Source organism: Hymenobacter siberiensis (assembly GCF_018967845.1).
Classification (GTDB): Bacteria; Bacteroidota; Bacteroidia; order Cytophagales; family Hymenobacteraceae; genus Hymenobacter; species Hymenobacter siberiensis.
In genome coordinates this window covers 2,699,557-2,757,227 of sequence record NZ_JAHLZZ010000001.1, presented here as the reverse complement: position 1 = coordinate 2,757,227, position 57,671 = coordinate 2,699,557, and the positions used below count along the sequence as shown (strand labels likewise).

The 57,671-nt window shown below is 61.6% G+C and carries 45 protein-coding genes and 3 tRNA genes (2 of these 48 only partly in view); 31 read left to right on the top strand and 17 right to left on the bottom strand.

Annotated elements, in window-relative coordinates; all coding sequences use genetic code 11:
* From KQ661_RS11890 to KQ661_RS11875, 4 genes are all read left to right on the top strand, one after another.
* Window positions 1–1,183, top strand: partial view of a BamA/TamA family outer membrane protein gene (locus tag KQ661_RS11890; RefSeq protein WP_216688554.1) — the 3' portion only. The gene continues 2,555 nt to the left of window position 1, outside the view; the window shows 1,183 of its 3,738 coding nt (coding positions 2,556–3,738); its start codon lies off the left edge, out of view; its stop codon occupies window positions 1,181–1,183.
* Between the two features lie 347 nt (window positions 1,184–1,530).
* On the top strand, window positions 1,531–2,154 hold the full coding sequence (locus KQ661_RS11885) for a hypothetical protein (RefSeq protein ID WP_216727137.1): 624 nt from the start codon (window positions 1,531–1,533) through the stop codon (window positions 2,152–2,154).
* A 79-nt stretch (window positions 2,155–2,233) separates the two neighbouring features.
* Window positions 2,234–2,671, top strand: coding sequence for a hypothetical protein (locus tag KQ661_RS11880; RefSeq protein ID WP_216727136.1), 438 nt, complete (start codon window positions 2,234–2,236; stop codon window positions 2,669–2,671).
* Window positions 2,672–2,894: 223 nt separating this feature from the next.
* Entirely contained in the window at window positions 2,895–3,884 is a 990-nt protein-coding gene (locus tag KQ661_RS11875; protein ID WP_216688551.1) for a Ppx/GppA phosphatase family protein, read from the top strand.
* Window positions 3,885–3,954: 70 nt separating this feature from the next.
* Here KQ661_RS11875 and ppk1 read toward each other — a convergent pair whose 3' ends face one another.
* The 6 genes from ppk1 to KQ661_RS11845 form a co-directional block, all read right to left on the bottom strand.
* Window positions 3,955–6,324, bottom strand: coding sequence for a polyphosphate kinase 1 (gene ppk1, locus KQ661_RS11870; RefSeq protein ID WP_226915540.1), 2,370 nt, complete (start codon window positions 6,322–6,324; stop codon window positions 3,955–3,957).
* Window positions 6,325–6,784: 460 nt separating this feature from the next.
* Window positions 6,785–8,779 carry a DNA topoisomerase (ATP-hydrolyzing) subunit B gene (gyrB, locus tag KQ661_RS11865; RefSeq protein ID WP_216688550.1) on the bottom strand — a complete coding sequence of 665 codons (1,995 nt, stop codon included), beginning with the start codon at window positions 8,777–8,779 and terminating at the stop codon, window positions 6,785–6,787.
* 237 nt (window positions 8,780–9,016) lie between these two features.
* On the bottom strand, window positions 9,017–10,528 hold the full coding sequence (locus KQ661_RS11860; RefSeq protein ID WP_216727135.1) for a T9SS type A sorting domain-containing protein: 1,512 nt from the start codon (window positions 10,526–10,528) through the stop codon (window positions 9,017–9,019).
* Between the two features lie 294 nt (window positions 10,529–10,822).
* Window positions 10,823–10,896 (bottom strand) — tRNA-Arg (locus KQ661_RS11855).
* Between the two features lie 19 nt (window positions 10,897–10,915).
* Window positions 10,916–10,989 (bottom strand) — tRNA-Pro (locus KQ661_RS11850).
* Window positions 10,990–11,068: 79 nt separating this feature from the next.
* Window positions 11,069–11,156: transfer RNA gene (locus KQ661_RS11845), tRNA-Ser, on the bottom strand.
* Window positions 11,157–11,422: 266 nt separating this feature from the next.
* Here KQ661_RS11845 and KQ661_RS11840 point away from each other — a divergent pair.
* The 10 genes from KQ661_RS11840 to KQ661_RS11795 all read left to right on the top strand — a co-directional run bounded on the left by KQ661_RS11840 (window position 11,423) and on the right by KQ661_RS11795 (window position 26,596).
* Window positions 11,423–12,367 (top strand): VWA domain-containing protein, encoded by a 945-nt coding sequence (locus KQ661_RS11840; RefSeq protein ID WP_216688548.1) that lies wholly within the window; start codon window positions 11,423–11,425, stop codon window positions 12,365–12,367.
* A complete protein-coding gene (locus tag KQ661_RS11835) occupies window positions 12,364–13,371 on the top strand; it encodes a hypothetical protein (RefSeq protein WP_216727134.1) in 1,008 nt (335 codons plus the stop codon). The genes KQ661_RS11840 and KQ661_RS11835 overlap by 4 nt, the downstream gene beginning before the upstream one ends.
* A gap of 223 nt (window positions 13,372–13,594) precedes the next feature.
* Window positions 13,595–14,782 (top strand): acetyl-CoA C-acyltransferase, encoded by a 1,188-nt coding sequence (locus KQ661_RS11830; protein ID WP_216725964.1) that lies wholly within the window; start codon window positions 13,595–13,597, stop codon window positions 14,780–14,782.
* Window positions 14,783–14,994: 212 nt separating this feature from the next.
* Window positions 14,995–16,443, top strand: coding sequence for a toxin-antitoxin system YwqK family antitoxin (locus tag KQ661_RS11825; RefSeq protein WP_216725963.1), 1,449 nt, complete (start codon window positions 14,995–14,997; stop codon window positions 16,441–16,443).
* A 566-nt stretch (window positions 16,444–17,009) separates the two neighbouring features.
* Complete coding sequence (locus KQ661_RS11820; protein WP_216727133.1) at window positions 17,010–19,547, top strand: TonB-dependent receptor domain-containing protein; 2,538 nt, start codon at window positions 17,010–17,012, stop codon at window positions 19,545–19,547.
* 257 nt (window positions 19,548–19,804) lie between these two features.
* Window positions 19,805–21,223 carry a histidine--tRNA ligase gene (gene hisS / locus KQ661_RS11815; RefSeq protein ID WP_216688543.1) on the top strand — a complete coding sequence of 473 codons (1,419 nt, stop codon included), beginning with the start codon at window positions 19,805–19,807 and terminating at the stop codon, window positions 21,221–21,223.
* A 245-nt stretch (window positions 21,224–21,468) separates the two neighbouring features.
* Window positions 21,469–22,962, top strand: a complete 1,494-nt coding sequence (hutH, locus tag KQ661_RS11810) for a histidine ammonia-lyase (protein ID WP_216727132.1) — start codon at window positions 21,469–21,471, stop codon at window positions 22,960–22,962.
* A gap of 144 nt (window positions 22,963–23,106) precedes the next feature.
* The gene (locus KQ661_RS11805) at window positions 23,107–25,095 is read left to right on the top strand and encodes a T9SS type B sorting domain-containing protein (RefSeq protein ID WP_216727131.1); all 1,989 of its coding nucleotides are present in this window, start codon (window positions 23,107–23,109) and stop codon (window positions 25,093–25,095) included.
* 120 nt (window positions 25,096–25,215) lie between these two features.
* Entirely contained in the window at window positions 25,216–25,554 is a 339-nt protein-coding gene (locus KQ661_RS11800; protein WP_168674222.1) for a YbaB/EbfC family nucleoid-associated protein, read from the top strand.
* Window positions 25,544–26,596, top strand: a complete 1,053-nt coding sequence (locus tag KQ661_RS11795) for a glycosyltransferase family 2 protein (protein WP_235726967.1) — start codon at window positions 25,544–25,546, stop codon at window positions 26,594–26,596. Before KQ661_RS11800 ends, KQ661_RS11795 begins: the two co-directional genes overlap by 11 nt.
* A 64-nt stretch (window positions 26,597–26,660) precedes the next feature.
* Here the strand turns inward: KQ661_RS11795 and KQ661_RS11790 are convergent, their stop codons facing one another.
* The gene (locus KQ661_RS11790; protein ID WP_168674221.1) at window positions 26,661–26,879 is read right to left on the bottom strand and encodes a PspC domain-containing protein; all 219 of its coding nucleotides are present in this window, start codon (window positions 26,877–26,879) and stop codon (window positions 26,661–26,663) included.
* Between the two features lie 161 nt (window positions 26,880–27,040).
* Here KQ661_RS11790 and KQ661_RS11785 point away from each other — a divergent pair, with 161 nt between their 5' ends.
* Window positions 27,041–28,849: a tetratricopeptide repeat protein gene (locus tag KQ661_RS11785; RefSeq protein ID WP_216727130.1), complete on the top strand. Its 1,809-nt coding sequence runs from the start codon at window positions 27,041–27,043 to the stop codon at window positions 28,847–28,849.
* A gap of 190 nt (window positions 28,850–29,039) precedes the next feature.
* Window positions 29,040–30,023 (top strand): pyruvate dehydrogenase complex E1 component subunit beta, encoded by a 984-nt coding sequence (locus KQ661_RS11780; protein ID WP_216688539.1) that lies wholly within the window; start codon window positions 29,040–29,042, stop codon window positions 30,021–30,023.
* Between the two features lie 71 nt (window positions 30,024–30,094).
* On the opposite strand, the gene KQ661_RS11775 is transcribed toward KQ661_RS11780, so the two are convergent.
* A complete protein-coding gene (locus tag KQ661_RS11775) occupies window positions 30,095–31,495 on the bottom strand; it encodes a hypothetical protein (RefSeq protein ID WP_216727129.1) in 1,401 nt (466 codons plus the stop codon).
* Window positions 31,496–31,652: 157 nt separating this feature from the next.
* Here KQ661_RS11775 and KQ661_RS11770 point away from each other — a divergent pair, with 157 nt between their 5' ends.
* Window positions 31,653–32,225 (top strand): DinB family protein, encoded by a 573-nt coding sequence (locus tag KQ661_RS11770; protein WP_216688537.1) that lies wholly within the window; start codon window positions 31,653–31,655, stop codon window positions 32,223–32,225.
* A 65-nt stretch (window positions 32,226–32,290) separates the two neighbouring features.
* Here KQ661_RS11770 and KQ661_RS11765 read toward each other — a convergent pair whose 3' ends face one another.
* Both KQ661_RS11765 and KQ661_RS11760 read right to left on the bottom strand, forming a co-directional pair.
* Window positions 32,291–32,719: an acyl-CoA thioesterase gene (locus tag KQ661_RS11765; RefSeq protein ID WP_226915538.1), complete on the bottom strand. Its 429-nt coding sequence runs from the start codon at window positions 32,717–32,719 to the stop codon at window positions 32,291–32,293.
* A gap of 224 nt (window positions 32,720–32,943) precedes the next feature.
* On the bottom strand, window positions 32,944–33,681 hold the full coding sequence (locus tag KQ661_RS11760) for a class I SAM-dependent methyltransferase (protein ID WP_216727128.1): 738 nt from the start codon (window positions 33,679–33,681) through the stop codon (window positions 32,944–32,946).
* Between the two features lie 154 nt (window positions 33,682–33,835).
* On the opposite strand from KQ661_RS11760, the gene KQ661_RS11755 reads away from it, so the two are divergent.
* Entirely contained in the window at window positions 33,836–34,012 is a 177-nt protein-coding gene (locus KQ661_RS11755) for a DUF2256 domain-containing protein (RefSeq protein ID WP_216688535.1), read from the top strand.
* Between the two features lie 91 nt (window positions 34,013–34,103).
* Window positions 34,104–34,397, top strand: coding sequence for a hypothetical protein (locus KQ661_RS11750; protein WP_216727127.1), 294 nt, complete (start codon window positions 34,104–34,106; stop codon window positions 34,395–34,397).
* 73 nt (window positions 34,398–34,470) lie between these two features.
* Here the strand turns inward: KQ661_RS11750 and KQ661_RS11745 are convergent, their stop codons facing one another.
* The 4 genes from KQ661_RS11745 to ffh form a co-directional block, all read right to left on the bottom strand.
* Complete coding sequence (locus KQ661_RS11745) at window positions 34,471–35,304, bottom strand: molybdopterin-dependent oxidoreductase (protein WP_216727126.1); 834 nt, start codon at window positions 35,302–35,304, stop codon at window positions 34,471–34,473.
* Between the two features lie 15 nt (window positions 35,305–35,319).
* Entirely contained in the window at window positions 35,320–36,045 is a 726-nt protein-coding gene (locus KQ661_RS11740; RefSeq protein WP_216727125.1) for a cytochrome b/b6 domain-containing protein, read from the bottom strand.
* A gap of 312 nt (window positions 36,046–36,357) precedes the next feature.
* Complete coding sequence (locus tag KQ661_RS11735) at window positions 36,358–38,268, bottom strand: CHRD domain-containing protein (protein ID WP_216727124.1); 1,911 nt, start codon at window positions 38,266–38,268, stop codon at window positions 36,358–36,360.
* Window positions 38,269–38,597: 329 nt separating this feature from the next.
* A complete protein-coding gene (ffh, locus tag KQ661_RS11730) occupies window positions 38,598–39,962 on the bottom strand; it encodes a signal recognition particle protein (RefSeq protein WP_216688530.1) in 1,365 nt (454 codons plus the stop codon).
* 157 nt (window positions 39,963–40,119) lie between these two features.
* Here ffh and KQ661_RS11725 point away from each other — a divergent pair, with 157 nt between their 5' ends.
* Window positions 40,120–41,430: a glycosyltransferase family 4 protein gene (locus tag KQ661_RS11725; RefSeq protein WP_226915537.1), complete on the top strand. Its 1,311-nt coding sequence runs from the start codon at window positions 40,120–40,122 to the stop codon at window positions 41,428–41,430.
* On the opposite strand, the gene KQ661_RS11720 is transcribed toward KQ661_RS11725, so the two are convergent.
* Together KQ661_RS11720 and KQ661_RS11715 are read right to left on the bottom strand one after the other, a co-directional pair.
* Window positions 41,420–42,334 carry a hypothetical protein gene (locus KQ661_RS11720; RefSeq protein ID WP_216688529.1) on the bottom strand — a complete coding sequence of 305 codons (915 nt, stop codon included), beginning with the start codon at window positions 42,332–42,334 and terminating at the stop codon, window positions 41,420–41,422. The two genes, KQ661_RS11725 and KQ661_RS11720, sit on opposite strands and share 11 nt — an antisense overlap.
* 2 nt (window positions 42,335–42,336) lie before the next feature.
* Window positions 42,337–43,809, bottom strand: a complete 1,473-nt coding sequence (locus KQ661_RS11715) for an MBOAT family O-acyltransferase (RefSeq protein ID WP_216727123.1) — start codon at window positions 43,807–43,809, stop codon at window positions 42,337–42,339.
* A 212-nt stretch (window positions 43,810–44,021) separates the two neighbouring features.
* On the opposite strand from KQ661_RS11715, the gene pseB reads away from it, so the two are divergent.
* Window positions 44,022–45,041, top strand: a complete 1,020-nt coding sequence (gene pseB / locus KQ661_RS11710; RefSeq protein WP_216727122.1) for a UDP-N-acetylglucosamine 4,6-dehydratase (inverting) — start codon at window positions 44,022–44,024, stop codon at window positions 45,039–45,041.
* A 79-nt stretch (window positions 45,042–45,120) separates the two neighbouring features.
* Here the strand turns inward: pseB and KQ661_RS11705 are convergent, their stop codons facing one another.
* A complete protein-coding gene (locus KQ661_RS11705; protein ID WP_216727121.1) occupies window positions 45,121–47,355 on the bottom strand; it encodes a T9SS type B sorting domain-containing protein in 2,235 nt (744 codons plus the stop codon).
* 107 nt (window positions 47,356–47,462) lie between these two features.
* Between KQ661_RS11705 and pseC the strand changes: the two genes are divergently transcribed.
* The 10 genes from pseC to KQ661_RS11655 form a co-directional block, all read left to right on the top strand.
* Window positions 47,463–48,641, top strand: coding sequence for a UDP-4-amino-4,6-dideoxy-N-acetyl-beta-L-altrosamine transaminase (gene pseC / locus KQ661_RS11700; protein WP_216727120.1), 1,179 nt, complete (start codon window positions 47,463–47,465; stop codon window positions 48,639–48,641).
* A gap of 97 nt (window positions 48,642–48,738) precedes the next feature.
* Window positions 48,739–49,389: a pseudaminic acid biosynthesis-associated methylase gene (locus KQ661_RS11695; RefSeq protein ID WP_216688524.1), complete on the top strand. Its 651-nt coding sequence runs from the start codon at window positions 48,739–48,741 to the stop codon at window positions 49,387–49,389.
* Window positions 49,389–50,123 (top strand): cytidylyltransferase domain-containing protein, encoded by a 735-nt coding sequence (locus KQ661_RS11690; RefSeq protein WP_216727119.1) that lies wholly within the window; start codon window positions 49,389–49,391, stop codon window positions 50,121–50,123. The genes KQ661_RS11695 and KQ661_RS11690 overlap by 1 nt, the downstream gene beginning before the upstream one ends.
* Window positions 50,120–51,013 (top strand): class I SAM-dependent methyltransferase, encoded by an 894-nt coding sequence (locus KQ661_RS11685; protein WP_216727118.1) that lies wholly within the window; start codon window positions 50,120–50,122, stop codon window positions 51,011–51,013. Before KQ661_RS11690 ends, KQ661_RS11685 begins: the two co-directional genes overlap by 4 nt.
* Before the next feature lie 153 nt (window positions 51,014–51,166).
* Window positions 51,167–51,913 (top strand): class I SAM-dependent methyltransferase, encoded by a 747-nt coding sequence (locus KQ661_RS11680; protein WP_216688521.1) that lies wholly within the window; start codon window positions 51,167–51,169, stop codon window positions 51,911–51,913.
* A gap of 123 nt (window positions 51,914–52,036) precedes the next feature.
* Window positions 52,037–52,630, top strand: coding sequence for a GNAT family N-acetyltransferase (locus KQ661_RS11675; protein WP_216688520.1), 594 nt, complete (start codon window positions 52,037–52,039; stop codon window positions 52,628–52,630).
* Complete coding sequence (locus KQ661_RS11670; RefSeq protein ID WP_216727117.1) at window positions 52,614–54,572, top strand: NAD-dependent epimerase/dehydratase family protein; 1,959 nt, start codon at window positions 52,614–52,616, stop codon at window positions 54,570–54,572. The genes KQ661_RS11675 and KQ661_RS11670 overlap by 17 nt, the downstream gene beginning before the upstream one ends.
* Window positions 54,573–54,694: 122 nt before the next feature.
* A complete protein-coding gene (locus KQ661_RS11665; RefSeq protein WP_216725952.1) occupies window positions 54,695–55,339 on the top strand; it encodes an HAD family hydrolase in 645 nt (214 codons plus the stop codon).
* A gap of 118 nt (window positions 55,340–55,457) precedes the next feature.
* Complete coding sequence (gene pseI / locus KQ661_RS11660) at window positions 55,458–56,501, top strand: pseudaminic acid synthase (protein WP_216726897.1); 1,044 nt, start codon at window positions 55,458–55,460, stop codon at window positions 56,499–56,501.
* Window positions 56,502–56,580: 79 nt separating this feature from the next.
* Window positions 56,581–57,671 carry the 5' portion of a glycosyltransferase family protein gene (locus tag KQ661_RS11655; protein WP_317196099.1) on the top strand. It continues 205 nt past the right edge of the window, so the window shows 1,091 of its 1,296 coding nt (coding positions 1–1,091); it begins with the start codon at window positions 56,581–56,583; its stop codon lies beyond the right edge, outside the window.

Sequence of the window (57,671 nt, the reverse complement as noted above, 5' to 3'; positions counted from 1 at the left end):
CACCCGCACCAAAATCTACGACCTACCCGACACCGAAATGCAGCTCGGCCCGGAGTCGGACAACCGCACCAGCACCCGCCCGGGCGTGAACGAGTACGACCGCGAGCAGTTCGAATTCAACTCGTACCGGCCCAGTATCGGCTTGTTTTACAATGCCAACGACGGCTTTGGGGCCAGCGCGGGCATTACGTTTCTGCGGCAGGGTTTCCGCAAGCCGGGGTATAAGAATATGTATTCGTTTGATTTGCAGGGCAGCATTAACGGCCTGTTTCAGCTCACAGCCAGCACCCGGCACCGCTACGCCATTGGCAAGGTCGATGTGGGCGCATCGGCCAGCTACGGCAGCTACTTCCCCTTCTACCGCTTCTTCGGGCTGGGCAACAACACCGGCTTCGACCAGACGCTCTACGACAACAAGTTCTACAATGCCCGCTACCGCGGCTACACCGTGAATGCCTTTCTGGAGCGCACCTTCCTGCAGCGCAGCGTCATCCGGGTGGGGCCAACGTACGAAAACTACATCAGTAGCTTCGGCGACAATACATACCTCGGCACCATTAATACCCGCCCCGCCGATGTGCGCCCCAACACCAGCACCCAGCAGCTGGTTGGCCTCAACGGCGTGTTCGACCTTGACCTGCGCAACCGCCCCAGCTTTGCCCAGCGCGGCGTCCGCATCCGGGTGCAGCACGACAGCTACTACCAGCTCACCAATACTAAAAGCAACTTTGGCCTCACCCAGGGCTTCGCCGAATATTACGGTACAGCTAAAATCGGCCTGCCCGTTACGCTCGTTCTCAAAGGCGGCGGGGCCAAAAACTACGGCCCCGACGCCGCCATTCCCTTCTATAAATTCGCCAGCATTGGCCAGAACGAGGGCCTGCGTGGCTACTACCGCAACCGCTTCAGCGGCGACGCTGCCCTGTATTACAACACGGAATTGCGCATCGCGCTGGGCCAGGTCAAAAACAACTTCCTGCCCTTCTACTACGGCGTGTTCGGCTTCTACGACCAGGGCCGGGTGTACTACCAGGGCGCCTCGCCCGGCGACTGGCACACCGGCTACGGCGGTGGCTTCTACATCGCCCCGGTAGTCGAAACGCTGACCTTCGCCGTGTCTTACCAGAAGTCGGTGGAAAGCTCGCTCATCCAGTTCGGCCTGGGCTTCCGCCTAGATAAGTAACCCAGGCGGCTGGCCGGCGCTCGAATAGGCCAACGGTCACCACGTCGACTAATACCGTCCATTGGGCGAGTGCCGGAATTTCCGATATAACCGTGGGCTAGCTTCGGGTTAAATGGGTGGTTAGCCAGTCAAAACCTGCTCCTTCCCTCCCGGTTCACCCATTATGTTCTCCTGGCTTTTCGCCTTATTTATACGGCGTAAACGGGCCGGAGCCGCTGGGCTGGGCCCCTAAGCATCATCGCCCAGGCGGCGCAGGCGCAGCATACGCCGCCCTTCCCGGCCTCGGCCGACGTGGTGGACGGACCCGGCTGGCGTTCCCGCGCCTGCCCGCCCACGATTCGCTTTCGATGCAGCGCGGCCAGAAAGCCCTGCTGATAGTGCCCGTAATTGGGTACACGCAGCAAACCGGCGGCATTGCGCAGCTGGCGTTCAGCCTAGCTTTTGCCCGGCCGGGGGCCAATGTATCGGCGGTACTCGCCGGGGCCGCCTACACCGTCAACGACCAGCTAATCATCACGGCCACGTCTTCCCTCTGGACCACCGACAACCACTGGTATTTTGTGGGCGACTGGCGGCTGATGCGCTATCCGCAAAGCACCTACGGCCTGGGCATGTACACCAGTGCCACCGACCGCGTGGTGAGCATGAACTATGACTACCTCCGCATTTACGAAAGTGCGCTGCGACGCATTGCCCCGGCCTGGTACGCGGGCCTGGGCTACCAGCTCGACTACCACTGGAACATTGTGAGCCGCAACGCTTTTTGCGAGGTGAACCGAATTTCGCGCTACCCGTTCGGGGTTGAGAGCACATCGGTATCCTCCGGCCCGGTGCTGGCCCTGCTGCACGACACCCGCGCCAACGCCATCAACCCGCAGGGTGGCCGCTACCTAAGCACCGTACTGCGCACCAATCTCAAAGCCCTCGGTAAGTGCTTGCTCCAAATTAAACAGTTGATGCATTTGGCATAACTAACTGATAGCAAACAAGAAAAAGAAAGGCTATCAGCTAAAAGCTAATGGTTCTGCACTTAGTACCAATATTTCGCAGATGCTGCTGATTGACGCCCGCACCTACCTGCACCCCTCGCCGCGCTCGGCTAATATCTTGGCGCTGTGGCGCTACAATGCCGTCACCATTGCCGGCAACCCGCCCTTCCCCGACCTGCCCAGCACCGGCTGGGACACTTATAGCAACACCGACCGGGGCTTCATTCAGAGCCGTTTTCGGGGCGATGACCTGCTCTATGGCGAGGTCGAATACCGCTACGGCATCACCCGCAACCGCCTGTTGGGCGGCGTCGTTTTCGCCAATGCCCAGACCGTAACCGAGCAGCAAAGCCGGCGCTTCGAGAAGGTAGTACCCGCCGCCGGGGCTGGCCTGCGCCTCCGCCTCAACAAGGTATCCAACACCACCCTGGCCATCGATTATGCCTTCGGAGCCGATGGCTCGCACGGCCTCAGCCTGAACCTCGGAGGGGTATTTTGAGTAGTATACCTCACCTCAGAATGAGCGCCCGAATACCGGACGCGGGCAAATAGCCGGTTTTTGGCTAACAGGCTGCTCGCACTGCTCCAAATGACGCCCCGACGACGAGCGGACAGCCAGCTAAAAAGCAGGCAACCCGCATCTGCCGCATGCCGCTAAAATCGATTCCCAAAGCCCCGCCCATCGGCTTACCTTTGGGTTTTACATCTTTCCCCGCTCCTGCATGAATTTCCCCCTTCGCAAGCTCGCCGCCATTGATATTGGGTCCAACGCTGTTCGTTGTCAGATATCGGCCGTGCTGTTTTACGAAGGGCGCTACCGCCTCAAGCGCGTTGAGTACGTGCGCTTTCCCATGCGCCTGGGCGAAGACGTATTCGCCACCGGCGAGATTTCGCCGGCCAAGGAGGAGAAATTCGTCAAGTTTCTGCACTCGCTACGCCTCCTGATGGAAGTGCACGACGTGGCCCACTACTTGGTGTGCGCCACCTCGGCCATGCGCTCGGCCACCAACGGCGCGGCTATCGCCGCCCGCGTGCACCGGGAGTTGGGCATGGAAATCAAGGTAATCGACGGCCAGGACGAAGCCTTTTACATCAACCGCGTCATTGAGCATGTGCTAGAAGACAAGCGCCACTACCTGCACATCGACGTAGGCGGCGGCAGCACCGAATTCAACATCTACCACGACCGCCGCAAGGTGGCCGCGCAGTCGTTCGAAATCGGCTCCATCCGCCGCATGCAGCAGGAGGAAAGCGGCGAGGCTGGCACCGAAGCCCAGGCCGAGCTCTGGGCCCGCATGGAAGCCTGGGTACGCCACAATGCCCGCCAGTACCACGTTACCCGCGCCATCGGCACGGGCGGCAACATCAATAAAATCTACAGCCTCACCTCTTCGGCTCCCGATAAGCACATCACCCGCCGCGGCATTGAGGCCACGCTCACCCGCCTCTCGGGCCTGACCATGACCGAGCGCGTGAACGTGGCCATGCTCAACCCCGACCGCGCCGACGTTATCATTCCCGCCGGCCACATCTACCTCTCCGCCATGCAATGGGCCAACGTCACCACCATGGTCGTGCCCGACATCGGTCTGAAAGACGGCATGCTACAAGCCCTATTTGAAGAATTCTTCGACGAGATGAACCCCGAAGGCGGCCACCCCGCCGTGCTCCCCATCCCCGATGTACGGAATCAGCCCGCCGAAAGGGAGTGATGTGGTAGGGTAAGCAGGTAAGAGGGTAACTCCTACCCTCTTACCTGCTTACCCTAAAAAACCCCTTTCGCTACGCCTTCGCCGCGCCCACGGCGGCCTCGTCGATATGCCCTACGGGTGTTGCATCGTCCTCGCAGGCCTCGTCCTGCTCACAGTCGTTCTCGCCGCCCTCGCCGAACGTGTCGTCCCGCGTATTAGCTTCCTCAATCGACTCCAGCACCGTTAGCGCTGCCGCTTCTTCCGAAGCCTGTAAGGCGGCCGCCACATCGGCGCGGCGCTGCGCCTGCACCCCCAGCAGGGCCAGCAGCCCTTCCGGCGACGCGGTGGCCAGCTGAGCTTCGTCGCGCTTGAAGAAATCCTTGTGCACGTTCACCACCGGCTCGCCGGGCGCGGGGCGCTGGCGGATGTACGCGCCGTCTTCGCGCATCACGTAGCTATTCTGATTGTCCATCATATTCATCATCAGAATATTAATGGCTTCCCGCTTCAGCTGCGGATTCACAATCAGGAACAGTGCCTCAATGCGCCGGTCGAACGAGCGGACCATGATATCGGCCGAGCCAGCGTACACTTTGGCATCGCCGCCGTTGTGGAAATAGAACAGGCGCGTGTGCTCCAGGTATTCGCCCACAATGCTGCGCACCTCAATATTCTCGCTCAGGCCCGACCGCCCCGGCCGCAGGCAGCAGATACCGCGCACAATAAAGCGGATGGGCACGCCCGCCTTCGCCGCCTTATAGAACTCGTCGATAATCTCCTTGTCTTCCAGCGAGTTCATCTTCATCACGATGCCGCTCTCATGCCCCTTTTTAGCGTGCTTCACCTCTTCGCGAATGAGGTGGATGAGCTGCTGACGCATATCCTTGGGCGCCGTGATGAGGTATTCGTAATCATCGGGCTGCGAGTGGCCGGTAATTACGTTGAAGAATTCTGACACGTCATGGCCATACACGTCGTTGGTCGTCAGCAGGCTGACGTCGGTATAGAGGCGCGAGGTCTGCTCGTTGTAGTTGCCCGAGCCAATGTGCACGTAGCGCGTCACCTTTTCCCCTTCCTTGCGGATAATCATGAGCAGCTTAGTGTGCGTCTTATATTTGCTCACGCCATAAATCACGAAGCAGCCGGCCTTTTCCAGCCGTGCGCCTTCCCGAATATTCTTCTCCTCATCAAACCGGGCCTTCACTTCGAACAGCACCGAAACGTGCTTACCATTCTCGGCCGCCTTCAGCAGCGCAGCCGATACGCGCGAGTCATCGGCCAACCGGTAGATGGTTTGCTTGATACCCAGTACGTGCGGGTCCACCGCCGCCTGCTCCAGCAGCCGCACCATGGGCTCAATGCTATTGTAGGGGTGGTGCAGCAGCACGTCGTGGTGCTTGAGGTATTCGAACAGATTTTCGTCGGCCCCCTCGGGCAGGCTCAGCGGTGGTACCGAAGCCTGCATTTTGGCGGCCCGGCCCCGGAAATTGGGATGGCGCACAATCTGCCACAAGCCCTTTAAATCAATCAACGAATTGATTACGAATACGTTACCGTTATCAATGTTCCACCGCTCGCGCAGCACGTTCATCAGCGTACCCGAGGCGTTGGGCTCCACTTCCACACGTACCACACGGCCGCGCTTGCGGGTTTTCAGGCCCACCTGAATTTCCTTAATGAAGTCGTTGTCAATATCATCCGACTCTTCCAGCGTGAAATCGCCGTTGCGGGTAATCCGGAACAGGTCGGCCGACACGATATCCACGTTGCGGAACAGGCGCGGCAGAAACTCGCGCACCACTTCCTCAATCGGCACAAAAATGACCTTATCCTTGCGCGTGAGCTCGAAAAACCGGGTCAGGTTCTGCGGAATCTGCACGAAGGTGAGGCGCTCCTGCCCTTTATCAGCCTCGCCATCGAGCCCCAGGGCCAGGCCGTTGCCAATGCGCGTAACGACCCCGAAGATGAGCATCTGGTTCATCATCAGCGGGAAGCCGTGGTACGAGTCGTACACCATCGGCGTGAGCAGCGGAAACACGGTGTTTTTGAAGTAGCCATCGGCCTTCTTTACTTCCAGTTCCGTCAGGTCGCTCATCTTCAGAATATTGAAGCCGTTCTTCTCGAAGTTAGGCCGCAATTCATTCAGGTACGTCAGGCTCTGGTCGTTCACGAAGCGGTGCGCGAAATCGAGCAGCTTGCGCCGGAATGGCAGCTCGCGCAGCCCCGAGTAGTCGATGCGCTCCTTGCCATAATCGAGGTAGTTATACAGCGAGCCCACCCGAATCATGAAAAACTCATCGAGGTTGGAGCTGGTGATAGCCAGAAACTTAAGCTTGTCAAACAGGCCCCGACTGGCGTCCTGCACCTGGTCGAGCACCCGGTAGTTGAACCGCAGCCAACTCAGGTCGCGGCTGATGTACTTGCTTTTGCGGATAAGGTCGGAGGACTTGAAGAGCTTCATAATGGATAAGGATGGCAGGACAAAATACGTGAAATATGCCCCACGAGTAATACTTTACGCGGAAATAATAGCGGTGGCCTCAATCTCGACCAACAATCGCGGGTCAATCAGGGCCTTAGCTTCCAGGACGAACAATGCAGACCAACTGGCCGCAATACCTTCGCCATTTGCCTGGCCCACGGCTCCCATAGCAGGACGCAGGTCACGAACCTGCGCGCATCTGCCACGTTCTCAAACGGTGTACCCACGGCATTAGGTGCCACGCCTATCTTTTCCAGCATACGCTAGCTGTGGATATAAGTATCTGAACCAAGCACGGCTGAGCCAGCAACAGCAACTCATAGCAATAGCCCACCACTACCTCAAAAAAGAAAAGCACAGCGAAAAAAGAAGGGCAGCCTAAATGGCTGCCCTTCCTCACATTCACAAAATCCGTTAAAATCCGCGCTAATCCGTGGTCTTAGACGTCCAGCTTGGCGTATTTGGCGTTGCGCTCGATAAAGTCGCGGCGCGGGGCCACCTCGTCGCCCATCAGCATCGAGAACAGGTGGTCGGCATCGGCGGCCGACTCTACCGTTACCTGCTTCAGCGTACGCGTCATGGGCTGCATGGTGGTGGTCCAGAGCTGCTCGGCGTTCATTTCACCGAGGCCTTTATAGCGCTGCACGTTCACCGTTTCGGGCTTGCCGCGTCCGAGGTCGGCCTGGGCGGCGATGCGCTCCTCTTCGTTCCAGCAGTAACGCTCCTCCTTGCCGCGCTTCACGAGGTAGAGCGGCGGCTGGGCGATGTAGATGTAACCCCGGTCCACCAGCTCGCGCATGTAGCGGAAAAAGAAGGTCAGAATCAGGGTACGGATGTGCGAGCCATCGATATCAGCGTCGGTCATGATGATGACCTTGTGGTAGCGCAGCTTGCTGAAGTTCAGCGGCCCCGATTCGGTACCGTCATCATCGGTCGTAAATGCCAGCGACTTGCGCTCGTTGAAGCTCACGCCCAACGCCGTAATCATGTTCTTGATTTCCTCGTTCTCCAGAATGCGGTGCTCCTGGGCTTTCTCCACGTTCAGGATTTTACCGCGCAGCGGCAGAATGGCCTGAAACGCCCGGTTGCGGCCCTGCTTGGCCGTGCCCCCGGCCGAATCTCCTTCGACGAGGTACAGCTCGCAGATTTCGGGGTCCGACTCCGAGCAGTCGGCCAGCTTGCCGGGCAGGCTGTTGCTGCTCAGCACACCCTTGCGCTGCACCATGTCCTTGGCCTTGCGGGCGGCGATGCGGGCCTTGGCGGCCAGAATCACCTTCTCCATAATGCGATTGGCCTGGTTGGGGTTCTCATCGAGGTACTGGGTGAGGATTTCACCCACTACCGAGTTCACCGCGCCGCTCACCTCGGAGTTACCGAGCTTGGTTTTGGTCTGGCCCTCAAACTGGGGCTCCTGCACTTTCACCGAGATAACGGCTGTGAGCCCCTCGCGGAAGTCATCGCCGGTAATCTCAACCTTGGCTTTTTCGAACAGCTTGTTCTTGTCGCCGTAGGTTTTCAGCACCCGCGTCACCGCCGAGCGGAAGCCCGCTACGTGCGTGCCACCCTCAATGGTATTGATGTTGTTGACGTAGGAATAGACGTTTTCCTGGTACGAGGTATTATACTGCAGGGCCACTTCTACGGGCGTGCCGCCCTTCTCACTCTCCACGTAAATGGGCTCCGAAAGCAGCGACGGCCGCTGCTCGCCGTCGAGGTACTGCACGAAGTCGCGCAGGCCGCCGGTCGAGTAAAACTCTTCGCCGCGAAACGCGCCACCCTCCAGCTTCTCGCGGCGGTCGATGAGCGTGATGCGGATGCCTTTGTTGAGGTACGAGAGGTCACGCAGGCGCGAAGCCACCGTATCATAACGGTATTCGGTTTCGGTGAAGATGCTGGCGTCCGGCAGGAACTGCACTTCCGTGCCGTGCTCGTCGGTATCGCCCACTTCCTTCACCGGGTACTGCGGAAAGCCAATTTTATACTCCTGCTCGTACATGTGGCCGTTGCGGCGCACGGTCACTTTCAGGTCGGTGCTGAGCGCGTTCACGCAGCTCACACCCACGCCATGCAGGCCGCCGGATACCTTGTAGGAGCCTTTGTCGAACTTGCCACCGGCATGCAGCACGGTCAGTACCACTTCCAGGGCCGACTTGCCTTCCTTGGCGTGCCAGTCTACGGGAATGCCACGGCCATTGTCGCGCACGGTCACCGAGTTATCCTCGTTGATGGTCACGTTAATCAGGTCGCAATGCCCGGCGAGGGCTTCGTCAATCGAGTTATCGACCACTTCCCACACTAGATGGTGCAGACCTTTCAGCCCGGTGTCGCCGATGTACATGCTGGGCCGCTTGCGCACGGCCTCCAATCCTTCGAGTACTTGAATGCTGTCGGCCGAATAATCCGACTGGGGAATCTTTGCTGTTGTTTCGCTCATGAGGGCGGGATTAAATCAGGTCATAAAACCGCCCCACGGGCGGCTAGGTACTGAACACTCAAAAGTACATATTTAATCCCATTTTGAGTATTTTTCGCGCCATTTATCCTCGGATTTTTTCATTTTCCCAGCCGCAGAAAACGAGTTTGCGGCCGGCTCTGACACAGCCGCTATGCGGGCACAAAAAAAGGGCCTTTCTCCGCGGAGAAAGGCCCTTTTTCAAAAGTAATCTGGCAGTTAGTCAATCATAACCTTCTGGGTAGCCAGGCCAGCATCCGTGCGGATTTGCAGGGTGTACACGCCGGTTTTCTCGCCACTCAGGTCGAGGCTGATTTTGCGCGCGCCGATGGCGGCCGCGTTCAGGGTCTGCGACTTCACCTGGCGGCCCAGGGCATCAGAAACGGTGAGCTGCGCGCCCGTTTTCAGCTCCGAACCCAGGTCCACGTTGAACACGCCGGAAGTACTGGGATTGGGGTATACGTTCAGCGCGCTCTGCAGGGCCGCGTTGCGGGTAGCCGTCACGGTGCGCGAGTATTTGTACACGCCGCCTGCGCCGTTGGGGTCGGTGTAGAGGCCGCCGTAGCCTACTACGTTATTAGCAGTAGCGCCGGGAATCAGGTCCATGCAGAAGAAATAGCCAGGAGCCGCCAGCGTTGTACCCGAAACGTTGAGGTTCGTCCAGTTCACGCCATCAGTGCTGATGGAAGTACCAAAGTCTTCCGGAACCTGATTGGTGGTAGGTAGGGGGAAACGCGCACCGGTGCTGTAGTAGGTATTACCCACGGCGTCAATGGCGTTGCGGAAGAAGCTGCCAGTGGCATTGTTGGCCGGCGTAATGGCCGTCCAGGTAGCGCCGCCGTCGCTGGTACGGGCCACGTTAAGTGCTGTGGCAGCAGCGCCACCACCCGGCGAGGTGTAGCCGAAAGCAATACCGTCGAGGTTGTTGCTCTTGAATGCCAGCTGCGACACCGCCCCCACGATGTTCGGAATGAGCCCCGAAGCCGTCCAGGTCACCCCGAAGTCGGTGGTTTTGAACACCCGCACCTGCGCGGCGTTGTTCGACGAGGCCAGCCCGGTCCACAGGGTGCCAGGAGCCGAATTTGAAGGAAAGAAGGCGCCTGCGTTGCCGTATTCGTTCGCCAGCGGGGCCGGCACGTTTGCCGTCACCCGAACCCAGTTCTCACCGCCATCGGTGGTACGCAGAATTTCAAACGCACTGCCGGCAGCCGAGGCTGGGTCGCCAAGCGAAACGCCCGTGGTAGCGTTGAACATGTGTACCCAATTGCAGAAAGTGCCGGCTCCCGTAAACTGCGTAGACGTAGTTTTCTTAACCCAGGTCTGGCCACCGTTGGTGGTCTTCACAATCTCGCCGCCGTAAGTGGTAGCACCATCAAAAGTGGAGCCCGGAAAGGCGCAGGCGACTGCAGTAGTGGCACTAATACCAGAAACATTACCGACTGTGGCACTTTTAGTCGGGCCACTGGTCACCGAAATATCGCCCCAGTCGAACTGGTCACCCGCGGTATTGTTGCTGCGGATAAAATTCCTTGGAATGGAAGCCGGAGCACCGGTGGCCACCCTATCAGAGGTTACTCCCCACACCACGGTTGCCGAGAGTGTGCTGAGGTCAACGATGTTAGACTGAGTCAGGATGTTGCTGGTGGGAGCATTGACAAGCGTCCAGGGGGCCTGCGCATTGGCGTGACCGGCAAATCCGAGCAGGCCCAAAAAGAGTAGTGATTTTTTCATGGAAACGGGGTGAAAATTGAGGGGATTAAAGAGGGTAAAAACGGGTAGCTGAGGCAAACAAGTAACTACGCGTAGGCAGTTACACATCAAATGAAGTGTTTGTTTTCGGGGTCCAAGATAAGAAACGTTGTCGATTTCACCGCATAAGTAACGGATGAGCTTAGGGAAAACCGGCGTTGGCAGGGTCCTTCCGGATGCACTTGCGGGGCGTCGTTGCCGTGGTCAGCTTTCGGACTGAGGCTATGGACCGGAAATGCAAAAGGCCCTCCCCGGGATGGGGAAGGCCTTGTACAGTGGCCCCGTTTGGATTCGAACCAAAGACCGACTACTTAGAAGGTAGTTGCTCTATCCAGCTGAGCTACGGGGTCGAAACGGGGCAAAAAAATGTCGGGGTGGCAGGATTCGAACCTACGACCTCCTGGTCCCAAACCAGGCGCGATACCGGGCTACGCTACACCCCGAAAAAAAATAATGCTGAGTTAAAAAAACGACTTATTGGGTGGAGCCCCAACGAGCTGCTTTCGCAACCCAACATTATAGTGGAGAAGGGGGGATTCGAACCCCCGGTAACCTTTAGAGCTACGGCAGTTTAGCAAACTACTGGTTTCAGCCACTCACCCACTTCTCCGGCTGTTGTTTTCGCTTCCGTCTGAAGCGGGTGCAAATATACGGGCAGAACTGAAAGAGCCATGCTTTTATTAAAAAAAATCTGTGCGCAGCGAAAAGCACCAGGCGCGGCGCGGCCCCCTTCCCCAACTAAATCAGGCCGTTGGACTCCTGATTTGGACTGGTTGCTTATTGCAGAAAAATGAGCGGCCCGGCCGGGCGTAGTAATATTGGTGCTCATTTTGACCAAACGTGCTAACCTGGGCTTATCCTGATTTTGTAGCGGCAATGCTGGTCCTAGCCCTGGTGCTGGGTCTGCTGGGCTGGCACTGGCGGCGGGGTGGCCGGCTGGCCCACCTGCTGGGCAGCCGGCCGCGCCATCGCGGCTGGAAGGCCGTGCTGCGCCTGGTAGCGGGTGGGCTGCTGCTGGCGGCCGGCCTGGGGCCGTCGCTGGGCGTGAGCCAGCGCCCGGTGCGCACCGCCGGAAAAGACGTGTGGCTGCTGGTGGATGTGTCGCGCTCGATGGATGCCACCGATGTGGCCCCCACCCGCCTGCTACGCGCCCAGGCCGAGCTGCAGGACCTGGTGGCGCAGTTCCCGGCCGACCGGCTGGGGCTGGTGGTATTCGGGGCGGAGGCGGTGGTGCAGTGCCCCCTCACGTATGACCAGGCGGCTGTGCAAACCTTTATTGCGACGCTGCGCACCAGCCTACTGCCCGCCGGCCCCACCACGCTACAGGCACCGCTGGAGCTGCTGTTGAGCCGCCTGACGGTGGCCCCCAGCGCCGGCAGTCCTGCCCCACCCCGGGCCACGGCCCTGGTAGTGGTGAGCGACGGCGAGGACTTTGGCGAGAACCTGGAGCCGACGCTGCGGGCCCTGGGCCGCACCGGGGCCCGGGTATACACGGTAGGCGTGGGCACGGCGGCGGGGGGCAAAATCCCGAAGAGCAATGGCAGCTTCGTGGTAGATGGCCGGGGCCGGGCCGTGCAAACCCGCCTGCGCGAAGGCCCGCTGCTGCAGCTGGCGGCCCGAACCGGCGGGCAATATGCAGAACTGACCAACCAGCAGAACGGATTTGGGCCGCTGCTGCGCTCGTTGCAGGCCATGCAGGGCACGGCAGAACAGGTACGCACAGTGGCCGTGGCCGACAACCGCTACCGGTATCCGCTGGCGGCGGCGCTGCTGCTGCTGGCGCTGGAAGTACTACTCACCGTCACCATTATCCGGCCATGAAATACGCGGTGCTATTACTACTCGTGCTGGGCGGCCCGGCGTGGCACCTGCTGACGGGCGTGCGCGACCGGAACGTGGCCGTGGCCGACGCCACGGCTGCCTACACCCGCGGAAATGCGGCGCGTGCGGCGCAGGAATTTGCGGCGGCCATGGCGGCCCAACGCCAGAAAAGCCCGGACCCGCGCCTGGTGCTCAACTTAGCCCACGCCCAAGTGCTGGCCAGCCAGCCGGGGGCCGCGCAGGCTACCTATGGGCGTTTGCTGGTGGGCACGCCGGCCCGCCTGGGCAGCATTGCGCGGCAGCAGCTGGCCGTGCTGGCGGCCCAGCGGGGCGAGCTGGCGCAGGCCCTGAACCTGTTGCGGCAGGCGCTGCTGCTGGACCCCACCAATGCCGGGGCGCGGTTCGATTATGAAACAGTGAGCGACTACCTGACGCACCGGCCCAATAGTCCGCAGATTCCGGCCCCGCCCAAAACACCGGCTCCCGCCAAGCCCAAGGACTCGCCCGAAAAGGATTCGACGGAGAAAAACAAGCCGGCTGAGAAAACCGGCACCGACCGTAAAGGCGAAATTGATGACAATAAGCCGGCCCCGCCCTCCCCGACCGCGCCCCAGGCCAGCCGGCCCAACGCGGCCGGCCAGCCGGACAACCAACGCCCCGCCGAAAGCCCCGGCAACGCGGCCAATGGCGGCCGCGCCCCCGGTGCCGGCCCGGCGCAGCCCGTGGCAAGCGGCACCACGCCCGGCACCCAGAGGGGGCTGGACCGCACCAGCGCCACGGCCGGGCCAGCAGCTGGGAGCCGCAGCAACCGCCCCGGCGCTGACGCTGCCACGGCCGCCGACCTCAGCCTGCAAACCCAGCGCGAACGGTTGCAGGCCATGAGCCTGAGCCCCGCGCAGGCTCGCCAGCTGCTGGAAACGCTGCGGGCGCAGGAGCAACAGTATTTGCAGCAGCTCACGCACCCGGCCACGCAGAAGCCCGACCCCAGTAAGCCAACGTGGTGACCCTTTCTAAGCATCCATTATCAGGGAAGTCAATAAACTTGTCCCGAAATAGCAGCACGTCATGCAGAGCATTATCCAGTCCTATTCAGGAACAAGTCCAATTGCTATCGCAACTCACGGCGGCTAACAGCTGTTAGGCAGGCCACTGGTCGGGGCGTTTGAAATACGTACTTTTGCGGCCTGATTCAACATCCCACCCCCCAACCCTTTCATTTTCCTCATTATGCAGATTAAAGAAGTTGTCATTATCTCGGCGGTTCGCACGCCGATTGGCTCATTTGGCGGCGTTCTGTCGTCGCTGTCGGCCACGGAGCTGGGTGCTATTGCCCTGAAGGGCGCGCTCGACAAGGCCGGTGTGGCCGGCTCGGAAGTGAACCAGGTAATTATGGGCAACGTGATTTCGGCCAATCTGGGCCAGGCTCCGGCCCGCCAGGCGGCCAAGAAAGCCGGCCTGCCCGATACCGTAGAGTGCACGACCGTGAACAAGGTGTGCGCCTCGGGCTCGAAAGCCATTATGATGGGCGCCCAGAGCATTATGCTGGGGCAGTCGGACGTGGTGCTGGCCGGTGGCATGGAGAGCATGAGCAACGTGCCCTACTACCTCGACAAGGCGCGTTTTGGGGCTAAGTATGGCCATGGCCAGATGATTGACGGCCTCGTGCGCGACGGCCTGTGGGACCCGTACAACGACTATGCTATGGGCAACGCAGCCGAGAACACGGCCAAGGAGATGGGCATCACCCGCGAGCAGCAGGATGCTTTTGCCATTGAAAGCTACACCCGCAGCGCCGCCGCCGCCAAGGCCGGTAAGAAGAAGGACGAGATTGTGCCCGTTACCATTGAGAGCCGGGGCAAAACCACGGTGATTGAGGACGACGAGGAGTACCTGAAGGTCGATTTTGCAAAAATGCCCGGCCTGAAACCGGCCTTTATTAAAGAAGGCGGCACCGTGACGGCTGCCAACGCTTCGACGCTGAACGACGGTGCCGCCGCCGTACTGCTGATGAGCCGCGAGAAAGCCGACGAGCTGGGCCTCACGCCGATTGGCCGGATTTTGGGCTTCGCCGATGCTGAGCAGGCGCCGGAGTGGTTCACGACTTCGCCCTCGCTGGCCATTCCGAAGGCGCTGAAAAACGCCGGTAAGACGGCCGCCGATGTGGATTTCTACGAAATCAACGAAGCCTTCTCGGTGGTGAGCCTGGCCAATAACCAGCTGCTGAACCTGGACGGCGGCAAGGTGAACAAGTACGGCGGGGCCGTGAGCCTGGGCCACCCGCTGGGCGCTTCGGGCGCCCGCATTGTGACCACGCTGATGAACGTGCTGAAGAACGAAGGCGGCAAAATCGGCGTGACGGGCATTTGCAACGGTGGCGGCGGTGCCAGCGCCATTGTGGTCGAATCACTGATTTAACCTAATTAACCGTGATTACGCTGATTTTTTGTTCTGGCGTGAGCTGTCGGATGTAGGATAATTGACTGCTGAAAGAGCCACTCCAAATGGAGTGGCTCTTTCTTTGATATGTGAAGGAAACGGCCTGAAGCAAACGAAATGCTTGCGGTTCGCCGTTAACAACCTGCGGTTAATCAGTGAAATCATGGTTAATCAGCGAAAATCAGTGATTTATGAAATACCTGTTGCCTTTTTTTCTGCTGCTTGTAGCATTTCCTTCTCATGGCCAGCGGCTGCGCCGGCTTATCACCTACTTCGACTCGACCAAAGTGTACAAGCGCGAGGTGTACACGGCCTTAGTGGCAGCCGATACGGTGCCGCAAGGCTCGTACAAGCGCTTTTACCGCACCGGGAAGCTGGAGCAGCAAACCAGCTTCCGGCAGGGCAAGCGGGACTCGGCCTACGTGGAATTCCACCCGAGCGGCACGCGGCGGCTGGAAGCTACGTACCGCGACGGGGTTCGGCAGGGGCCGTTCACCACCTATTACGACGATGGCAAGCCGGCCCAGACGGGTTTCTTTGTGGACGACGAGCCTAATGGTGAGCTGACCTATTTCCACCCCGATGGCTCCATCCGGCTGAAAACCACTTTGGTGAAGGGCCAGCCCAACGGCGCGCTGCGGGCCGTGTACCCCGACGGCAAGGTGCAGGCCGAAGTGAACTACGACAGCGGCCAGCCCAACGGCGCGGTGAAATTTTACTACCCCAACGGCGTGGTGCAGAGCGAGGGCGTGTTTACGCGCGGACTGCTGTCGGGACCCTACATCACGCGCTACCCGAACAACCAGATTGAGGTGGAGGTGCTGGCCGACAAAAACGGCCGGGGCCGCTACCGCAGCTACTACCAAAGCGGCAAGCTGCAGACGGAGAGCACCTACGCCCCCGCCCCGCTGGCCCAGCGCCCGGTGAAAAACCAGCTCGGCGACGACCTGACCAAGCGCGTGATGCCGCCCACCGGCACCACCGCCCTCGACGGCCCGGCCACCAGCTACTTCGAGAGCGGCCAGGTAAAAAGCAAACTCACCTACCGCACCGGCACCCCCACGGGCAAGGGCGTTGAGTACTTCGTGAGCGGCAATCCGCACGAGGAAACGGACTACAACAACGGTGGCCGGGACCGCAAAGTAGTGCGCTATCAGGATGCTGCCGGTAAGGTGGTGCAGGCCGAGGAGCAGTTCAAAAACAACCGCCCCGCCGGTACCTGGCGCGACTACTACCCCGACGGCAAGGCCGTGCGCAAAGCCGAAACCTATGGCCCCAGCGGCCGCCTGGTGGGCGACCGGCTTACCTACTTCGAGAATGGCCAGGTGCAGACCCGCCAACCGTATCTGAACGGCTTTTTGGGCGGCGTGGGTCAGGAATACTTCCCTTCGGGCAAGCTGCGCAAGGAAACCACCTACGTGCGCAGTCAGATTCAGGGCGCGTTCAAGGAATACCGGGAGGATGGCACCCTGGCCGTGAGCGGCCTATACCGCAACAGCCGCCAAAGCGGTGTGTGGACGTATTTTAAGGAAGACGGCACCACCGTGGACCGCACCGTGACCTACCGCAACGGCCAGCTGGTAACCGACCCCATCAGACAACCCAAAGCCAAACCCCGCCCCCCGCTGAAGCGGAAGTAGTTTTAGGCAAAAAGAAGGTCATGCAGAGTGTAGCGAAGCATCTTGCCCGCCGCTACTAACTCTTTTATTGCGATTGGACTACTTACTGCGGGCAAGATGCTGCGCGCTGCATGACATTTGTTTGACTGCTTATTGAAAGCCTCAACCTACTGGTTGAGGCTTTTTTATTCGCTGGATTGGATTTCAAGCCGCTCAGGCAACCGTCGGAAGCAACCCCGCATCTAGCTTTCCGAACCCCATTCCCCCACCATTGCCCTCGTGGCCGGTACGCCAAAATTATTTATTTGGCGCTTACAATCTGAATTTCAGCTGGTAACAATTTCGAAAGCTTTGCTTATCATAAATTTATTTCACCAGTACCTTGCGTTGCAAAGTACCTGCTTTACATTTGTTCCATACACTGCCTAGTAGCTGCCGTCAGCGTGTACCAAAGACGGCCCGCTACTTGGCGATGATTCTCACTCACCGGAGATTTGGGCCCCGGACCCCTCACTCTCCAGCGGAACCGCGGCCGCTGCCAGACCTGAGCCGCCCCTCGCCCGACCTCAACTTTTCGCTGCACCACCATGAAAACCCTTTTCACTCCGCTCGCTACGTTCGCTTTTAGCCGCCTGCTGCTGGGCACGGCCACGCTGCTACTGCTGCCCCTGGGGGCCGCGCTGGCCCAAACCGCCGGCCCCGGCCGCGTGAGCGGCAGCCTGGTGGAAGCCGGCACCGGCCAGGCCGTACCCTTCTCCGATGTGCTGCTGCTCCGCTCGGCCGATTCTACCTTCGTGGCCGTGGCCCAGGCCACCGAGCAGGGCACTTTTAAAGCCGCTTCGCTGCCGCTGGGCACCTACCTGCTGCGGGTGCAGGACTTGAACTACGGCGTGCTGCGCCGCCGCTTCACGCTCACGACCGCCGCGCCTTCGCTGGAACTTACCGGCCTGAAAATGAGTGCGGCCACCGCTACCAAGCTAAGCGAAGTGGTGGTAACGGGCGAGAAAGCCGCCGTGGTAGAAGAGCTAGGCAAGCGCATCATCAACGTGGAAAAGGACCTGGGCAGCGTGGGCGGCACGGCGGCCAACGTACTCCAGAACGTGCCCTCAGTGAGCGTGGACGTGAACGGCACGGTATCGATGCGCGGCACGTCCAACGTAACCATTCTCATTGATGGCAAGCCGGCAGGCGTGAGCAATGGCGGCACTGGCGGCCCCCGCCTCGACCAGATTCCGGCCTCGCGCATTACCCAGATTGAGGTGATTACCAACCCCTCGGCCAAGTACGACGCGGCCGGTGGCGGCGGCGTTATCAACCTGATTACCAAAAAAGAAACCCGCAGCGGCACCAACGGCACGGCCGCCTTCAACCTGGGCACCGCCGACAAATACAGCGGCAGCCTGAGCCTGAGCCGGAAAGTGGGCAAAGCCACCTGGACGGCCGGCTACGACGGCCGCGACGTGACCTACCGCAGCCACGGCCACAGCGAGCAAACCGCCCTGCTCGGCCCCGCCGAAACCATCCGCACCACCCAGGTGGGCGCGGGCAATGAGATTCACCGCAACCACTCGCTGCGGGCCGGCGTGGAACTGGAGCTGCCCAAAAACCAAACCCTGAGCCTGAACGTGAGCCCCGGCACCGAGCGCAACTTGGAAGGCGAAAGCCAGGACCTGACCCAGCAAACCAACAACGGGCCGGTGCAAAAAACCATTGGCCGCCAGGACCTCGACGTAAAAGTAAAAATCCTGGAAGCTGACGGCAACTACCGCCGCACCTGGGACGCCCACAAGGGCCGCGAGCTCACGGCCAACTTCGGCAATGTGCTGATTGACGCCAACGTGCCAGTGGTGCAGCGGCAGTACGCTGAGGCCGGCTCGGGGAGTGTGCCGCAGCCCGGCACCCGGCAGCTGCTCAAGCTCCTGGCCAATATTCAGTACGGGCAGGTGGACTACGTGCACCCGCTGGCTGATGGCAAGGGCCGCCTCGAAGTAGGGGCCAAAGTAGAGCATCAGGGCAATAACGGCAGCAACAGCTTCGGCTACGCCGCCAGCGAAGCCCGCCCCGACGACTTCCAGAACGACCCCGCCCGCTCGCTCACCTACACCTCCAACCAGGTGGTGCCCGCTGCTTACGTGACCGTGCAGCATAGCTTGGGCAAGAAGTGGAATGCCCAGGCCGGTCTGCGCTCCGAGTACACCTTCTTGAGCGGCAGCATTGAGGGCGGCGAGGGCATTGCCCAGCGCGGCAGCCTCCGCCAGGATTACCTGAGCTTTTTCCCCTCGGCCCTCATCAGCCGGGAGCTGGGCAAGGAAGCCGGCCAGAACCGCCTGCAGCTGAGCTACGCCCGCCGCCTCAACCGCCCCAACTTTATGCAGCAGTTGCCACTGGCCATTTACCAGGACCCGCGCAGCTACCGCCTCGGCAACCCGCGCTTACAGGCCGAATTCAGCAACAACATTGAGCTGGGCCACCAGCTTACCATTGGGCAGGCCACCATTACCAGCACCGCGTTTGCCCGTATCACCACCAATTCCATTCAGCGCCTGCGCTTTGTGGATACCCTGGCTACCCGCCTGGCCGGAGCCGGCGCGGGCCTCATCACCGCCGAGACCTACGACAACCTGGGCACTACCACCAACCTCGGGGCCGAGTTCAGCCTCAACCAGCCCCTGGCCAAGTGGTGGCGCCTGAATGCCAGCACCAGCCTCTACCGCGCCCAGTTGGCCGGCAACGGCATTGCCAACAACCGCACGGCCTTCATCGCCACGGCCCGCCTCACCAACAATTTCACCATCCGCCCCACCCTCGATGTGCAGCTGAGCGGCAACGTACGCTCGGCCCAGCTCACGGCCCAGGGCCGGCAGCTGGCCTCCGGGCAGCTTGATATTGCCCTGCGCCAGCGCCTGTTCTCCGACCGTGCCGCCCTCACCCTGCGCATCGCCGACCTGCTGAACACCCAGCAGTACCGCAACGAAATTGCCACCGATGCGCTGAGCAGCTACCGCTACAGCAAGGACGAAAGCCGTGTGGGCTGGCTGGGTTTCACCTGGTATATCGGCGCCAGCAAGGCCAAGCCCGACCGTATCGAGAGCGCGCCCCAGGGCGGCGGCGGCTTCGGCGGCTGAGTTTGACTTCTTTGATTGCCACCCCGCTTTTCTCACCTGCTTCATTTCTGCAAAATGCCCCGTCGTCGGTTTGGTCCGGCGGCGGGGTTTTGTGTTTTGTTGAATGATGTAGGGGCGGGGCTTGTCCCCGCCCATCGTTGAACGATTTCGCTTGTCCGATTACCTTTCGGAAAGCAACGACGGGCGGGGACAAGCCCCGCCCCTATATCGTGCGGGATTACCACGCACGTTCGCGCAGCCCCTACCTTTGCCCCGTTATGCAAAAACCGAGTATTCCCAAGGGCACCCGCGACTTTGGCCCCGCGCAGGTGGCGCGCCGCCGCCATATTTTCAACGTAATCCGCCGCACGTTCGAGTCGTTTGGCTTTGCGCCGCTGGAAACGCCGACGCTGGAGAACTTGTCGGTACTGACGGGCAAGTACGGCGACGAGGGCGACCAGCTCCTGTTTAAAGTTCTGAACTCCGGCGATTTCGCCAAGGACGTGACCGCCGAGGACCTCGCCACCGGCTCGAAAGCCCTGCTGCCCAAAGTGGCCGAAAAAGGCCTGCGCTACGACCTCACCGTGCCCTTCGCCCGCTACGTGGCCATGAACCGGGGCACCCTCACCTTTCCCTTCAAGCGCTACCAGATGCAGCCCGTGTGGCGCGCCGACCGCCCCCAGCGGGGCCGCTACCGCGAGTTTTACCAGTGCGATGCCGACGTGGTGGGCACCGACTCGCTGCTCTGCGAAGCCGAAATCGTGCTCATGATGGCCCAGGTGCTGGGCGGCCTCGGCCTGCACGATTTCACCATCAAAATCAACCATCGGGGCGTGCTGCGCAATATTTACCAGGCGCTGGGCGGCGAGGGCCGCGAGACGGATTTGTTCGTGGCGATTGACAAGCTCGATAAAATCGGGCGCGACGGCGTGAGCAAGGAGTTGCTGGAGCGCGGCTTTTCGGAGCCCACCATCGAAACGCTGTTTGCCCTGCTGAGCGTGGAGGGCACCTACGAGGAGAAGCTACAACGCCTGCTGGCCGGCTTCGTGACGGCCGGCGTGGAGCCCGATGGCGCCCGCCCCAACGCCGCCGACGAAGACATTACCGCCAACTACCGGGGCCTGACGGAGCTGGCCGAAGTACGCGACCTGCTAGTGGCGTCCGGCTTCAAGCAGTTCGACCGGCTCGAATTTGACCCCACCCTGGCGCGGGGCCTCTCCTACTACACGGGCTGCATTTTCGAAGTCAAAATCAACAACGTGCAAATGGGCAGCGTGAGCGGCGGCGGCCGCTACGACAACCTCACCGGCAGCTTCGGCCTGCCGGGCGTGTCGGGCGTGGGCTTCTCGTTTGGCGTGGACCGGCTCTACGACTGCCTGGAAGCGCTGGACCTGTTCACTGCGACCGGCGAAACGCCCACCCGCTGCCTAATCACCCATTTCGACGTGGCCAGTGGCCGGGCCGCGCTGCCTCTGCTGGCGCAATTGCGCGCCGCTGGCATTCCCAGCGAGCTATACCCCGATGCCAAGAAGCTGGGCGTGCAGTTTAAATACGCCGATGCCAAGGGTATTCCCTTGGTCATCATCATGGGACCCGAGGAAATAGCGGCCGGCGTGGTGAAGGTAAAAATCATGCAGAGTGGCGAGGAAAAGCTGCTGCCTCTGGGCGAAGTGGTAGCGGCCCTGACGGTAGAGTAGCCGGAGCTTGCAATGAACGACAAACTCCCCTCCTTTTTCAAGGAGGGGAAATTTTCGCGTCAGCGAAAATTGGGGTGGCAAAGTCGTTGAACGATGGACCAGCGACTAACGCCCGCATCGTTTCGCCATCGTTCAACGGAGGGCACCACCCCCGTTTTCGCTGCGCGAAAACTCCCCTCCTTAAAAAAGGAGGGGAGTTTTTTTCGTTCTTTGCGGCCCCCAACTTCACCACCCACCCACTCTAAATGCCCACCCACACCATATCGCCCGCACAGCCCCTCACCCTGGCCGCGCTGGCCAAACTCATCGCCGACGGTCGCCCCGTAGCCCTCGGCGACGACGCCCGCCAGCAAATCGCCGCCTGCCACGACTACCTGCACCAGCGCCTGGCCCACGACGACCAGCCGATTTACGGCATCAATACCGGCTTCGGCTCGCTGTATAATGTGAGCATCGCGCCCCAGGAGCGTGCTCAGCTGCAAGTCAACCTAATGATGTCGCACGCCTGCGGCACCGGGGCCGAAGTACCGCAGAACCTCGTGCGCCTCATGCTTTTCCTCAAGGCCCAGAGCCTGAGCTACGGCCATAGCGGCGTGCAAACCGCCACCGTCGAGCGCCTCGTGGCCATGTACAACCGCGAGATGCTGCCCGTGGTGTACGAGCAGGGCAGCCTCGGGGCCTCCGGCGACCTGGCCCCGCTGGCCCACCTCTGCCTGCCCCTGCTGGGCCTGGGCGAAGTAAATTACCAGGGCTACCGCCTCAGCGCCGAAGACGCCATGAGCCTTTTCAGCTGGGAGCCGCTGGCCTTGCAAGCCAAGGAAGGCCTGGCCCTACTCAATGGCACCCAGTTTATGCTGGCCTACGCCGTGGATGGCGTGCTGCGCGCCCAGCGCCTGGCGGCGGCCGCCGATGTTATCGGGGCGCTTTCGCTAGAAGCTTTTGGGGGCTGCTCCGCCCCGTTCAATGAGCATTTGCACCGCATCCGGCCCCACGCGGGGCAGATGCTGGTGGCCAGGCGGCTGCGCGAGCTGCTGGCTGGCTCCGAGCTGCAAACCCAGCCCCGCCGGGCCGTGCAGGACCCCTACTCCTTCCGCTGCCAGCCGCAGGTGCACGGCGCGAGCCGCGACGCGCTGGCCTACGTGGCGCAGGTAGTCGAAACCGAGTGCAACTCCGTGACCGACAACCCCAACATCTTCCCCGACGAAGACCTGATTATCAGCGGCGGCAACTTCCACGGCCAGCCGCTGGCCCTGGCCCTCGACCACCTGGCCCTGGCCGTGACCGAGCTGGGCAGCATCTCGGAACGAAGGACCTACCAGCTGATTTCGGGCCAGCGCGGCCTGCCGCAATACCTCGTGGCCGAGCCCGGCCTGAATTCCGGCCTGATGATTCCGCAGTACACCGCCGCCGGCATCGTGAGCCAGAACAAGCAGCTCTGCACCCCCGCCTCAGTGGATAGCATTGTGAGTAGCAACGGTCAGGAAGACCACGTGAGCATGGGTGCCAACGCTGCCACCAAGGCCCGCCGCGTCATCGAAAACGTGGAGCAGGTGCTCGGTATTGAATTAATGACGGCCGTGCAGGCGCTGGCCTTCCGGCGCCCCGGCCGCAGCTCCGAAGCCCTGGAGCGCGTGGTGGAAGCCTTCGGGCAGGAAGTTAAATTTGTGGTGCGCGACCGGGTCCTGTACCCGGATTTGCACAAAGCCGCCGCCTTCGTCCGTAAGTTTGACTGGCAGTAAATACCGCGCCCGGGTTGCTGGGAAAGTGCTGTCGGCCAGGAATCATTTCTGACCGACAGCACTGGCTATGCCGGCGCGGGCGCGCTACTGCTTCATCCCGCGTTGTGAAGGCCACCCGATAAGGACGCTTGAAGCCGATAAACCATGAAGCTGCTGAACCGCTATTTCTTACTGTTACTGCTATGCCTGCCGGGCCACCTGGCCTGGAGCCAGTGCGAGACCATTCCTAATGACCCCACGGCCTTCGTTGCTCTCAATGGTAACCTCGTACCAGTAGAGTCTTTTTGTGTGGGTCAGCCAGTCACTTTCCTGCATCGCGACCAAAATGCCGACCCCAAGGTGCTCAGCTACGGCGTGTTGCGGGGTTCAGGAGTCACGTTTGGCAGCTCCACGCCACGCTGCTTCCCGCCCAACTACCTGCCCTATAGCTACACCCCCACGCTGGCCGACGTGGGCATGGTGACAGTATCAGAGCTGAATAACGTAATTGGCAATCCGATTTATTACTTCCGCGTTTACCGCGTCTACGACACGCCGCCTCCCGCCTTCACGGTTGCGCCCTGCCCCACCGGCCAGGCGCTGGTCACCATCACCGACGCGGCTTACGATACTTACAGCTACACTTTTCAAACGCCCACCGGCACTATTGGGCCAAGCCCGATTACCCGTGCGCCAAGCGTCATTTCCGTGCCGGCCGGGGCCACTGCCATCACCCTCATCGGCAAATACACCACCAACGGGTTGTGCGAAAGCCGGCCCTCAGTGCAGCCCCTTACGCTGGCAACGGCCATGGTTCCGGCCCTAACCAGTCTCACCCTCAGCGGCCCGCTACCCGGCGGCGCGGCCACGCTGGCCGTAGGCAATTTGCCCCTCGGCTACCGCTATACCTTGCAGGTCGATACCGGCAACGGCTTCCAGAACGTGCCGAGCGTGCCCGTGCCGCCGGGTAGCACCAGCCTGAGCGTGCCCGGCGCGGCGACTGGCCGCTACCGCATCGCCCGCAACGACTACTGCGGCACCAGCCCCGCCACCTCGCCCGCCATCGGCACGCTGAGCCTGACCGGCGCATCGGCCCGCAACCGCAACCAGCTGCTGCTAACCGACGCCGGCAGCCCCGGCACCAGCTACACCGTCACCCGCAACGGCACCGCCATTACGACCGTGGTGACCATCAGCGGGGGGCTGGAGGATACAGATGTGCTCTGCGGCAGCAGGTACACCTACGTAGTAACGGCCACCCAGCCGGGCGGCGGGGTCGCGGTTTCCAATTCGGTTGCCATCACCACGGTTTCAGCCCTGCCGCCGGCGCAGCCCCGGCTGGTGGCCAGCTTCAACCTCAATAATGTGGTAGTGCTGACGCCCGTGCTGACCATGCCGGCCCTGCCCGCCGGGGGTTCGCTCCGCTACAGTCGGACGGTCGGCAGCGGCGCGCCCACCGATTTCGGTACCGCCACCTCGCTGCGGGCACCCCGCGATTCCACCGAGCTGGCCCAGCTCAAAGCCAACCCGCCCTGCTACACCGTCATCCTGGCAGATGTGTGCGGCAATACTTCGCCCGCCAGCCCGGCCACCTGCCCGGCCATCCTCTTGGCCAGCGCCGCCGACCCCGACGGCAGCACCGCCGCCCTCACCTGGACGGCCTTCACCGGCCCCAGCCCCACCATTCCGGCCACCTACACCCTCCAGCGCCTCGCCGCCGACGGCTCCGTGCTGAGCACCCTGGCCCTGACGGGCACCAGCTACACCGACCTCACCCCGCCCACCGATCGGCAGGTGGTGCGCTACCGTCTGCAAATCGGCGGCGCGGGGCTGCCGGCCGGCACCTTCAGCTATTCCAATCTGGCCAGCGTCACGCGGCAGCTCACGCTCACCATTCCCACCGCCTTCACGCCCAACGGCGACGGGCTGAACGATGTGCTCGAAGTGAAGGGCAAGTACCTGAATAACTACACCTTCGTGGTAGTGGACCGCAACGGCCAGGAAGTATTCCGGGGCACCCGGCGCAGCGAAACCTGGGATGGCACCATCAAGGGCCACGCCCCGGTGCTGGGGGCCTACGTGTGGCGTTTTCAACAGAATAACGAAGACGGCAAGCCTTTTTCGGCCACGGGGACGATTACTATTCTAAAATAATACGCCATTCGGCCACCACTTTTACGGGTAATTTTAGCCGATAATAATAGGATGAGGCATCCTTTTCGGCCCAACCGCTGTTCACTAGCAACGGACAAACAATAACTGACAACTAGCAATATGGCATTCGACATCACCGGCATGATGGGCAAAGTGAAAGAGCTGCAGGACAAGATGCAGCAGGCCCAACAGGAAATCCAGCACATCACGGCCACGGGCGAAGCCGGCGGCGGCCTCGTGCGCGCCACGGCCAACGGCCACCGCAAAATCCTCAAGCTCGAAATCGACGAATCGCTCCTCACCCCGCAGGACCGCGACATGCTGGCCGACCTCGTGGTAGCCGCCGTGAACAAGGCCCTCGACGAAGCCGCCGAGCTGGCCCGCCAGGAGCTCCAGCGCAAAACCAGTGGCCTGATGCCCAACGTGCCCGGCCTCGATTTGAGCGGTTTTGGGGCCTAATACTGCGGCCCCGGCCGGCGCCGGCGCCGACGTGGCCATCGTCATCCTGAACTGGAACGGGGCGGGCTTTCTCGCCCGTTTCCTTCCCGGCGTGCTCGCCCATGCCGACGGTGCCCGCGTGATAGTGGCCGATAACGCCTCTACCGATGACTCTATAGAGCTGCTGGCCCGCAATTTCCCGACCGTGGAGCTGCTGCTGCTCGACCGCAACTGGGGCTTCTGCGAGGGCTACAACCAGGCGTTGGCGCAGGTCGACAGCCCGTTTTTCGTGCTACTGAACTCCGATGTGGAAGTCACCCTGGGCTGGCTGCGCCCCCTGCGCAGCTTGCTCGAAGCCAACCCGCGCATCGCCGCCGTACAGCCCAAAATCCTGGCTCACGCCGACCCTACACTGTTTGAGTACGCGGGAGCCGGCGGCGGCTACCTCGACCGCCTGGCCTACCCCTTCTGCCGGGGCCGCCTCTTCGACACCCTCGAAAAGGACCTGGGCCAGTACGACGCCCCCCGCCCGGTAGCCTGGGCCAGCGGGGCCTGCCTCATGGTGCGCCGCGCTGCCTGGCAAGCCCTCGGCGGCCTGGAGCCGGCCTTTTTTGCGCACATGGAGGAAATCGACTTCTGCTGGCGCCTTCAGAATGCGGGCCACGAAGTCTGGTATCACGGCGGCAGCGCCGTGCAGCACGTCGGCGGCGGCACGCTGCACAAATCCAACCCCCGCAAAACGTATTTAAACTTCCGCAACGGCCTGGCGCTGCTCTATAAAAACGCCGCCCCGGGCGAACTGTATGGCCCCATGTTCCAGCGCCTTGTGCTGGATGGCGTGGCAGGCCTGCGATTTTTATTGAGCGGGGAGGTGGGCGATTTCTGGGCCGTACTGCGGGCGCATTTCAGCTTCTATGGCAGCTTTGGCTACTGGCGCAAGAAGCGGCAAGCCGCCCGGCCGCACCTGCGGGTTCGGGATAGGGCCGGGGTATATGATGGCAGTTTGGTCTGGGCGTATTTTGCCAAGGGCAAACGGCGGTTCAGCGAATTAGGGCTGAAATAAAATGATACTGCCCCAGCCTAAACGAGTTAAGCTGGGGCAGTGTCATTTTATTTCAATCCAGTAATTACAAATCCCAAACCGTGCTGCGTTGCTGGCGCATGGCGCGCCGCACATTCATCCAGAAAGCCCCGGCGAAATAAAGCACGATGGGCGAGCCAAACGTGAAAAACGAGGCATACACGAACGACAGCCGGACGCTGCGGGTACTGAAGCCCCATTTCCCGGCCAGGGCCGAGCAAAGGCCGAAAGACTGCGTTTCGAGGTAGTCGGTGAAGCGTTTCATGGGCGGTAACGGCTAGCGAAAAACAGTTTCTCTGGGCTAAGATAAGGCATTGGGAGGGTAAAGGCAACAGGTCCGGTGTAATTTCGCCCCTCAGAATCTGACTAATTTCAGACTTCTACGTTTGTAAGGGCGGTTTTTGTCTTTCCACCTCAGGTGTTTTAATGCGTAATCTTTTGCGGCCAGTGGCCCACGGGCTGCTGGCAGCCACCGTATTTTTCTCGGCCTGCACCCTGCCCCGAGTGCTGAAGCAGGCCGAAGCCGGGCGTACCGTGGTGGCCCGCCCCGCCGTGCTCACGGCCTCCGGCGAGGCCGTGCCCTTTGCGGTAGAAGCCCGCGTACCGGCCAACCACCTGCAAAAAGGCGTGGCCTACGAGCTGCTGCTGCGCTACCGCTACGAGCACGGCCTGCGCGAGGACACCCTCGGCCGCATCACCTTCACGTCGGGCAACTTCGTGTACGACGATGAAAACAAAGGCCAGCTCCTCGCCACCCAGAAGTTCACCCTGCCCAATACGCCCGGCCGCAACCCCGGCGAGCTGCTGGCCCACGCCCAGGTACGTGAGCTGAAAAAGAACGGCAAAATTCTTCGCGCCCCTAGCGATGTGCGCGTGGCCCGCGGCATCGCCGACCCCGCCCGCCTGGTAGTCCGCGAGGACACCGCCCTGACCCTGCTGCCAGAGCGCGCCAGCAACAACATGAGCGGCACCCGCGTGCTGCCCTTCTTTTTCGATGAAGACAAGTGGTTTATCCGGGGCTACCTGGGTACCAACGTGGCCGCCCTCGAAGACCTGATTGATGCCAACCAGCACACAAAACAGGTGCTCATCATCGCGGGCCACTCGCCCGACTCTACCGATGCCCACAACCGCCTGTTGGCCAGCAAGCGCGTCCGAATGTTGCTCTACTACTACAAGCAGCGGGTTAAAAACTTCTCGTATCTCAATAATAACGAGGAGATTCGCTACGACACGCTGGCCTACGTGCGCAAGTGGGATACCTTCCTCCAGAAAGTCACGACCTCGGCCCTGAAAGCCGACCAGATTGACTCCGTCGTCACCCTAATCAACGACACCAAGGGCACCTTCGAGCAGAAGGAAAAGGCCCTGCACCGGCTCACTTCCTTCGATTACATCGAGCAGTACATCTATCCGGTACTGCGTTTCGGCACCGTGGCCGTGAGCTACACCGCCCCAAAACGCTACGATTCGGAAGTGTACCTGCTCTCGAAAAAGATTGTGGAGAAGCAGGTCGAAACCGATGCCCTCACGCCCGAGGAGCTGCGGTATTCGGCCACGCTCACGCCACTGCTGGCTGAAAAACAGCGTATTTATGAAGTATCGGCCGCGAATACCAACAGCTGGGAAGCCTTCCACAACCTGGGCGTGGTGCTGCTGATGCGCGCCGAAAAGGAGCCCACCGATAAAATTCAGAAGGCCTATTACCGCCGGGCGGCCGTCAACTTCACGCTAGCCGCCCATCGCAATCCCACGGCCGAGTTCTTCTACCACGCCGCCACCGCCTACCACCGCGCCGGCGACCGCCTCGAAGCCCTCCAGAACTACGACTACGCCATTAAGCTGGGCGGCCCGCGCCCGCTGCTGCGCAAAATCTTCTCCGACCGCGCCGCCCTGGAAATCGAAGTCGGCCAGCCCGACGAGGCCCTGCGCAGCCTCCAATACGCCGGCCCCAGCTACCAGAACGCCCTCAACCGCGCCCTCATCGAAGTGGGCCGCGAGCACTACGAGCTGGCCCAGGAACAATATCAGCTGGCCCAAGCCCTGCGCCCCACGGCCGCCGCGCCCATCTACGGCCTGGCCGTGGTGGCCGCCCGCCAGAAAAACGAAGCCGCCGTGGGCACCTTCCTCAAGCAGGCCGTGGCCCTCGACCGCAGCTACGCCCAGCGCGCCGTGGAAGACCTGGATTTTCAGGACTATGCGCAGGGCAAGGTATTTCGGGAGGCGTTGCGGTAGCGCCGTTCTGCCGACTTTTTAGCCCGCAGAAGGCGCCGAGGGTTGCGCAGAGGTCGCCGAACGTTCAGCGACCTCTGCGCAACCCTCGGCGCCTTCTGCGGGCTAATGTTCTTAGGGGCCGTTGCCCGTCCGCCGCACCTGTTGTAGCTTTGCCAAACGGCCCAATTGCGGCTTTACCCTAAAGAAAACCATGCGTCAAATTCAATTCCGTGAGGCCTTGCGCGAGGCCCTGTCCGAGGAAATGCGCCGCGACCCGCGGGTGTTCCTAATGGGCGAAGAAGTGGCCGAGTACAACGGCGCCTACAAAGTAAGCCAGGGCATGCTCGACGAGTTCGGCCCCGAACGCGTGATTGATACCCCGATTGCTGAGCTGGGTTTTGCCGGCATCGGCGTGGGCGCGGCGGCCAACGGGCTGATTCCCGTCATTGAATTCATGACCTTCAACTTCTCGTTGGTGGCTATCGACCAGGTGATTAACTCGGCCGCCAAACTGTATTCGATGTCGGGCGGGCAGTACTCCTGCCCCATCGTGTTCCGTGGCCCGACGGGCAACGCCGGCATGCTCAGCAGCCAGCACTCGCAGAATTTCGAGAACTGGTTTGCCAATACGCCCGGCCTGAAAGTAGTGATTCCCTCGAATCCTTACGACGCCAAAGGCCTGCTGAAATCGGCCATTCGCGACCCCGACCCCGTGATTTTCATGGAGTCGGAGCTGATGTATGGCGACAAGGGCGAAGTACCCGAGGAAGAGTACCTGCTCGAAATCGGCAAAGCCAACATCGTGCGCCAGGGCAAGCACGTAACGCTGGTGAGCTTCGGCAAGATGATGAAAATCGCCTACACCGCCGCCGATGAGCTGGCCAAGGAAGGCATTGAAGCCGAAGTAATCGACCTGCGCTCGGTGCGCCCGATTGACTACGACACGCTGGTGAACTCGGTGAAGAAAACCAACCGCATGGTGGTTATCGAAGAAGCCTGGCCGCTGGCCAGCATCTCGGGCGAGTTGGCCTACATCGTGCAGCGCCGCGCCTTCGACTACCTCGACGCGCCCGTTATCCGCATCACCTGCGCCGACGTGCCCCTGCCCTACGCCCCCACCCTCATCGAAGCCTCGCTACCCAACGTGGCCCGCGTGGTGAAAGCCGTGAAGGAAGTAACTTACGCCAAAGTGTAGGGTTGAATTATGGAAATTGGAAGGCCCCGTCAGCGAAAGCTGGCGGGGCCTTTTTTATGAAAAAGTTGCCGCTAATCCTGCGGAGCCTCGCTCGGCGGGCGCAGCTGCCCCGCCGTGGCTTCTGATACATGCCAGCACCCCCACAGCCAGCCGGCCGCCACCGCCACCAATGCTACCCGGCGCACGGGCGCCAGCTCGCGCCACCACGCCCCTGGCTGCCACGTTCCCGCTACCATCGTGAGCACCAACAGATGCAGGGGCAGCAGAAACCGGCTTTCCATGAGCGTGGGCAATACCAGCAGGCACGGCAGCAGCAATGCTATCAATGAGCCTACTGCCATGGATGACCAGGCCAACCGCCGGTTTCTCAGCCCGGCGACTATAGCCAGCAAAATGCCCAAACCGAGCAGCGCATAGTTCAGCAGCCGCAGCGCAGCCTGGCCCGGCGGCTGCAGCTGCCGGGGATAGGGCGTGGGGAAACGAATATCCAGGCCGTTGAACAGGTGGCGCAGGTAGCGCCCACTGGTGCTAATGGGCTGATGCAGCGCAAACTTCGCATACTGGCCGTAGCTGCCGAACCGGTGGCCCGGCTCAGCAGCCAGGGCGCGCTGCCCAACGGAATCGGCATAAACCAGCGAACGGGGGATTTCCAGAATCAAACTCGATTCGTAGCGCTGGAACGCCGTGCCCCAGGTGAGCTGCTTCAGATAGAGCGGCGCGGTACCGGGTTGCCCGGCCAGCACCAGCGGCGTGGGCTGCTGGAAATGCCGCATATTAATTAGAAACTGCGGCAGCCACACCAGTGCCAACCCGACCGCCAGCGCCGCGCCACTTCGCCAGATAGAGGAACCGGAAGCCGGCTGCGTATTCTTCCACAACAGCCACAGCACACCCGGCACACTGGCCAGGTAAATGGGCCGAATATTGATGGCCGCCGCCAGCAGCAGCCCGGCTACTGCGGCCCAGCCCCAGCCGCGCCGCGCCAGCGCCGCCAGGCTCAGCAGCAGCAGCGCCAGCGCCGGCATATCGCTGAGGGTGAAGTTGAAATAGTCGCGCCAGAAGACAAAAGACAGACTGAGCAGCACCAGCCAGCGGCCGCCGCTCAGGGCCCGGCCCGTGGCTTGGGCCCATAGCTGCGGCAGGGCCACGCCGAATAGCACGGCCGCCCAGCCCGCCCCCAGCACCTGTGCCCCGGTGAGCATCGACCAGCCCGTGAAATGGCACAGCAGCCGCGCCGGCAGCACGAGCAACGGCCCCAGGTAGCCGCGCATCGGCGCATCGAACGCCAGCAGGGAAAACCCTCCATTTTGCGTGAATTTCAAGGAAAATTCCCAGTATTCGGCCGCGTCGAAGCGGAACTGGCTCACGGTGTAGCCGCTCAGGGGCAGGTAGGCGGCGTAGAGGGCCAGCACGGCGAGCACCCGCCAGCGGGCAGGCCACGGAGCCGAAAAAAATGTGGAACGAGTAGGCATGAGTACCGCAAAACTAGGCACCGGCCGCAGCTTATGCGGCGCGGCGCGGGCCTTGCCCAGTCACACGGTCCGAATCGGGCCGCGAAGCCAATCAAATTGTCGCCGTATCTTTTGCGCTAGCTCTGCCGTAAGGCTATTTTTCATCCTCCCCACCCGCATGAATCACCGCCTTCACCTCAAATTTGAACAGCTCGAACGGTCTACTGAACGACTTTTGGCGTCGGCCGAGGCGCTGGGGCCGGATCAGAACAAGGCTCCCGCGCCGGGCAAATGGTCGGCGGTGCAGGTAGTGCATCACCTGCTTTTTGTTGAAGAGAACATCCTCAAGTATGTCCAGAAGAAGCTCCAGGCGGAGGAGCTTTTGCCGAAGGTTGGCTTTTTTACAAAGCTGCAGGTGCAGTTTGTGCGCCTGATGCTGCGCCTGCCCGGCCTCAAGTTCAAAGCACCGCGCGGTGTGGCTACCCTCACCGATGCCGGCGAGCTGCCCACGCTGCACGAGATGCGCAAGTCCTGGGAAGCCTCCCGCCGCCAGATGGAGCGGCTGCTCAACGAGTTTCCGAGCCGGCAGCAGAACCGGGCCGTATTCCCTCATCCGCGCTCGGGCCGCATCACCATCTATCAGGTAATAGAGCACCTGGTCGACCACCTGTTGCATCATCAGCAGCAGCTGGACCGCATCACCAAGGTCCTGCGGCCCACGGCCGGGGTGCGGGCCGATGCCCATGCCTAGCGCCAGCCACATAAAAGAAGCAGCCCCCGAATTTATCAATTCGGGGGCTGCTTCTTTATACCTTTCTACTTCACCGGCACCTCATAGGCAGGCAGCTCGCGGAAAGCCGTGGCGAGTTCGGCGGGCGGGGTGGTGAGCTTGCGGCGGTCGAGGTCGAGCCAGGCCCCGTCGACGGCTACGATGGCGGCCACGCGGCCATCGGCCTTGTAAATGGTGTGGGTGATACTCCAGCGGGTGCCGTCGTCGTTCACGCTGCGCAGACGGCTATCCACCCGAATTTCTTCGCCAATGTGTATTTCCTTGAGGAAAGTCGTTTCTTCGCGGAACAGGATGGGACCCAGGCGCAGGCGCGCAAATTCCTTGATATCGTAGCCCCACTCGGCCAATAAAACGAGGCGCTGGTCGGCGGCATAGTCGGCGTAGGCGGAATGGCGCATGTGGCCGTTCGGGTCCATATCGGCCCAGCGGGTGCGGTAGATGATGGCGTTGGTCAAAATCAATTAAGAATTAGGTTAGTGAAATAGAATTGAAAAGGTTGCTGATGAATTGTTTATTCTTAATTCATAATGAAGCTGTTTAGAAAGTCCCCGAACGGTCATGCAGCGCGCAGCGCAGCATCTTGCTCGCATCCTCAGGCCCGTTCAACGATGCGAGCAAGATGCTGCGCTCTGCATGACCGTTTGAGTACCTTTTGTGACTTTCTAAACAACTCCAATTGTTAATTGCCAACAGGCATTAGGCGCACCAGGTACTGGTCGTTCTCGTCTTCGCTGAGGAATTCGGCGGTGTAGCCGGCAGTTTGGGCCGCGTCGTTGAGCAGGGCGGCATCGACGAACAGCCAGGGAAAGGGCTCGCCGGTGCGGCCCTTGTAACTGAGCGTGTATTCAACTTCGCCGTAGTACGGGCCGTTGAGGTTGATAAGCAGCGCCCCGTCTTCGTCCTCGTAGAGGTAGCGCACGTCGGAGGACGTGGCCAGAATCTGCCCATCGGGGGCCAGCAGGGTGCGGGCGTGGGCCAGAAATTTATCGAGGCCGTCGAGGGTGCCGGTCAGGCCGAGGCCGTTCATTAGCAGCAGGATGGTGTCGTAGGGCAGCTCGGTAGGCGGCAGCGGGGCAAATAAGTCGTGGCGGGCCACGGTATGCACGCCGCGCTCGGTCATCACCTGCACCGAGCCGGCCGATACGTCCACGGCCTTTACGTGCTGGAAGCCCCGGCTCTGCAGCTCCAGGCTGTGGCAGCCGGCCCCGGCCCCAAGGTCGAGCACGCGGCCCCGGCTTTCGTCGAGGGCCAGGCGCTCCAGCTCCGGCATCTGGAGCAGGGTGCGGAAGAAGTAGGCGGCCGGCAGCGGCTCATCATCGGCGGCGCTGCAATGCACGGTGACGGTGGCGGCAATAGTGCCGTGGTGGTAGTCCAGCAGGGCCTGGCCCAGCACATCGGGGGCGGTGGTTGTGGTCATAGAGAAATTAAAAGCGCATTTTGGGCCGTTGAGGCGCGCCACGGCCGGGGTTGGCGGCAACAACGCTTCAATAACCCATCGATAGCCAAAATTACCCAAAACTTCGCGCCGGGGCCAAGCGTTTGCATGCTACCCTACTGCTCAACCCCTCATTATGCTTCCCGCCAAACTGCGTAAAGGCCAGCTACCCACCAAAATCTGCGTCACCTGCGGCCGGCCGTTCGAGTACCGCAAAAAGTGGCGCGCCAACTGGGACGACGTGAAATACTGCGGCGAAAAGTGCCAGCGCAACCGGCCCGCCGCCGGCACTACCAGCCCCACTCCGGCGTAACCGCCCGGCGCGGCCGTATCTTTTGGGGCCGGGGCGGCGTTGAGAAGCTCCTTACCCCTTACCAATCTGCTGGTTTTCCAGCCGCTTTTTTATGGCCTCCAACCTCGACTACCTCAACCCCAATCTTATTCCGCTCGAAGAAAAGGTCAATACCTACCTGGAAATGGAAAAAGAGCTGCGCCGCGCCGCTCACGACCAGAACAGCGGTACCCAACACTCGCCCACCGATTTGTCCCGCATGGAGCAGGAAATCATCGCCCTGCTCCCTACCCGCGATGAATGGGTGAAAGTAAACCTGGGCTACGGCCCCAGCCGCGTGGGTGCATGGTACATACCCGCCCTCAATGGCCAGCCCGAGCGCTACGAGCTGCGCGTGGTACATTAAAGAGGCTATGGGGGTATGAAGTTCTTTACCTCCTACCCCAGAGCCGTTACGTTCTACCCTCCTACCCTCAAACCTAATGCCCCGCGTCCCAGTCGTAGCCCAGCTCGGCCCAGTAGTCTTTGGGGCGGGTATCGGCGAAGGCGATGGTGCCGATGCGCTTGAGGTGCTTGATGCCGTATTTGAGGGGCGTGACGAGGCGAAGCGGCGCGCCATGGGCGGCCGTGAGCGGCTCTCCGTTCATTTCGTAGCACAGCAATGTTTGTGGGTGCAGGGCGCTGGCCATGTCGATGCCCACATAGTATAGCTCGTCGGGCGTGCGCATACCCACGTAAGGCGCGAGGTCGGCGGGCGGGCTCAGCGGGTCGGCAGGCAGGCCGCTGCGGGTGGCCAGCGGGTAGCGGGCCAAAAAATCGGATAGCCGGGCACCAGCCCAATGCACCACGATGCTCCAGCCTTCGATGCATTTGAGCTCAGTGGTCATCTCCACTTTGGGCAGGGCCTGGATATCGGCCAGGGAGAACTCCTGGGTTTTGCCGGAACCGTAGGCCTGCACGCGCATTCGCCAGGTGGCGGGGTCCACGTCACCGGCGAGGCCTACCCGGCCGTTTACGCGGGGCATTTTGGCGCGGCTGCGGGCAAACTCGGGGGCCAAGCGCAGATGCTTGAAATAAGCGTGGCTGAGGCGACTATTGGCATCGAGCGCATTGCGCAGCGGGTACGGAATGCCTTGATCAGTGGGCTGCGACACCAGCCAGCGCCAGCCGCCAATGCCCGCGAGGCCAGCCAGCCCCAGCCCGATGAAGGAACGGCGCGAGCGGCGGCGGGCCTCGGCCAGCAGCGCGGCTTCAGATTGGGGCAAAGCGCCGGGGCCGTCGAGCGGCGCGGACGCGAGGGAAGGGTCAGTCATACCGAAAAGCGGCAATTATTGAGACGAAAGGGATTCATCGGCGGCGGGCAGCGACGTGGGGCCGGCTTCCAGCTTATGCGTCGCGGGTTCAGTCTCCACAATCTCAAATCCCGCCACCATGGCCCGGAAATTATTCCAGCCGGCCCGCACCACCTGGGTAATGTGTACCACGAAAAACAGCACGTAGCCGATGGTGAGCGCAAAGTGAATGATGCGAGCAAACTCATACCCGCCCAGCAGCTGCGTGAGCCAGCCAAACTGCGTAGGCTTGTAAATGGCCAACCCCGTAAGCACCGAGCCCAGCCCCATGATAACGACCGAAGTGTAGGCAATCTGCTGCGCGCCGTTGAATTTGCGCACCGGCAGCGGCTTTTTATACAGGCCGAGGTCGTGCAGTGTTACCAGCACGGCTTCTTTGAAGGAGTGCCGGGTGGGCAGCAGGTAGCGCCACTCGCCCGAAAAAGCGGTGTAGCCCACGTACAGCAGGCCATTGAGGAAAAACACCCACATCAGCACGAAGTGCCAGCTCATACCCTGCGCCAGCTTGTGGTCGACGTGGAAGGCTGCGTAGAAAGACTGCGGAAAGAACTTGACCAGCGTAGTTTTACCCCAGCCCAGGCGGTACACGTCGTTGGCCCAGTATATCCACATCCCGCTCCAAATCATGAGGCTGAGAACGGGGAAATTGACCCAGTGAAACCACCGAATAGCCAACGGATGCTTTTCAACAAGCTGCTTCATAAAACCACAATTCGAAACGGAAACCTCTGCAAGGTACACCGGGCTCCGGGTCTGCATCTTACCTAGCCTGACGCGCGAGCCGGGACATCCTTACAGCAAATCTAGCTGCCAAGGCAAAAAAATAGGCTGGTCCCATTGAGGCCAGCCTATCCATACCAAAACACCTTAAAAAACTATTCTTTCACAGAGATACCAACAAGAACTGCACCAAAAAATTCCGCAGCCCTCCCTTTTTTCTAAAGTGTTTCAGTGCAAATACGTTATAGCTAATGCAACCTTAAAATTATCTAGCAAGCGGCATTTCGCCGGTCCCTACTCCTTGGCAATTCTGGTAGTCAAGCGGGTTTCGCCAACTTCCAGCGTGAGCAGGTACATGCCGGGGGCGGCAGTGGGCAAGGCAATGGGCAGGGAATTAGCCCCGGAGCGCACGGCCACCGCCTGGGTAGCAACGGTGCGGCCCAGCAGGTCAGTGATGCGCAGCTGGCCGGCAGCACTAAAGCGGGCGTCGAAGGAGAGCGTGAGCGCGGAGCTGAAGGGGCTGGGAGCGGCGCTAAACGTTTCGGATAGCACGGCGGCGGGCTGGGTGGCCAGCACTACCTGCAAGTTGCGCGCGCCCCGGTACACCTGCCCCCGGATTTCGCCCCCGGGGTTGGCAGCCGTGTGCAGATTCAGGTAGATGTTCTCGTTGCGAAAGTCCAATGACCGGGCCGTGGTGAAGGGTGCGGCGTTGTCGCTTTTCCAGTAGCCGGCCAGCGACGTGGGGTTAGTCGCATTGTCGAAGTAAGGAGCCAGGCTGAATACCACCCCGCCCGACTGCGAAGCCGTGCCGGTGTGGAAGTGGCCCATGGTGGCCGGGCCGCTCAGGCCGCCCCACACGGCGGCGAAACGGGCGTTGGTCTGGTCCCGGTCGATGCTCACAAACCCCACGCCGTACCCGTTGCTAACCACCGGGTTGGGCCGTTCCTGGGCGCCGTTCAGTACAATGCTGTAGCCTTCGCGGGCCAGCCGGATTACCTGCCCACGAATTTCACCGTTCGGGTTGGCGGCCGTAGTCAGCACAGTGTTTATGCCAGTGTTCAGCAGCAGGTTTGCCAGGGCGGGCGTCAGGGTCGGGGCGGTAATCTCGAAGGTGATGACATTGCCCACCGCGTTGCCCCCGGCCCCGGGTATCACGGGCACAGTGCCCACCAGGTTGGCGGGGGTGTTGGCAACGCCGGCATTGGCGGCGTAAAACCGCAGCTCCACGGGCGGGCCACTCAGGCCGGTGTAGGCCACCTGCACCCGCACGGTATCGAGCGTACCAACGAGCCGGCCCACAGATACGGCCGAGGCAGAAGTGATGACGGCAGGCACCATTTGCGCCCCGTCGAAGCGGGTATCCAAAGGCAGCACGCGCCGCTCGGGCAGTACTTGCGCCCGGATTTCGCCCCCGGGGTTAGTAGCCGTGTGGAAGTTGATGTATACCCCGCCCTGCACCAGCGCGGCCAGTAGTGCGGGCGTGAGCAGCGGGTTGGTGCCCTGCGACGAAATTTCGCCTTCCAGTACATTGCCGGTGAGAAATGGCAAGAGACTGAGGGCTACCGGAGCGTTGGCCCCGGGGCCGGCAATATGGAAATGCGCGCCCGTGATGGCACCGCTCAGCCCGTTCACCACCACCCGAAACTTCAGGCGCTCCTGGTCCTGGCTCAGCGTGAATACGCCCAGGCCAGAGGCCGTGGTAGCCACCGCCGGCACTTCCTGGGCACCGCTCAGCACGCCCGCCAGCGCATCATCTGACTCTACCGTGACCTGGCCGCGAATTTCGCCGCCGGGGTTGGCCATGGTGTGCACGTTCAGGTACACCAGCCCGCGCAGCAGCCGCGCAATGCGCAGGGGCGTAACGTCAGCACCGGCCAGAAAGCCCGAAACCCGGTTACCGCGCAGCTTGCTTAGCAGGTTCACACTAACCGGGGCATTCACGCCCGCCGGAGCATCGTGAAAATGCACCCCAGTAACAGGCCCACTCAGCCCGCTGAAAGCAGCCTGAATAAAAATGGTATCGCGCGTGGAATTCACGGTGATGGCCGCTACGCCCTGCGCGCTGGTAGCCACGGCGGGCACTTCCTGAGCCCCGCTAAGCCGGGCCGTAAGTAACAGATGGGGGCGCAGGTGGTCGGCCGAAGCCACCAACGGGGCAGCCAGCAAAGCAGCGGCAGCCAGCGAACGAAGTATTTTTGCAAACATGAGATTAGTGGTAAAATGGTTGGGTTGGTGAAGGAAGGAGAGCGCCGGCAACCCGGCCTACTCCCAAAAACCGGAGCAGATAGCCGCAGGATTGCCTGATGCAAGTTGTTTTTCCCGTATTACGGGGTAAGCCCAGACTTCGCCATAATGTTTCAATATTTTTTGGCAATAATCTACTAACGGGCAATGCAGTACTACCGCGCCACGCAACTCCCCGGCTCGCTTTCAAATGAGCTTTATTGGCGGGCGGACACACGAAAAAAGCCCTGACGAATCGCCAGGGCTTGTTTTAGTAGCTAATTGTGCGGCGGGCTTGCGCGGGCGTGGGCTTAGCGCATCATGCCGCCGGGGCCACCTTTCATGCCACCCATCATTTTGGCCATTTGGGCCATACCGCCCTTGGTCTGGCTCATTTTGTTCATGGTACGCATCATTTTGCGCATGTCGTCGAACTGCTTCATCAGCGCGTTCACCTGCTGAATATCGGTTCCGGACCCCTTGGCCAGACGCTTCTTGCGCGAGCCGTTGATGAGGTCGGGATTGGCCCGCTCCTGCTTGGTCATGCTCTTGATGATGGCCTCAACAGGCTTGAAGGCATCGTCGTCGATTTCGACGTCCTTCATGGCCTTGCTCATGCCCGGAATCATGCCCATCAAGTCCTTGATGTTGCCCATCTTCTTGATTTGCTCCAGCTGCGAGAGGAAGTCGTCGAAGTTGAACTGATTCTTTCGGATTTTGGCGTTGATGCGCTTGGCCTCGTCCTCATCGAACTGCTGCTGAGCGCGTTCTACCAGCGAAATAACGTCGCCCATGCCCAGGATGCGCTGGGCCATGCGGTCGGGGTAGAACAAGTCCAGCGCGTCCATCTTCTCGCCCGTCGAGATGAACTTGATGGGTTTTTCCACCACGGCCCGGATGCTGAGGGCCGCGCCACCGCGCGAGTCGCCGTCGAGCTTGGTGAGCACCACGCCGTCGAAATTCAGGCGGTCGTTGAAGGTTTTGGCGGTGTTCACGGCGTCCTGGCCGGTCATGGAATCCACCACGAACAGCGTTTCGCTGGGGTTGATTGCGGCCTTCACCTGCTCAATCTCGCGCATCATCTGCTCGTCCACGGCCAGGCGGCCGGCGGTGTCGATGATGACTACTTTCTTGCCGTTTTTGCGGGCGTACTCAACGGCGTTGCGCGAGATTTCAACGGGGTTCTTGTTCTCGATTTCCGAGTACACTTCCACGCCAATCTGCTCGCCGAGCACCTTGAGCTGCTCAATAGCGGCCGGACGGTACACGTCGCAGGCCACCAGCAACGTATTGCGGCCCTGCTTCTTAACGTAGCTGGCCAGCTTGCCGGCGAAGGTGGTTTTGCCCGAGCCCTGCAGGCCCGATAGCAGAATCACGGCCGGGTCGCCCTTGATGGTGATGTCCTTCTTCTCGCCGCCCATGAGCTCGGTGAGCTCGTCGTACACGATTTTGACCATGAGCTGGCCCGGCGACACGGCCGTGAGCACATCGCGGCCCATGGCAGCTTCCTTAATCTTGTCGGTTACATCCTTGGCAACCTTGTAGTTAACATCGGCATCGACCAGCGCCCGGCGGATTTCCTTGATGGTGGCCGCGACGTTGATTTCGGAGATGCTGCCCTGGCCCTTAAGGGTTTTAATGGCCCGGTCGAGCTTGGTGGAGAGATTATCGAACATTGAATCGCTGATTTAGCGCTGGTTGAACTGGTTATGCTGATTTGGTGCGGGGCGCCCCCTCGGAATCAAGCTGAAACTGAACCCCAAAAGTAACCATAAAAGGCCGAAAACCGGCAGCGGGCGTACCTTCGTGGCCCGCTTTATGTTTCCGGTCACTGTGTCACTCCCCCACCCTCTGCGCCTGCTCGTTATCACGTATTACTGGCCGCCCTCGGGCGGGGCCGGCGTGCAGCGCTGCCTCAAGTTTGTGAAGCACCTGGGGCATTTCAACGTGGAGGCCACGGTAATTACGGTAGACCCGACCCAGGCCAGCTACCCCGTGCGCGACGAAAGCCTGCTGGCCGAAGTGCCACCCGGCGTGCGCGTTATCCGCACGGGCACCACCGAGCCGTTTGAGAGCTATAAGAAGCTGACGGGCCGCGCCGTACCCTACGGCGGCTTCGCCAACGAAGGCAAGCCCGGGCTGCTGCAGCAGGCGCTGCGCTTCGTACGCGGCAACCTGTTTGTCCCGGACCCGCGCCGGGGCTGGAACCGCCACGCCCTGGCCGCCGTGGAGAAACTGCTGGCCACCGGCGAGCAGTTCGATGCCGTACTCACGTCGTCGCCGCCGCATTCCACGCAGCTCATCGGCCAGGAGCTACAGCGCCGCCACGGCCTACGCTGGCTGGCCGACCTGCGCGACCCCTGGACGGACATTTATTATTACAAAGACCTGCACCACACACCGCTGGCCGCCTGGCTCGATGCGCGCTACGAGCGCCGCGTGCTAAGCCAGGCCGATGCTGTGCTGGTGACTTCGCCCGAAACCAAGCGGCTGTTTCTGGCCAAGCTGCCGGAACTACCGGCCGCCAAATTCCACGTGTTGCCTAACGGCTACGACGAGTCGGACTTTCGCCAGTCCTCGCAGCCCCCCCGCGACTGCCTGCGCATCACCCACACCGGCACCATCACGGAGCTTTACCACATCAACCGCCTGCTGGAAGCCGTGGCCGCCTGCGCCGCCGCCCACCCCGACGTGCTCCTGCGCCTGCGCTTCGTGGGTCAGGTTTCGAATGAGCTGCGGAGCCAGATAGCACGAGCCGGCCTGCTGCCGATAACCGAGTTCATCGCCTTTGTGCCGCACGACAAGTCGGTAGAATACTTGCTCGAAGCCTCGGCCCTGCTCATGGCCATTCCGGACGTGCCGCGCAATTTCGGCATTCTGCCGGGCAAGGTGTTCGAGTACCTCGCGGCCAATAAGCCCATCCTCTGCATAGGCCCCGCCGGCTCCGACGCCGACCACCTGCTGCAGGAATGCGGCGCGGGCCAGGCCCTGCCCTACGAGAACACCGCGCTGATGCGCGATACGCTGGAAGCAATGGTGGCCCGGTGGCATATCAATCCCAATCTTGATTTACCGGCGGTGAGCCACACCCGCTACTCGCGCCGGGCGCTGGCGGGGCAGCTGGCAAAACTGGTCAACGAATAAGGTCGGCGGCTAGCTTTTGGCTGAATGCTGCGCTGGCCGCCCGTTGCAGATGGTTGCCGTCGGTGGTGGCGTAGGGCTGGTTACTGTAGTCCAGGTAAGGCAGGGAGAAGGCGGCCGCGAGCCAGCGCATTTGCTGGTCGAAACCGGGCTGATAGGCATTTTCCAACTGCAACAATGACCGCCCCACAGGCAGGCGCACCAGCACCACGCGGCCGTGCGGCTTGAGGAAGGCAATGGTCTGTCGCAGGGCCAGCAGGCGGCCTTCGGATAAATGCTGGCTGGCAGCCAGCCGGCGGTAATCCTGGAGCTTGCGGGCGGTACGGGCGCGCACCTGGGCGCTGTCGGTGCCGATATTGACTTCGAGCCAGCCGTCGGGGTGCAGGCGCTCGGTGGCGGTGGCGTAGTCGAGAGGCAGGCGGTAGAGCGGCTTGGTCTGGTAGCGGGTGAGGTAGGGCAGATTGGGATTCTGACTGACCTGATGCAGTTGGCCGATGAAGGACTGAGCTTCGGGAAACGTACCCTCCGGGCCGGTGAGCGACAGCGACCACGGGTCGACGGCAATGATGAACAGGCCGTTGCGCACCTCGGGCCGCAGCTTGCGGCGGATGCTGGCCAGGTAGGCCGGGCCATAAGGCGAGTGCGTGAGCGTGAACGCATAGTTCAGCAGCGGACCATCGAACTGCCCGGCCAGCCCGGCGCTGAGCACCGCCGGCCGAATGCCCTGCGCCGCCCGCGACGTGCCCAGAACAAGCGAGCCGGCCGGCGGGCTGGTGAAGCGGCCATAGAACGCATCGACGCCACCCCGCAGCACCACGGGGGCCAGCAGCACCGCCCCAAGCAGGCCCGCTACCAGCAGGAGCAACAGGCGCAGCAGCAACCTGGAAACAATAGCGCGCACGGGCATTTTCAAAACTGGAAATAAATGAACGAGGTACTATTGAAAACCCCCAGGTAGAAGATGAGCAGGACCAGCCCCGCGTAGCCCACCCAGCGCGTGGCGAAGGGCTGCGCGGCCACCCAGGCCTGCGGACTGCGCCGGCTGCCGAAATATTCTACCAGTAGCATCAGGCCCACGCCGAGGGCGGCCACGGCCAGCTCGGGGCGGTAGTGCTGCGAGAAATCGAGCAATAAGGTAGCCAGCCCCCGCCCGCCCAGGTTGCCCCAGCCGCTGAATAAGTGGCGGCTGATAAAGAGCGCATCGCCCAGCGTATTGGCCCGGAAGAATATCCAGGCGTAGGCCACCAGCCCGAAGGTGATACCCACGCCCAGCCCCCGCCGCAGGCCCGGGTGCGCGGCCAGCCCCGTGCGCTGCGCCAGCCGCTCGCGCAACGACCGGGCCAAAGTACTGAGCACCAGGTACACGCCGTGCAAGCCGCCCCAGACCAGAAACGTCCAGTTGGCCCCGTGCCAGAGGCCGCTCACGAGAAAGACAATCAGCAGGTTGATGTATGCCCGAAGCTGGCTTACCCGGCTGCCACCCAGTGGGATATACAGATAATCCCGGAACCAGCTCGACAGTGAAATATGCCAGCGCCGCCAGAAATCCGGCACGGAGGCTGACTGGTAGGGCTGCCGGAAATTCAGGTTAAAATCGAACCCCAGCACACGGGCCGCGCCCCGAGCCATATCGGTATAGCCCGAGAAGTCGCCGTAAATCTGGAAGGTGAAGGCCAGCGTGGCCAGCACCAGCAGGGGGCCTTCGGGGTGCTGCCGAGGGTTGTTGAAGACGGGGTTGACGAGCAGGGCCAACCGGTCGGCCACTACCACTTTCTTGAACAGGCCCCAGGCCATGAGCCGCAGCCCACTCACAATGCGGGCATAATCGAACGAATGCTCGCGCCGGAACTGCGGCAGCATGTGCCCGCCCCGCTCAATAGGCCCGGCCACCAGCTGCGGAAAAAACGCCACGAACAGCGCAAACCGCCCGAAATTCCGCTCCGCCTCCAGCCGGCCCTGGTACACATCAATGATGTAGCCCACCGACTGGAACGTGTAGAACGACACCCCCACCGGCAGCAGCAGCCCCAGCGTGGGGCCCACCGCAAACGGCAGATGCAGGGCCTCGGCAAGCTGCCCCAGGCCATCGCGAAAAAAATTGAAGTACTTGAAAACGAACAGCGTGCCCAGGTTGCTGGCCAGGCTGAGGTAGAGCCACGGCCGCCGTGCCCGCCGGGTGGGCAGCAGGCTCATGCGGTAGCCGCTGAAGTAGTCGAGCAGCGTGGTGGCCAGCAGCAGCAGGGCATACACGGCCCGCCAGCTCATGTAGAAGTAGTAGCTGGCCAGCAGCAACAGGGGGCCCCGCCAGCGCGGCGGCAAGCCATAGTAGAGCCCGACGATAATCGGGAAAAAGACGAGGAAATGAAGGGAATTGAATAGCATTCGTGACGCGAAAGTAGCGCCGGCAGGGCTTGTAGCGTGAACGTTTCGGTCATCCTGAGCAGCGCGAAGGACCTTAGTAGGCCTGGGCCGTTGCGAATACGGCAAGCACTTCAGGCGTGCTAAGGCCCTTCGCGCTGCTCAGGATGACCGGTGTGCAAGCGCCAACCCCGAATACCCTACTTTTGCAGTCCTGTTTTGGCTTATTCTATTTCATGGCTCTCGACCTCAACCACAAATCCATCCTCGTTACGGGGGGCACCGGCTCCTTCGGCAAGCAATTCGTCCGCACCGTTTTCGAACAATTTCCGCTGGTGAAGCGCCTCGTAGTATTCTCCCGCGATGAGCTGAAGCAGTATGAGATGAGCCAGGAATTCAGCCCGGCCAAGTACCCGGCAATTCGCTATTTCATTGGCGATGTGCGCGATGGCGAGCGCCTGCACCGCGCCTGCGAGGGCATCGACATCGTGATTCACGCCGCCGCCCTCAAGCAGGTGCCCGCCGCCGAGTACAACCCGATGGAGTGCATCAAGACCAATATTTTTGGGGCCGAAAACGTAATCAACGCCGCCCTCGACTGCGGCGTGAAGGACGTGGTGGCCCTGAGCACCGACAAGGCGGCCGCTCCCATCAACCTCTACGGTGCCACCAAACTGTGCTCGGATAAGCTCTTTGTGGCGGCCAATAACATGAAGGGCAAGCGCGACCTGCGCTTTTCGGTGGTGCGCTACGGCAACGTAATTGGCTCGCGGGGCTCGGTGGTGCCGTTCTTTTTGCAGCAGCGCCACACCGGCGTGCTGCCCATCACCCACCCCGACATGACGCGCTTCAACATCTCGCTGGAGGAAGGCGTGGATTTGGTGCTCTATGCACTGGAGCATGCCTGGGGCGGCGAGATTTTCGTACCGAAAATTCCTTCTTACAAAATAACGGAAGTGGCCCGCGCCATCGGCCCGGAGTGCGAGCAAAAAATCGTAGGCATCCGCCCCGGCGAGAAGCTGCACGAGGCCATGATTACCGAAACCGACGCCCTGAGTACCGTCGAGCTGGACCGCTACTACGTCATCCTGCCCTCGATGCCGACCTGGAATGTGGACAAGTTCATCGAGAAATTCAACGGCAAGCGCGTGCCGTTGGGCTTTCAGTACGACTCGGCCAACAACGAGGAATGGCTGGACGCGGAGCAGATTCGGGACGAAATCCGCCTGCACGTCGACCCGGAGTTTGCAGTGTAGGCCCTTGGGCAATGTAAAATAGAAGGGCCGCTTTCAGCATGAAAGCGGCCCTTTTTGTATGCACCCGGCTGCGTGGCGGCTACTTCACTACTTCCAGCCAACCCTTGTACTGCTGACCGGTTGCGGGGTTCACCAAGCGGTAATAGTACATGCCGGCGGGCTGGGCGGTGGCATTCCAGCGATTATTATAAGCTGCCTGGCGGAATATTTCGCGGCCCCAGCGGTTGAAAATCGTGAGGTTCCAATCGGTAGCATTCAAGCCTTTGAGCTCGAAATAATCGTTGGCTTGGTCGTTGTTCGGCGTGATGATGTTGGGCAAAGAGCCAGTGAGGGCGCAGCCGCCGGCATTATCGTAGGCCAATAGTATACTGGCCGCTACCTGGCAGCCGGCGGGCGTGGTGAGGGTCAGGCTGTATGTGCCGGGCAGGGTGGCCGTGAAGCCGGGCGCAGTACTGCCGTCCTGCCAGCGGTAGCGCGTGTTAGCGGACTGCGCGCCAACGCTCAGCAGCACAGGCTTATCCGGACACAGCGGGCCGTTGGCCACGAGGGCCACCGGGGCTTGCGGGTGCCAGCTGAGCCGCAGCGAGTCGCGCACGATGCAGCCGGCGGCGGAGGTCAGCTCGGCCCAGTACAGGCCCGGCGCGGTGACGGCCAATGTAGCGGCCGTAGAATTATCCTGCCACCGGATGCGGGTGCCCGGCGGCTGGGTGCCCACGGTGAGCGTGGCGCCCTGGCCAGCGCATTGCAACAAATCAGGCCCCAGATTTACGGTGGGGGCCGTAACCACCGTTAGGGTTAGTTGCCGCAGGGCCTGCACCTGGCCGCCATTGCGTAGCCGCACCTGCACGGTGTAGCTGCCGGGCAAGCGGTAGGCGTGGCTGGCCTGCTGCTGCACGGTGCGCAGCTGCTGGCCGTCGCCAAAATCCCACTCAAGGGTATCGCCGACAGCGCCCAAGGTCGGGCCGGTGGCTTGCAAGGCCACTGCGGTGCCCGCGCAAGCCAGCCGGCCGCTATTGCCCGGCCCTGGCATGGTGCCGGCCGTGGCCGCCACGGCCAGCAGGCGCTGGCCGGGCAGCAGGCTGGGCACCACGGGAAAATTGCGAACCACCCAATGCCCCACGCCCAAATCGAAGCCGGCAAAAGTGTACTGGCAGCCCATACCCCGCACATTGGGCTGCCGGATAACGTCGAGTACGGTGGCGAGCGGCCCGGGAACATCGGTGCGCAAATTGGCAGCGTAAATGGTGCCGTTCGGAGCCAACTGGAGCCCCCATACTATCGCGCCACAGCCGTTGTACACGGTGATGGCCGAAGCCGCGATGGAGGCCGCGGGCAAGGTTACATCAAACTGCCGAACTTCGGTGATGGCGTTTTTTGCGCAGCCCGTACCAAATGCCGGGCCTTGGCGCGAGCAGTAGAGCAAGCGGCCGTTGGGCGAAAAAGCTACCCCGTAGCTATAGATGCCATAGCCCAAAAAAACCGGCGCGCTTACCAGGCCCGTCACCGGGTCGAAATTAAAGACTTCGCAGCCATTGATAAGGGAATTCAGCGCCAGGCGGCGGCCATCGGGCGAAGTAGCCATGCATCCAACGCCGTCGACCTGCGAGTTGGCGTTGCCGGGCAATATCGTGCGGACCCGCCCAGCGCTGCTGAGTACCACGCTACTCCGGGTGAAAGCCCCGCCGTCGATTCTTACGCTCAAAAATAAGTTCGTATCGAGCAAGTGCGTCACCAGCCACCAGCTATGGCCGTCGGGGTGCCGCACCAGAGCCACCTGCTCCATAAAGTCGTGTTGGCCCAGGCGCAGCAGCAGGGTATCGGGCACTACCGGCTGGTTGGTGCGCAGCACTTCGCCCTGGCCGGCCGCTGCCGCTACGTCGAGCTCCGCCATGCGCAGGCCCCGGCGCGGGTTCCGGCCCAGCCAGTTATCCAGCGTGAACAGGTAGTATCGGCCGGCAGCTCCCGGCCGGGGCACGATAACGCAGCCCTGCGAGCTAAGCGAATCGCCGCCTAGGCTGGCCCCGTTGCGCATCAGCTGATGGCGGCCATTCCATACCCGCATCCCGTTACTGTAGAGCTGGAGCCGGCCCGTTGAGTCGCAGAGGCTCGCACTGGCCGACGCGCTAATCATCCGGCTGTCCGTGAGGACCACGGCAGAGTCTGGGGTGAAGCGCAGCGCCGCCTGATTGCCGAAATACCAGCGCGACCATTCCGCATTCTGCCCCTGCACGGGGCGAATCCCGCCGAAAGTAATTACGAGTAAAACCGCCGCCATCAAAAAATGCCGGGGTGCCAAATGGGTAGATTTTAGCATAGATTCTGTTAAACTAAACTCAAATTTACGGATTCATTAAGGGTAAAAGAACTACTCACCGCTCCCCAGCCTTCAATTGCAGGCGCATCCCCAGTACATTTGTGGCTATGTCCGTCGTTGCTCCCACCCGCCCCCTGCCCTATGGCCGCCAGAACATCACTGCGGCCGACATCGCCGCCGTCACGGCTGCCCTACAGGCCGACTACCTGACGCAGGGCCCCACCGTAGCCGAGTTTGAAAAGCAGTTTGCCGCCTACATCGGCGCCAAATACGCCGTGGCCGTGAGCAACGGCACGGCCGCGCTGCATCTCTGCGCCCTGGCCCTGAACGTGCAGCCCGGTCAGCGCGTCATCACCACGCCCCTCACCTTCTCGGCCTCGGCCAACTGCGTGCGCTACTGCGGCGGCGAAGTGCAGTTTGCCGACATTGACCCGGCCACGGGCCTGATTGATTTGGTGAAGGTTCGGGCCTTGCTGGAAGCGCACCCGAGAGGCTATTTCGCCGGCCTCATTCCCGTCGATTTCGCCGGGCTGGCCGTTGATTTGGAGAAAGCCCGCCAGCTGGCCGATGAGTTTGGTCTCTGGATTATTGAGGATTCCTGCCATTCGCCCGGCGGCTTCTTCATCGACTCGCAGGGCCGGGAGCAGCGCTGCGGCAATGGCAATTTCGCCGACCTCGCCATCTTCAGCTTCCACCCCGTGAAGCACATTGCCACCGGCGAGGGAGGCATGATTACCACCAACTCAGAGGCCCTGTTCCACCACCTGCTGCACCTGCGCACCCACGGCATCACCCGCGACCCGGCCGACCTTATCCGCGAGCCCGACGGCGGCTGGTACATGGAAATGCAGGAGCTGGGCTACAACTACCGCCTGCCCGATTTCAACTGTGCCCTCGGCCTCAGCCAGCTCGCCCGCGCCGATGAGGGCCTCGCCCGCCGCCGCCAGCTGGCCGCGCAGTACGATGCCGCCTTCGCCCACATGCCCGGCCTCACGGTGCTGGCCCCCGGCCAGCCCGGCCACGCCTACCACCTCTACGTCATTCAAGTAGCTAATCGGCTGGAGCTATACGACTTCCTGAAAACCAAGCAGATATTTACTCAGGTGCACTACATCCCGGTGCACCGCATGCCGTATTATGAAGGCTTGGGTTGGCGCGAAGGCGACTTCCCGCTGGCGGAAAACTACTACGCGCACTGCCTCAGCATCCCCATGTTCCCGACCTTGACCGACGAGGAACAGGCCTATGTGGTGGCGTGTATCACTGCGTTTTTAGTTAAGAGTTAGGAGTTAAGAAGCCAACTAGTCCAATCAGACCACGGCTTCACCAACCATACTCTTTACCGATAACTCTTAACCTCTAAATTTTAACTCTTAACTTCCCTTGCAGCACACCCAACAAGAAGATTTCTGGTCCGGCGATTTTGGCCGCGAATACACCGACCGCAACTCCCGCCCGCTCGATGAGTGGAACGCGTTTTACCGCGACCTCTACGGCCACACCAAGCTGGAAATGAACGCCGAATTTCTCGGCGAACTGCCCCGCGAAGCGCGTATTCTGGAAGTAGGCTGCAACACTGGCATGCAGCTAGTGGGCCTGCAGGCGGCCGGCTTCACCAACCTCTATGGCGTGGAGCTGCAAAGCTACGCCGTGGAAAAAGCCCGCGATTTCGTGCGCGGTGTGAACATCCTGCAAGGCAGCGGCTTCGACTTGCCCTTCAAGGACAACTACTTCGACGTGACCTGCACCAACGGCGTGCTCATCCACATTGCCCCCGACGACCTGCCGCGCATAATGAGCGAGATAGTGCGCACCTCGCGCCGCTACATCATGGGCTACGAGTATTACGCCCCCGAAACCACGCCCATCAAGTACCGGGGCAACGAGGGCTTCCTCTGGAAAACCGACTTCGCGCAGGTCTTTCTGGATAATTTCCCGAACCTGCGCCTCGTGAAGCAGCACCTCTACCCGTACGTCAACGATGCCGAGCGCGGAAACCAGGACGTGATTTATTTACTCGAAAAAGTCTCCTAATGCAGCACGCCGGCATCATTTCGCAGGTGCGGATGGGCAGCACCCGGCTGCCGAGCAAGGTGCTGCTGCCCGCCGCCGGCCGCCCGCTGCTGGACTACCACGTAGCCCGCGCCCGGCAAAGCGGCCTGCCCATCTACCTGGCCACTACCACCGAACCAGCCGATGACGTGCTGGCCGCCTATGCCGAAACCAACGGCATTCCCTACCATCGCGGCAGCGAGGCCGACGTGCTGGCGCGCTACTACGAAACGGCCCAAAAGTTCGGCCTCGACGTCATCGTGCGTGTCACTTCCGACTGCCCACTGGTGGACGGCCCGCTGATTGGTGCCGCCGTGGCGCGCTACCTGGCAGAGGGCAACCCGCTGGTGTACCGCTCCAATTCCATCGTCCGCACCTTCCCGCGCGGGCTGGATTTCGAAATTTTTTCAATGGAAATGCTGGCCGAAGCCTATGCCCACGCCACGCTGCCCTACGAGCGGGAGCACGTCACGCCCTACCTCAAGGCTAACCCGGCCACGGCCGGCCGCGTCATCTACCGCGATGAAGTGTGGCCCGGCGGCGACTTCAGCCGCTTCCGAATCACGCTGGATACGGCCGAGGACTACGCCGTGCTGAAGGCCCTGATTGAGCAGCACCACGCCCAGAATTTGGACGTGGCCGACTTGCTGGCCCTGCTCGAAGCCCACCCCGAAATCATGGCCCTGAACGCGCATATCGAGCAAAAAACCATATGACCCTGCCCGATACCCTGCGCCTGAACGAGTTCGGCTTCTACGAAATAAAGGACAAGCCGACGACGGCCGAGCTGAGCGACTACTACGCCAAGCGCTACTACCAGGAAAACCTGACCACCTACCAGTCCGAGTACCCGGCCGAGGAGCGGGAGCACATCGAGGGCAAGTTACGGCTGCGGCACTGGGTGCTGGAGCAGTTGCGGAAGGCCAGCGGCACCGGTTCCTTCCTCGACATCGGCAGCGGCGAGGGTTGGGCCCTCGACTACTTCCACCGCCAGGGCTGGGACGTGCTGGGGCTGGACTTCAGCAGCTTCAGCCTCGAAAAGTTTCACCCGGGGCTGCGAGAGCACCTGCGCACCGGCGACCTGTACGAAGGCGTGCAGCAGCTGGTGGCCGACGGCCGGCAGTTCGACGTGCTCTGGCTGGACAACGTGCTCGAACACGTCCTCGAACCCGCCAATTTGCTGCGCCTTTGCCGCCGCCTCATCAAGCCCGGTGGCGTGCTCGTGGTGGACGTGCCCAACGATTTTTCGGCCCTGCAACAACACCTGCTGGCCAGCGGCCAAATCGACCGGCCCTTCTGGGTGGTGCTGCCCGACCACCTCTCCTATTTCAACCAGTCCGGCCTGCGAAACCTGGCCGATACCACCGGCTGGCACGTTGCAAAAGTCATTGGCGACCAACCCATTGACCTCAACCTGCTGAACCCCGCCACCAATTACGTGATGGACCGCACCACCGGCAAAGGCGCCCACCAAACCCGACTGGCGCAGGACAATTTCCTGTTGCGCACGGCTCCCCTTTCTGCCGTGGCCGCTTATTACGAAGCCCTGGCCGGCGTTGGGCTGGGCCGCAGTATTGTTGCATTTTTGCAGCCGGCTATGGGATAACCAGAACGTCATGCTGAGCTTGCCGAAGCATCTCTACCGAGAGCGTAAATCCTTACGACTGGATTACCATTGCGGTCGAGATGCTTCGGCTGCGCTCAGCATGACGTTCTGGTTATTCCGTAGCTCGCTGCTCTAAAACGATTCCCCTCCCCTATGTCTTCCCCCATTTCCGTGCTCAGCGGGGCCTCCGCGTCCGAGCAGCTGCGCCGCGAAGGCTTCGCCCAAACCCTGCGCGAGTCGCCGATTCCGAACACCGAGCTGCTCAACAACCTGGGCCTGTATTTGAACCGGCAGACGTTTTCGCGCCTGCTGTTCTTCACCGAGCTCTACCAGCAAATCATCCCGGTGCACGGCGTGGCCATGGAATTCGGCGTGCGCTGGGGACAGAATCTGGCGCTGATGCACGCCCTGCGCGGCATCTACGAGCCCTTCAACTACAACCGCAAAATCATCGGCTTCGACACTTTCGGCGGCTTCCCGTCGGTAGATGCGAAGGATGGCGACCGGGTGAAGGCCGGCGACTATGGCGTAACGCCCGAGTACCAGGCCTACCTCACCGAAATTCTGGCGCTGCACGAAGCCGACAGCCCCATCCCGCACAAGCGCAAGTTTGAGCTGGTGGCCGGCGACGCCTCCGAAACCGTGCCCCGCTACCTGCGCGACCACCCCGAAACCGTCATCGCCTTCGCCTACTTCGACTTCGACATTTACGCCCCCACCAAGGCCTGCCTCGAAGCCATCCGGCCCCGCCTCACCAAAGGTGCCATCGTGGCTTTTGACGAGCTGAACTGCCCCGAGTTTCCCGGCGAGACGCTGGCGTTTGACGAGGTGTTTGGCGTGGCCAACTACGCTTTGCGCCGCAGCCCGCTCAACCCGCTGATTTCTTATCTGGTGGTGTAATTGAACGTCATGCCGAGCGTAGCCGAGGCATCTCGCGTGCAGTAGTAATTAATAAATGTCGCAACGAAGCGGGCGAGATGCCTCGGCTACGCTCGGCATGACGTTCTAAAAACGCTCCCAACCGTGACCACCTACCGCCCCCTCCGCCAATCCGAATTCCGCCACGACGCCTACCGCCTCGTCCCCATTCGCTACGAGGACCGGGAACCTATCCGCGCCTGGCGCAACGCCCAGCTCGACGTATTGCGGCAGGCCGCGCCACTCACGGCATACCAGCAGGAGGCTTATTTCCAGCGTGTTGTGCTGCCGTTATTCGAGCAGGAAAAGCCGGGGCAGCTGCTGTTCTCACTCCTGCACAATGAGGAGCTGATTGCCTACGGCGGCCTTGTGCACATTTCCTGGGCCGATTTGCGGGCCGAAGTTTCTTTCCTGGTTGAGCCCACGCGGGCGGCCGAGCCGGCCACCTACCGCCAGGATTTCCGGGCGCACCTACGGCTGCTGGGCCAGGTAGCATTTGAAGACTTGAAATTCAACCGCTTGTTCACCGAAACCTACGACATTCGCCCGGCCCACGTCGCCATTCTGGAAGAGGCAGGGTTTTGGCTGGAAGGGCGGCTGCGGCAGCATATCCAGCTCCAGCCCGGTACTTTTACCGACTCACTGATGCACGGCCAGCTGGCCGCCGACTATGCCACAGCCTTTGGAACTGCCCTTTAAACGAATATTCATCAGCGGCGCAGCCGGCGTAATCGGCCAGGAGATGGTGCGCCGCCTGGCGGCGCTCGATTCTGATATTCAGTTGCTAGCTGGCGATTTGAAGCCGCGTCCGGCCGATTTTCCGGCCCGGTTCCAGTACCGTCAGGGCGATTTGAACGCCCTCACCGAGCAGGAAATCGGGATTTTTGCGCCCGATTTGTTCATTCACCTCGCCGCTACGTTCGAGCGCTCGACCGAAACCTACGGCTTCTGGGAAGAGAATTTCCGGCACAACGTGCAGCTCAGCCACCACCTCATGACGGTGCAGAAGGACCTGCCTTCGCTGCGCCGCGTGGTGTTCGCCTCCAGCTACCTCATTTACGACCCCGCGCTCTACAACTTTGCCGAGGTGCCCACTCAGGCCACCAGCCTGCGCGAAACCGACCCCATCCTCCCTCGCAACCTGACGGGCATGGCCAAGCTGGCCCACGAAATCGAGCTGCGCTTTCTCGATACGTTTCGGGCGCAGCAGTTCAGCACCGTTACGCCGCGCATCTACCGGGGCTACGGGCGCAACGGGCGCGACATCACCTCGCGCTGGGTACGGATGCTGCTGGCCGGCGAGGAAATCACGGTGTATGGGGCTGAGTCATTTTTCGACTACCTCTACGCCGCCGATACGGCCGAGGGCCTGCTCCGGTTGGCCGCGGCCGAAAGCATCACCGGCATCATCAATCTGGGCACCGGCCGCGCCCGCCGCGTATCCGACGTGGTGGATGTACTCCGGCAGAACTTTCCGAAAATGCGGGCCAACTACGTGGCTTCCGATATTCCGTTTGAAGCCTCCCAGGCCGACATGACCCGTTGGAACAGCCAGATAGACTGGCTGCCACCGACCACCCTGGAGGTAGCCATTCCCGAAATCATTGCCTTCGAGCGGGCCCGGCAAGACACGTTGGCCGCCGCCGAAACGGCCGCTGCGAAAGGCCCCGACCACCTACTCATCACCAGCATATCGGCCAAAGTCCCGCTCACGGAAGCCGTGAAGAATGCGGCTAAGCGCTTCAATCCCAGCATTAAGGTTATCGGCGGCGACCTCAACCCGCAGGCTCTGGCATTCCACTACACCGATGGGCAGTGGGTAATGCCGCTTGCCAGCGACGATAATCTGCCGGCCATTATTCGGCAGTGTCAAGAGATGGGCATCGCGTACATCATCCCCACGCGCGATGGGGAGCTGGCTTTCTGGGCCCGGCACCGCGCCACGCTCGCCGCCGCTGGCATCGCGGTGCTGGTGAGCGAGCCCGCCGCCGTGCAGCGCTGCCTCGACAAGATAGAGTTTGCCACCTTCGGCCGCCTGAGCGGCCTGCCGGTAATACCCACCAGCCTGCGCCTCGACGCCCTGGCCACCGACCGCGAGCCGCTGGCCGCCAACACAGCGTTTGTGGTGAAAGAGCGCTACGGGGCCGGCTCGCTCAGCCTGGGCCTCAACCTGCCCGAAGCCGCCGCCCTCACCCACTCCTATGAGCTCCAGGAACCTGTTTTTCAGCCATTTATTCAAGGCCAGGAAATAAGCGTAGATGGTTACGTGGACCGCACCGGCCACGTACACGGCCTCATCGCCCGCACGCGCGACCTGGTGGTGCGCGGCGAGTCGCAGATAACGACCACCATTGAAGTGCCTGAGCTGCTGGCCCGCCTCACGCCCACCATCGAAAAGCTCGGCCTCTACGGCCCCTTCGTGCTGCAAGCCATGCTCACCGACGATGACGGCCTGCACATCATCGAATGCAACTGCCGCTTTGGCGGAGCCTCCACGCTGGGCATCGCGGCGGGCGTCGATTCGTTTTTCTGGTTTTTGCAGGAAGCGACGGGGGCTGATTTGAGTCAGTTTCCGTTCCGGCCAGCGGCCCGGCCGTTACGCCAGATACGGGCCGCGGCCGATGTGGTGATGCCGGTGTAGGGTGCGGGGCCTGCCTCCGCCCGCCGTTGAACGAATTTTGCTGGCCATCACGCCCTTCTATCTCACTATTTGCCTTTATGCCGACCGTTCAACGGCGGGCGGGGGCAGGCCCTGCCCCCACTATGTCCGTCCTCGTTTTCGACCTTGATGACACGCTCTACCCCGAGCTCAGCTACGTGCACAGCGGTTTTCGGGCCGTGGCGGCAATGCTGGGTCCATTGCTGGGCGTGCCAGCCGAAACGCTGGCGGCCGGCATGATTGCTGAGGAAGCCGTGCAGGGCCGAGGGCAGGTTTTTGATAACGTCCTCAAACTACATGGCCGCTGGAGCAGGGCGCTGGTAGCTGCCTGCCTGCGCACCTACCGCCAGCACAAGCCCGAGCTAACCTTATTTCCCGATGCCGAGCACTGCCTCACACGCTTCGCCGACTGGCCGCTCTACATCGTAACCGATGGCCACAAGGAAGTGCAGGCCCGCAAAGTGGCCGCCCTGGGCCTCACGGGCCGGGTGCGCCACGCCTACCTCACCAACCGCTACGGCCGCCACCGCGCCAAGCCCAACCCGCACGTTTTCCAGCTGATTTGCCAGCGCGAGGGCGTGACGCCAGCGGATGTAACCTACGTGGGCGACAATGTGAAGAAGGACTTCGTGGGCATTAAGCCGCTGGGGTTTAAAACGGTGCGAATTCTGCGGGGAAACTATGCGCATTACGAGGCCGATGCGGCGCACGAAGCGGACCGCAGCATTCATACGCTGGATGAGCTGTAGCGCGGACTTTCAGTCCGCGAGCACCCCGGTTTTGAACTACGCAATCCACGTACTCGCGGACTGAAAGTCCGCACTACTTCGCGGTACCTTTGTGCTTCCGATTCGCCCCAATAAAATCATGACCGAAATCACCATCGGTGGCCGCCCGGTTGGCCCCGCGCACAAGCCGTTTATCATCGCCGAAATGTCGGGCAACCACAACCAGAGCCTCGACCGGGCCCTGGCCCTGGTGGATGCCGCCGCCGCCGCCGGCGTGGATGCCCTTAAGCTGCAGACCTATACCGCCGACACCATTACGATGGACACCGGTTTTGCCATTGATGAGGAAGGTCAGTCGCTGTGGGAGGGCAAGAATCTGTATAAGCTCTACGAGGAGGCGCATACGCCCTGGGAGTGGCACGCCGAGCTGTTCGCCCGCGCCCGGCAGCACGGCATGCTGGCCTTCAGCTCGCCGTTTGACGAGACCGCAGTGGATTTTCTCGAGTCTCTGGACGTGCCGGCCTACAAAATTGCTTCCTTCGAAAACGCCCACTGGCCGCTGCTGCGCAAGGTAGCCGCCACTGGCAAACCTGTGATTGTGAGCACCGGCGCGGCCACCCTGGCCGAGATTGACGATGCCGTACGAGTGCTGCGCGAAGCCGGCTGCCGCGAACTGGTGCTGCTGAAATGCACCAGCACCTACCCCGCCTCGCCGGCCAACACCAACCTGCGCACCATCCCGGTGCTGGCCGAAACCTTCGGCTGCCCCATCGGCCTGAGCGACCACACCATGGGCGTGGGCGCCAGCGTGGCCGCCGTGGCCCTGGGCGCCTGCGTCATCGAAAAGCACTTCACCCTGAGCCGCGCCGAGGGCGGCGTAGACTCCGCCTTCTCGCTGGAGCCGCACGAGCTGAAGATGCTGGTGGAGGAAACCGAGCGCGCCCACCAGGCCCTGGGCACGGTGCAGCTCTGCATTCAAACCGGCGAGGAAAAAAGCCGGCTTTACAAGCGCAGCATCTACGTTTCGAAGCCCATTGCGGCCGGCGAAGAATTCACCACGGATAACCTAAAAATCATCCGCCCCGGCGATGGCCTGTGGCCGCGCCACTGGGACGTAGTGCTGGGCCGCAAAGCCGTGAAAGACCTAAAGCCCGGCACCCCACTTAGTTGGGAGGCCTTGTAGCACATGCTTTAGCTTGTGCATTGTTGCACGGCCAAGTTATTTCCTAATTAAAGTCCAAACCATGCACAAGCTAAAGCATGTGCTACAACCGCTAATCCCGCGCCTGCGCGACATCCTGCAGTTGCGCTTCACCGCCATATTCGCGGCCCTGCCGCCAGCGGTGCTGGCTGATATTTCCCCGGCCAACCCAATAAAGCGGCTGGCGCGGGTACTGGGCTACGCGGGCCTGCGGCTGGCAGGCAACATTTTCCAGCCCATCAAAAACCGTGACGACCTGCACGGCAAGGTCTGGCTTTACGTGGTGAGCGCCAACAACTACGACGCACTGGAATTCATCCAGAAAGCCCGGCCCGACGCGGTGCTGGTGGCAGGGCAGGCCAAGAATATCGGGCGCTACAACGCGGCGGTGAACCGGCTGTCGCTGCGGCGCAAGCTGCTTTACTACTGGCAGTTTCCGTTGGCATTTTTTGGCCTTTTGAAAACGGACGGCGGCCGGGCCTGGCGATTTTTCGACTTCATTTTCTACGCCATCGGCTACTACGAGGTGTACCGGCGAGCGCTGCGCCAGCACCGGCCCCGCGCCGTGGTTTTCTCCAACGACCACAACGACGACACCCGCTCCCTGCTCCTGGCCTGCCGGGCCGAGGGCGTGCCCACCGCTTATGTGCAGCACGCCAGCGTGAGCGCCAACTTCCCGCCCCTAGGCTTCGACCTCAGCCTGCTCGAAGGCCAGGATGCGCTGGACAAGTACCGCCTTTGCGGCCCCGTGCGGGGCGAGGTGGCCCTGGTGGGCATGCCCAAAGCCGACGCCTACCTCAACCAGAAAAACGCCGCGCCGCAGGTGAAGCGGGTGGGCATTGCCTGCAACATCCACGACCCCATGCCAGCCCTGGTCGATACGCTGGTGTACCTGTTGCGCGAGCTGCCGCTCACCTTCACCCTGCGCCCTCACCCCAGCGACAGCCGCGATTTTGAGCCGCTGCGCAAGCTGCTGCCCGCCCTGCAATGGTCGAGCGCCCAAGAGGAAAACGTATTTGATTTCCTGCTGCGCCAGGATGCCTTGGTGGCCGCCGACACCTCCACCCACCTCGAAGCCACGCTGCTGAATGTGGCCAGCATCTACTTCCGTTTCGGCACCTTTGCCCTCACCAACGACTACTACGGCTACGC

Coding starts and splice junctions, on each gene's coding strand:
- KQ661_RS11690 (WP_216727119.1), top strand. CDS start 49,389: ATGCAGCACGCCGGCATCATTTCGCAGGTGCGGATGGGCAGCACCCGG.
- pseC (WP_216727120.1), top strand. CDS start 47,463: ATGTCCGTCGTTGCTCCCACCCGCCCCCTGCCCTATGGCCGCCAGAAC.
- KQ661_RS11790 (WP_168674221.1), bottom strand. CDS start 26,879: ATGAAACGCTTCACCGACTACCTCGAAACGCAGTCTTTCGGCCTTTGC.
- KQ661_RS11755 (WP_216688535.1), top strand. CDS start 33,836: ATGCTTCCCGCCAAACTGCGTAAAGGCCAGCTACCCACCAAAATCTGC.
- KQ661_RS11750 (WP_216727127.1), top strand. CDS start 34,104: ATGGCCTCCAACCTCGACTACCTCAACCCCAATCTTATTCCGCTCGAA.
- KQ661_RS11840 (WP_216688548.1), top strand. CDS start 11,423: ATGCTGGTCCTAGCCCTGGTGCTGGGTCTGCTGGGCTGGCACTGGCGG.
- KQ661_RS11885 (WP_216727137.1), top strand. CDS start 1,531: ATGCAGCGCGGCCAGAAAGCCCTGCTGATAGTGCCCGTAATTGGGTAC.
- KQ661_RS11880 (WP_216727136.1), top strand. CDS start 2,234: ATGCTGCTGATTGACGCCCGCACCTACCTGCACCCCTCGCCGCGCTCG.
- KQ661_RS11685 (WP_216727118.1), top strand. CDS start 50,120: ATGACCCTGCCCGATACCCTGCGCCTGAACGAGTTCGGCTTCTACGAA.
- ffh (WP_216688530.1), bottom strand. CDS start 39,962: ATGTTCGATAATCTCTCCACCAAGCTCGACCGGGCCATTAAAACCCTT.
- KQ661_RS11820 (WP_216727133.1), top strand. CDS start 17,010: ATGAAAACCCTTTTCACTCCGCTCGCTACGTTCGCTTTTAGCCGCCTG.
- KQ661_RS11715 (WP_216727123.1), bottom strand. CDS start 43,809: ATGCTATTCAATTCCCTTCATTTCCTCGTCTTTTTCCCGATTATCGTC.
- KQ661_RS11805 (WP_216727131.1), top strand. CDS start 23,107: ATGAAGCTGCTGAACCGCTATTTCTTACTGTTACTGCTATGCCTGCCG.
- KQ661_RS11775 (WP_216727129.1), bottom strand. CDS start 31,495: ATGCCTACTCGTTCCACATTTTTTTCGGCTCCGTGGCCTGCCCGCTGG.
- KQ661_RS11860 (WP_216727135.1), bottom strand. CDS start 10,528: ATGAAAAAATCACTACTCTTTTTGGGCCTGCTCGGATTTGCCGGTCAC.
- KQ661_RS11825 (WP_216725963.1), top strand. CDS start 14,995: ATGAAATACCTGTTGCCTTTTTTTCTGCTGCTTGTAGCATTTCCTTCT.
- KQ661_RS11800 (WP_168674222.1), top strand. CDS start 25,216: ATGGCATTCGACATCACCGGCATGATGGGCAAAGTGAAAGAGCTGCAG.
- KQ661_RS11830 (WP_216725964.1), top strand. CDS start 13,595: ATGCAGATTAAAGAAGTTGTCATTATCTCGGCGGTTCGCACGCCGATT.
- KQ661_RS11760 (WP_216727128.1), bottom strand. CDS start 33,681: ATGACCACAACCACCGCCCCCGATGTGCTGGGCCAGGCCCTGCTGGAC.
- KQ661_RS11785 (WP_216727130.1), top strand. CDS start 27,041: ATGCGTAATCTTTTGCGGCCAGTGGCCCACGGGCTGCTGGCAGCCACC.
- KQ661_RS11770 (WP_216688537.1), top strand. CDS start 31,653: ATGAATCACCGCCTTCACCTCAAATTTGAACAGCTCGAACGGTCTACT.
- KQ661_RS11745 (WP_216727126.1), bottom strand. CDS start 35,304: ATGACTGACCCTTCCCTCGCGTCCGCGCCGCTCGACGGCCCCGGCGCT.
- KQ661_RS11735 (WP_216727124.1), bottom strand. CDS start 38,268: ATGTTTGCAAAAATACTTCGTTCGCTGGCTGCCGCTGCTTTGCTGGCT.
- KQ661_RS11740 (WP_216727125.1), bottom strand. CDS start 36,045: ATGAAGCAGCTTGTTGAAAAGCATCCGTTGGCTATTCGGTGGTTTCAC.
- KQ661_RS11720 (WP_216688529.1), bottom strand. CDS start 42,334: ATGCCCGTGCGCGCTATTGTTTCCAGGTTGCTGCTGCGCCTGTTGCTC.
- gyrB (WP_216688550.1), bottom strand. CDS start 8,779: ATGAGCGAAACAACAGCAAAGATTCCCCAGTCGGATTATTCGGCCGAC.
- KQ661_RS11705 (WP_216727121.1), bottom strand. CDS start 47,355: ATGCTAAAATCTACCCATTTGGCACCCCGGCATTTTTTGATGGCGGCG.
- KQ661_RS11680 (WP_216688521.1), top strand. CDS start 51,167: ATGTCTTCCCCCATTTCCGTGCTCAGCGGGGCCTCCGCGTCCGAGCAG.
- KQ661_RS11875 (WP_216688551.1), top strand. CDS start 2,895: ATGAATTTCCCCCTTCGCAAGCTCGCCGCCATTGATATTGGGTCCAAC.
- hutH (WP_216727132.1), top strand. CDS start 21,469: ATGCCCACCCACACCATATCGCCCGCACAGCCCCTCACCCTGGCCGCG.
- KQ661_RS11665 (WP_216725952.1), top strand. CDS start 54,695: ATGTCCGTCCTCGTTTTCGACCTTGATGACACGCTCTACCCCGAGCTC.
- KQ661_RS11835 (WP_216727134.1), top strand. CDS start 12,364: ATGAAATACGCGGTGCTATTACTACTCGTGCTGGGCGGCCCGGCGTGG.
- ppk1 (WP_226915540.1), bottom strand. CDS start 6,324: ATGAAGCTCTTCAAGTCCTCCGACCTTATCCGCAAAAGCAAGTACATC.
- pseI (WP_216726897.1), top strand. CDS start 55,458: ATGACCGAAATCACCATCGGTGGCCGCCCGGTTGGCCCCGCGCACAAG.
- hisS (WP_216688543.1), top strand. CDS start 19,805: ATGCAAAAACCGAGTATTCCCAAGGGCACCCGCGACTTTGGCCCCGCG.
- pseB (WP_216727122.1), top strand. CDS start 44,022: ATGGCTCTCGACCTCAACCACAAATCCATCCTCGTTACGGGGGGCACC.
- KQ661_RS11780 (WP_216688539.1), top strand. CDS start 29,040: ATGCGTCAAATTCAATTCCGTGAGGCCTTGCGCGAGGCCCTGTCCGAG.